This window comes from Fibrobacter sp. UWB12 (assembly GCF_900142485.1).
Lineage (GTDB): Bacteria > Fibrobacterota > Fibrobacteria > Fibrobacterales > Fibrobacteraceae > Fibrobacter.
Genome location: NZ_FRAZ01000006.1, coordinates 1 through 57671 on the forward strand (window position 1 = coordinate 1; position 57671 = coordinate 57671).

45 protein-coding genes and 4 tRNA genes (1 of these 49 running past the window's edge) are annotated in these 57671 nt (G+C 48.0%); 11 read left to right on the top strand and 38 right to left on the bottom strand.

Going from position 1 to position 57671, the window contains the following annotated elements:
* Nucleotides 1-562: 562 nt before the first annotated feature.
* From BUA34_RS09950 to BUA34_RS09990, 9 genes are all read right to left on the bottom strand, one after another.
* On the bottom strand, nt 563-1987 hold the full coding sequence (locus BUA34_RS09950) for a glycosyl hydrolase family 5 (RefSeq protein WP_254794418.1): 1425 nt from the start codon (nt 1985-1987) through the stop codon (nt 563-565).
* Nucleotides 1988-2140: 153 nt separating this feature from the next.
* A complete protein-coding gene (locus tag BUA34_RS09955) occupies nt 2141-3871 on the bottom strand; it encodes an alpha-1,4-glucan--maltose-1-phosphate maltosyltransferase (protein ID WP_072829105.1) in 1731 nt (576 codons plus the stop codon).
* Nucleotides 3872-3891: 20 nt separating this feature from the next.
* A complete protein-coding gene (locus BUA34_RS09960; RefSeq protein ID WP_254794419.1) occupies nt 3892-5163 on the bottom strand; it encodes a carbohydrate binding domain-containing protein in 1272 nt (423 codons plus the stop codon).
* On the bottom strand, nt 5160-6005 hold the full coding sequence (locus BUA34_RS09965) for a TIGR02147 family protein (RefSeq protein ID WP_072829116.1): 846 nt from the start codon (nt 6003-6005) through the stop codon (nt 5160-5162). The genes BUA34_RS09960 and BUA34_RS09965 overlap by 4 nt, the downstream gene beginning before the upstream one ends.
* A gap of 219 nt (nt 6006-6224) precedes the next feature.
* Nucleotides 6225-6833, bottom strand: a complete 609-nt coding sequence (locus BUA34_RS09970) for a GNAT family N-acetyltransferase (RefSeq protein WP_072829122.1) — start codon at nt 6831-6833, stop codon at nt 6225-6227.
* 192 nt (nt 6834-7025) lie between these two features.
* Nucleotides 7026-7109, bottom strand: a tRNA-Leu gene (locus BUA34_RS09975).
* A gap of 79 nt (nt 7110-7188) precedes the next feature.
* A complete protein-coding gene (locus tag BUA34_RS09980) occupies nt 7189-7989 on the bottom strand; it encodes an alpha/beta hydrolase (protein ID WP_254794420.1) in 801 nt (266 codons plus the stop codon).
* The gene (locus tag BUA34_RS09985; RefSeq protein WP_072829127.1) at nt 7986-8606 is read right to left on the bottom strand and encodes a hypothetical protein; all 621 of its coding nucleotides are present in this window, start codon (nt 8604-8606) and stop codon (nt 7986-7988) included. Before BUA34_RS09985 ends, BUA34_RS09980 begins: the two co-directional genes overlap by 4 nt.
* A 9-nt stretch (nt 8607-8615) precedes the next feature.
* Complete coding sequence (locus BUA34_RS09990; protein ID WP_072829133.1) at nt 8616-9362, bottom strand: hypothetical protein; 747 nt, start codon at nt 9360-9362, stop codon at nt 8616-8618.
* A 76-nt stretch (nt 9363-9438) separates the two neighbouring features.
* On the opposite strand from BUA34_RS09990, the gene BUA34_RS09995 reads away from it, so the two are divergent.
* Nucleotides 9439-10839 carry a toxin-antitoxin system YwqK family antitoxin gene (locus BUA34_RS09995; protein ID WP_254794421.1) on the top strand — a complete coding sequence of 467 codons (1401 nt, stop codon included), beginning with the start codon at nt 9439-9441 and terminating at the stop codon, nt 10837-10839.
* Between the two features lie 65 nt (nt 10840-10904).
* On the opposite strand, the gene BUA34_RS10000 is transcribed toward BUA34_RS09995, so the two are convergent.
* Both BUA34_RS10000 and BUA34_RS10005 read right to left on the bottom strand, forming a co-directional pair.
* On the bottom strand, nt 10905-11363 hold the full coding sequence (locus BUA34_RS10000) for a hypothetical protein (RefSeq protein WP_072829141.1): 459 nt from the start codon (nt 11361-11363) through the stop codon (nt 10905-10907).
* A 7-nt stretch (nt 11364-11370) separates the two neighbouring features.
* Nucleotides 11371-11919 (bottom strand): prepilin-type N-terminal cleavage/methylation domain-containing protein, encoded by a 549-nt coding sequence (locus BUA34_RS10005; protein ID WP_072829144.1) that lies wholly within the window; start codon nt 11917-11919, stop codon nt 11371-11373.
* Nucleotides 11920-12136: 217 nt separating this feature from the next.
* Here BUA34_RS10005 and BUA34_RS10010 point away from each other — a divergent pair.
* Both BUA34_RS10010 and BUA34_RS10015 read left to right on the top strand, forming a co-directional pair.
* Nucleotides 12137-12219 (top strand) — tRNA-Leu (locus tag BUA34_RS10010).
* A gap of 38 nt (nt 12220-12257) precedes the next feature.
* Nucleotides 12258-12683, top strand: coding sequence for a hypothetical protein (locus tag BUA34_RS10015; RefSeq protein WP_072829148.1), 426 nt, complete (start codon nt 12258-12260; stop codon nt 12681-12683).
* Nucleotides 12684-12869: 186 nt separating this feature from the next.
* Here the strand turns inward: BUA34_RS10015 and BUA34_RS16185 are convergent, their stop codons facing one another.
* The 7 genes from BUA34_RS16185 to BUA34_RS10045 all read right to left on the bottom strand — a co-directional run bounded on the left by BUA34_RS16185 (nt 12870) and on the right by BUA34_RS10045 (nt 23077).
* Nucleotides 12870-13001: a hypothetical protein gene (locus tag BUA34_RS16185; protein ID WP_256375024.1), complete on the bottom strand. Its 132-nt coding sequence runs from the start codon at nt 12999-13001 to the stop codon at nt 12870-12872.
* Between the two features lie 12 nt (nt 13002-13013).
* Nucleotides 13014-17228, bottom strand: coding sequence for an InlB B-repeat-containing protein (locus BUA34_RS10020; protein WP_175545448.1), 4215 nt, complete (start codon nt 17226-17228; stop codon nt 13014-13016).
* A gap of 295 nt (nt 17229-17523) precedes the next feature.
* Nucleotides 17524-18039: a hypothetical protein gene (locus BUA34_RS10025; protein ID WP_072829157.1), complete on the bottom strand. Its 516-nt coding sequence runs from the start codon at nt 18037-18039 to the stop codon at nt 17524-17526.
* 4 nt (nt 18040-18043) lie between these two features.
* Nucleotides 18044-19756 carry a single-stranded-DNA-specific exonuclease RecJ gene (gene recJ, locus BUA34_RS10030; protein WP_072829162.1) on the bottom strand — a complete coding sequence of 571 codons (1713 nt, stop codon included), beginning with the start codon at nt 19754-19756 and terminating at the stop codon, nt 18044-18046.
* Nucleotides 19756-20895 (bottom strand): DNA polymerase III subunit, encoded by a 1140-nt coding sequence (locus BUA34_RS10035; RefSeq protein ID WP_254794422.1) that lies wholly within the window; start codon nt 20893-20895, stop codon nt 19756-19758. The genes recJ and BUA34_RS10035 overlap by 1 nt, the downstream gene beginning before the upstream one ends.
* The gene (locus BUA34_RS10040) at nt 20877-22190 is read right to left on the bottom strand and encodes a murein hydrolase activator EnvC family protein (RefSeq protein WP_072829165.1); all 1314 of its coding nucleotides are present in this window, start codon (nt 22188-22190) and stop codon (nt 20877-20879) included. The genes BUA34_RS10035 and BUA34_RS10040 overlap by 19 nt, the downstream gene beginning before the upstream one ends.
* Nucleotides 22190-23077 carry a cell division protein FtsX gene (locus tag BUA34_RS10045; RefSeq protein ID WP_072829168.1) on the bottom strand — a complete coding sequence of 296 codons (888 nt, stop codon included), beginning with the start codon at nt 23075-23077 and terminating at the stop codon, nt 22190-22192. The genes BUA34_RS10040 and BUA34_RS10045 overlap by 1 nt, the downstream gene beginning before the upstream one ends.
* Nucleotides 23078-23122: 45 nt before the next feature.
* Here BUA34_RS10045 and BUA34_RS10050 point away from each other — a divergent pair, with 45 nt between their 5' ends.
* The 6 genes from BUA34_RS10050 (at nt 23123) to BUA34_RS10075 (ending at nt 34708) form a co-directional block, all read left to right on the top strand.
* Complete coding sequence (locus BUA34_RS10050; protein WP_072829172.1) at nt 23123-24103, top strand: CdaR family protein; 981 nt, start codon at nt 23123-23125, stop codon at nt 24101-24103.
* The gene (gene tsaD / locus BUA34_RS10055; RefSeq protein ID WP_072829177.1) at nt 24100-25107 is read left to right on the top strand and encodes a tRNA (adenosine(37)-N6)-threonylcarbamoyltransferase complex transferase subunit TsaD; all 1008 of its coding nucleotides are present in this window, start codon (nt 24100-24102) and stop codon (nt 25105-25107) included. The genes BUA34_RS10050 and tsaD overlap by 4 nt, the downstream gene beginning before the upstream one ends.
* A 153-nt stretch (nt 25108-25260) precedes the next feature.
* Nucleotides 25261-25713 (top strand): hypothetical protein, encoded by a 453-nt coding sequence (locus BUA34_RS10060; RefSeq protein ID WP_254794423.1) that lies wholly within the window; start codon nt 25261-25263, stop codon nt 25711-25713.
* Between the two features lie 185 nt (nt 25714-25898).
* Complete coding sequence (locus BUA34_RS10065) at nt 25899-26852, top strand: biotin--[acetyl-CoA-carboxylase] ligase (RefSeq protein ID WP_072829183.1); 954 nt, start codon at nt 25899-25901, stop codon at nt 26850-26852.
* A gap of 206 nt (nt 26853-27058) precedes the next feature.
* Nucleotides 27059-31039, top strand: a complete 3981-nt coding sequence (locus tag BUA34_RS10070) for an FISUMP domain-containing protein (protein WP_175545449.1) — start codon at nt 27059-27061, stop codon at nt 31037-31039.
* 9 nt (nt 31040-31048) lie between these two features.
* Nucleotides 31049-34708, top strand: a complete 3660-nt coding sequence (locus BUA34_RS10075) for an FISUMP domain-containing protein (protein WP_072829188.1) — start codon at nt 31049-31051, stop codon at nt 34706-34708.
* A gap of 112 nt (nt 34709-34820) precedes the next feature.
* Here the strand turns inward: BUA34_RS10075 and BUA34_RS10080 are convergent, their stop codons facing one another.
* From BUA34_RS10080 to BUA34_RS10100, 5 genes are all read right to left on the bottom strand, one after another.
* On the bottom strand, nt 34821-35042 hold the full coding sequence (locus tag BUA34_RS10080) for a hypothetical protein (RefSeq protein WP_072829190.1): 222 nt from the start codon (nt 35040-35042) through the stop codon (nt 34821-34823).
* On the bottom strand, nt 35029-35919 hold the full coding sequence (locus BUA34_RS10085) for a 4-hydroxybenzoate octaprenyltransferase (RefSeq protein WP_072829192.1): 891 nt from the start codon (nt 35917-35919) through the stop codon (nt 35029-35031). The genes BUA34_RS10080 and BUA34_RS10085 overlap by 14 nt, the downstream gene beginning before the upstream one ends.
* A gap of 21 nt (nt 35920-35940) precedes the next feature.
* Nucleotides 35941-36573: a UbiX family flavin prenyltransferase gene (locus tag BUA34_RS10090; RefSeq protein ID WP_254794425.1), complete on the bottom strand. Its 633-nt coding sequence runs from the start codon at nt 36571-36573 to the stop codon at nt 35941-35943.
* Nucleotides 36570-37379 (bottom strand): class I SAM-dependent methyltransferase, encoded by an 810-nt coding sequence (locus tag BUA34_RS10095; RefSeq protein ID WP_254794446.1) that lies wholly within the window; start codon nt 37377-37379, stop codon nt 36570-36572. The genes BUA34_RS10090 and BUA34_RS10095 overlap by 4 nt, the downstream gene beginning before the upstream one ends.
* Nucleotides 37380-37518: 139 nt before the next feature.
* Nucleotides 37519-40005, bottom strand: coding sequence for a CotH kinase family protein (locus tag BUA34_RS10100; RefSeq protein WP_072829660.1), 2487 nt, complete (start codon nt 40003-40005; stop codon nt 37519-37521).
* A 169-nt stretch (nt 40006-40174) separates the two neighbouring features.
* Between BUA34_RS10100 and BUA34_RS10105 the strand changes: the two genes are divergently transcribed.
* Nucleotides 40175-40247, top strand: a tRNA-Phe gene (locus BUA34_RS10105).
* 170 nt (nt 40248-40417) lie between these two features.
* On the opposite strand, the gene BUA34_RS10110 is transcribed toward BUA34_RS10105, so the two are convergent.
* Nucleotides 40418-41599: an HD-GYP domain-containing protein gene (locus BUA34_RS10110; RefSeq protein WP_072829198.1), complete on the bottom strand. Its 1182-nt coding sequence runs from the start codon at nt 41597-41599 to the stop codon at nt 40418-40420.
* A gap of 88 nt (nt 41600-41687) precedes the next feature.
* Here BUA34_RS10110 and BUA34_RS10115 point away from each other — a divergent pair.
* Nucleotides 41688-41768, top strand: a tRNA-Ser gene (locus BUA34_RS10115).
* A gap of 41 nt (nt 41769-41809) precedes the next feature.
* Here the strand turns inward: BUA34_RS10115 and BUA34_RS10120 are convergent.
* The 14 genes from BUA34_RS10120 to BUA34_RS10185 all read right to left on the bottom strand — a co-directional run.
* Nucleotides 41810-42529 carry a ComF family protein gene (locus tag BUA34_RS10120; RefSeq protein WP_072829200.1) on the bottom strand — a complete coding sequence of 240 codons (720 nt, stop codon included), beginning with the start codon at nt 42527-42529 and terminating at the stop codon, nt 41810-41812.
* Between the two features lie 258 nt (nt 42530-42787).
* On the bottom strand, nt 42788-44035 hold the full coding sequence (gene rodA / locus BUA34_RS10125; RefSeq protein ID WP_072829202.1) for a rod shape-determining protein RodA: 1248 nt from the start codon (nt 44033-44035) through the stop codon (nt 42788-42790).
* Nucleotides 44032-45879, bottom strand: coding sequence for a penicillin-binding protein 2 (gene mrdA / locus BUA34_RS10130; protein ID WP_072829204.1), 1848 nt, complete (start codon nt 45877-45879; stop codon nt 44032-44034). Before mrdA ends, rodA begins: the two co-directional genes overlap by 4 nt.
* Nucleotides 45872-46357 carry a rod shape-determining protein MreD gene (gene mreD / locus BUA34_RS10135; RefSeq protein WP_072829207.1) on the bottom strand — a complete coding sequence of 162 codons (486 nt, stop codon included), beginning with the start codon at nt 46355-46357 and terminating at the stop codon, nt 45872-45874. The genes mrdA and mreD overlap by 8 nt, the downstream gene beginning before the upstream one ends.
* Nucleotides 46350-47177, bottom strand: coding sequence for a rod shape-determining protein MreC (mreC, locus tag BUA34_RS10140; RefSeq protein WP_072829211.1), 828 nt, complete (start codon nt 47175-47177; stop codon nt 46350-46352). The genes mreD and mreC overlap by 8 nt, the downstream gene beginning before the upstream one ends.
* 20 nt (nt 47178-47197) lie before the next feature.
* The gene (locus BUA34_RS10145; protein WP_072829212.1) at nt 47198-48220 is read right to left on the bottom strand and encodes a rod shape-determining protein; all 1023 of its coding nucleotides are present in this window, start codon (nt 48218-48220) and stop codon (nt 47198-47200) included.
* A gap of 62 nt (nt 48221-48282) precedes the next feature.
* Nucleotides 48283-48645 carry a hypothetical protein gene (locus tag BUA34_RS10150; protein WP_254794426.1) on the bottom strand — a complete coding sequence of 121 codons (363 nt, stop codon included), beginning with the start codon at nt 48643-48645 and terminating at the stop codon, nt 48283-48285.
* Between the two features lie 67 nt (nt 48646-48712).
* On the bottom strand, nt 48713-50017 hold the full coding sequence (locus tag BUA34_RS10155; protein WP_072829214.1) for a hypothetical protein: 1305 nt from the start codon (nt 50015-50017) through the stop codon (nt 48713-48715).
* Between the two features lie 168 nt (nt 50018-50185).
* Entirely contained in the window at nt 50186-51112 is a 927-nt protein-coding gene (locus BUA34_RS10160) for an AgmX/PglI C-terminal domain-containing protein (RefSeq protein ID WP_072829216.1), read from the bottom strand.
* A 3-nt stretch (nt 51113-51115) separates the two neighbouring features.
* On the bottom strand, nt 51116-51610 hold the full coding sequence (locus BUA34_RS10165) for an ExbD/TolR family protein (protein WP_072829218.1): 495 nt from the start codon (nt 51608-51610) through the stop codon (nt 51116-51118).
* Between the two features lie 2 nt (nt 51611-51612).
* Nucleotides 51613-52503 (bottom strand): ExbD/TolR family protein, encoded by an 891-nt coding sequence (locus BUA34_RS10170; RefSeq protein ID WP_072829220.1) that lies wholly within the window; start codon nt 52501-52503, stop codon nt 51613-51615.
* A gap of 38 nt (nt 52504-52541) precedes the next feature.
* The gene (locus BUA34_RS10175; RefSeq protein WP_072829222.1) at nt 52542-53180 is read right to left on the bottom strand and encodes a MotA/TolQ/ExbB proton channel family protein; all 639 of its coding nucleotides are present in this window, start codon (nt 53178-53180) and stop codon (nt 52542-52544) included.
* Between the two features lie 190 nt (nt 53181-53370).
* Nucleotides 53371-57246 (bottom strand): tetratricopeptide repeat protein, encoded by a 3876-nt coding sequence (locus BUA34_RS10180; protein ID WP_072829224.1) that lies wholly within the window; start codon nt 57244-57246, stop codon nt 53371-53373.
* 72 nt (nt 57247-57318) lie between these two features.
* A protein-coding gene (locus BUA34_RS10185) for a tetratricopeptide repeat protein (RefSeq protein WP_072829226.1) crosses the window boundary here: on the bottom strand, nt 57319-57671 show its 3' portion. Its footprint extends 1879 nt past the window's final position; the window shows 353 of its 2232 coding nt (coding positions 1880-2232); the start codon falls outside the window, past its right edge; the stop codon is at nt 57319-57321.

The following is a 57671-nucleotide window of genomic DNA, read 5'->3' on the forward strand; positions in this document are numbered from 1 at the left end:
CGCGACTCTCGCCTCTTGATTAATTTGACTTCCAAGAAATTTTCTTGGGCCGTCACTAAGCACATCTCCGATTCCTTCAATCTTCCCGAAAGTCTCGCGGGCTTTCGTGTTTCCCTTCGTTCTCGGCTTTCGTTTCTTCGTTTCGGCCTCGTCTCTCAGGAACGGCGCCAATTATAGAATTTTACGATGACTTTGCAAGGGGTAAAAGTGAAAAAATTTCACTTTTTTTCACTTTTTTCGGAAAAAACGGGATGTGCGCCGCGGCACGACAGATTATTCACATTCTGTAAACAGAAATCTTTTTGCCGGGGAAAGGAGGTGCCCGCTCGGTGGCGGGCATGACAGGCTTCAGAATTGCTCATAACGGCGGCATCACAACAAAGTGCGGGCATGACAGGCACAAGGATAGCTCATAGCAGCGCCCCCGCAACAAATGCGGGGATGACAAGTTCGACGACCGCCCCGTTTTGCGTCAAAGCACCTAGCAATTTTCCAAAACACTACGGCGTTTCACAAAAAGCTCCTCGCGGAGTGCGAGGAGTCTCAAATCTATTCGATTACTTTATTTAACATCGCAGCCGGCGCTCGGATTTTGCCAGCCGTTTTCCGGAGGAGCCTCGCCCGCCTTCCAGCAATGGAGCGTGTCGAGTACATCGCCTTCCTTGAAAGTGGACCAGTCAGTCACCTTCTTGAAGTTGTTTTCCAAAGAGGTGTTGTATCGAGTCATGTAATGATCGATCAAATACTGCGGGCATTCCACTTCTTCGATGTAGTAAGTCGGATTGTCCGCAGCCATGTACCAATCAGCAAACCAGTGACAACCACGCAAAAGATTCGGGAGGCCGGCGTTACCGAAAGCGGCATCGCACATATCCTTAACACACGTCTGGTAACATTCCAAGGAGCCTTCGGTGCCACAGTTTGTATTTTTCTGGCATTCGGTCAGGAATCCACCAAAGCCCGCGCCCCAGTTAAAGTCGCTGCCCTTGTTCACCTGAGTAGAGAGTGCGTCAAAGGCGCCCACGCCACCACCCGGAACCATCAAGTCGAACTGGCCTGCCGGAAGATTTGCATTGCCACCCGCCACATCGTGACCAATATTAGAGGCCATCACCACCAAGTGTTTACCCTTAAGTGCCTTATGGGTCGCCTTGGGCGGGTTGTTCTCGAACTCGTCCTTAAAGTGACCGTCGTACTGCAAGTGATAGCACTTGCCGCACTTGCTGTCGCCAGTGCCAGCAACGTATGCATAGGCAAGAGTGTCGTTCACAGCGATCGGCGCCATGTCGGTGCAAGTGAACACTCCCTTTTCCTTTTCGTCGCCGCAAGCACTTCTAGTGCCTTCGTAACCGAACCAAGACTTCGTTACGTTGCCCAAAGTAAAGGTAGGAACTTCAACATCGTGAATGTTGCAGTTACGCGCAGTGGCAAGGTCGGCAAGATACGCCTCATTGGAAGAAGTGTCTGCACGAGTCACATCGTTAGCGCTTTCCCTAAGCCAGGAGCAATGCGGCTTGCAGGCATCCCAGTAACGAGTATTCCAGCCACGCTTCGCCGTAGCGCTAATGTCCTTGGTATATTCGGCCGAAGGCGGACCGTAAGATTCAAGAGTCGGGAATCCACTTGCATCTAGCTGAGGTTCATTACTGCTAGAACTTTCCGCTGCAGAAGAAGTCGGATTAGCGCTAGATGTCGGATTGACAGAAGAGCTCGACTGCGACGGCCCACCATTGCTAGAACTCGTCGCCGAATTAGGCGGAACAACCACAGAGGAACTCGAGTTAGAGGCACTGGATCCCGGCGCCACAGAAGAGCTTGATCCCAAATCGCCACTTCCATCTACACTAGAGCTGCTTACAAACCAATCGACACTCGATGAAGAAGCCGCAACAGACGGAGTAAGCGGAGATGGAGAATCATCAGAGCAGGCATTAAACATTGCACAAGCGCCCGCAGCCAATATAGAACTCAATAAAATTTTTTTCATAATCATCCTTTAAATACCTCGTCTAAAATTAGATTTAATCATTCCCAAAAGGCACAAAAAAAGGTTTTTAAAAGCGTTTTTGTGAGTAGTCCATAAAAAAACGTCCCGGAAATAGCACTTCCGGGGCGTTTTCAATTGCAATTTTGCGATCGTTTAGATTTTCTTCACCACAAACATGTGGCCAGGAGCCTTTGCAGGATCCAGCTTCACGTAGTTCTTGTTTCCACGCCAGACATAGCTTTCATCCGTCACGATATCCTTCAAGAAGAAGAACGAATCGTTTTCCAGCCCAAGCTTTGCCATGTCGAGTTCCACGATACCTTCTTGCACATGATCCATATCCATGTTGCACACGCAAAGAATCACGTCATTGCCAGACTTCTTGGAATAAACCATCAGCTGGTCGTTCTGAGCATAATGGAATTCGAGGTTATCGTATTCCTGCAATGCGGCGTGTTCCTGACGAGCAACGTTCAGACGACGAACAAAGTCTTGAATACCCGGGCCAGACCAGTTGTGAACTTTGTACTGATACTTTTCGCTATCGGCAAGTTCTTCCTTGATGGGGCTTGGGATGTTTTCGCAGAGTTCGTATCCGTTGTACATACCCGTGAGGCTCGAAAGCGTTGCCGCCAGGAAGTAACGTTGTTTGAACGCATTTGCACCTTTGTATGCAAGATACTTCGGGAAAATATCCGGCGTCGTCGGAAAGAAGATACCGCGCATGTATTCCTTAGCGTTGGACTGCGTGAGTTCCTTCAGATACTGTTCGAATTCCCACTTGGCAGAGCGCCATGCGAAATACGTGTAGCTCATGTCAAAGCCGGACTTTGCCAAGCGATGCATCATCTTCGGGCGGGTGAACGCTTCAGCGAGGAACACAAGTTCCGGGCGCTTTTCCTTAACATCTGCAATCAACCATTCCCAGAACGGGAACGGCTTGGTATGCGGATTGTCGATACGGAAAATTTCAATTCCCTTGTCCGCCCAGAACAAAATAATGTTCTCGATTTCCTTCCAGAGTTCCTTGTAGTTCTCGTTGTAGTAATCGAACGGATAAATGTCCTCGTACTTCTTAGGCGGGTTTTCAGCGAACTTGATGCTGCCATCCGGTTCGTGATAGAACCATTCCGGGTGAGACTTCACATACGGATGGTCCGGGCTGCAGTTGAGCGCGATATCGAGCGCAAGGCGAAGTCCCTTGGCACGAGCGGCTTTTGCAAAATGTTCAAAATCCTTCATGGTCCCGAGTTCCGGGTCCACGTCATAATGACCGCCGTTCTTGTTACCGACAGCGTACGGGCATCCCGGTTCGAGCGGATTGCCCTTTTTGTCGACCTTGGCGTGGAGCGCGTTGTTTGCGCCCTTGCGGTTGGTGACGCCAATCGGGTGAATCGGAACAAGATAAACCGTATCGAAACCAAGACCCGCAATGTAGTCGAGTTGCTTTTCGCAATCCTTCCAAGTCGCAGACTTCTTCGGGTCCGTGCCCTGGCTCTTCGGCCACATTTCATACCACGTACCCACGCGGCTGTAGGTCGGGTCCACGCGGAGTTTCATCACCGGACTTTCTGTCGGAACATCCTTCGGTTCCTTGGTCCAAGCGCAAATCTTATATTCGTAATAGCCGATATTTCCGACCGTGAACGTACCTTCCCAAAGGTCGTTATCAACAAAATGCATCGGAGCCTGTTCCCATTTTTTCTTGGAAACATGACGGTAAAAAATTGCAGCATCGTACTTTTCGTGACTGTGGCGGAAAATGTCGGCCTGCAAAGTCACGGTATCACCGGGTTCACGCTTGAGCATGAAGCGACCGCCCTCGATGTTCGGGCGGATATTTTCAATAACGAGATTTTCTTTTAGAGTTGGAATAGTTGCCATAATGACTAGAATTTAGCAAACTACTTAATTCTAATCAACTGCACATCCTTGATCCAAATCGTTCTTTCGACCTTGCCCAGATTCAAATCTAGACGGGCATACGGATCTGTTTCCGCAGGAGAAAATTCTATTTCAAATGACTTGCCCGAAGTCGAAACCTTGACGTGTTCCTGGAACCCATTCGTTTCACCATTGTAAATGGAATTACCCAAGCGAGCCGTCATCTCGCCTTCGACATCAGACCAAATGGTGAATATAAATTTGTACGTAGCACCAGCCACCACGGGAATGTTTTCGTGCAGCAGTTGCACGCTGTACGAGAAGTTTCCACCTTTAGTGACGTGCACACGCATGACGTTAGAGTTCTTTTCTTTTACGATAGAGGTATCGGCAACGCCATTGAATTGCGTATGGAAAACCCAGTCATTACCACCCTCTTTAAAGTCACCATTTGTAACAAAGTTCTTGTTCAAGGGCTCAACAATTTCCGCCCAGATATCATCTACAAAGCCGTCATATTCAGCACCATTAGCCGCCGTGTACTTGAAGCGCAGGCATTGGAAACTCGGCAAGAAACGATCATTCAGAGCATTCCAGAGTTTTTCATTTTCCGTCTTGCTAAAATGAATAACTCCATCCTCACCAATCTTTGCAGAAGCAAAATCAAGACCATCAACAAAGCGGTGTACGCGGAAAGCAACAGACAAATTCACTGCAGAATCTTGAATATCAATTTGCGCCTGGTTATACAGCAATTCAAACAACTGGATGTTGTTCATCTCGTAGACAAACGGAATTTCCTTGCCACCCTGGCGGATTCGCCCGTAAATGGAATTGACACCACTTTTTTTGCCCACTTGGAAGCTGACTCCAATTTCTTTCAGGAGCCCACCGTTCTTCAAATTGATATTGTAGAAAGCGTCCTTGACATAAGCTCCATCCGTAAACGAAATGGGGAGCACCGCAGCCGGGTCATCTTCGTACGGCCAAATTTGTTGCCCCTTATCCACATCGACAGACGTGCCCTTGTCATAGAACGTACAATAAGACTTCACTTCGCTCAAGGTCAAATCGAACGTATCGATAACGACCTTTTCATCTTCGGCAGCGACCTTGGAAAGCACCACCGGCTTCGCATCCGAATAGTCAATCGAGAATTCGGCGGTAAGTCCGATATTGCTGATTTCAGGATTCCCAATTTCAATACCGGCTGTAGTGTCGGATTCAGAACACCCAGCAAAACACAGTGCCATAAGCACAGAACCGATTATTGAAATCAAAGAACGCATCATACTCCTCGTGTTAGAGGGTACAGTTGAATGTTGATTTGCACAACTTCCTCTGCTTCACCCGCTTTAGCAGAGAAATCTAGTAGTTCTTTGCGCATCAATTGCAAATGTTTTTTCAAATTGGGGAAATCTTCGCGTTTTATGCTAAAAGTCAGGGCAGAAACGTCCCTTTGCGGGCCCGGAAGCGCTGAAAGCATGTCCGCCGAGAGCTTCAACATCTGGAGATGGTACATCTTGACCATCATGTCCTGAACTTCGTCGTCTGTAGTAATCAACGGGTCGCGCTGGCGGAAACCATTGGCAGTCTTCACCAAAAGACCAACCTCCACCAGCAACTTGAGCGATTCGGTCACCTGGGCAGGCGTAATAAGGCCACCGAGGCGTTTAGAAATCCAGTCGGGAATCGGGCGAAAATCCTTGAGCGCCACCATTTCAAGAATTGCGGAGTGGTGCCATTCGCGGAAAATACGGAACTGCGCCTTGTCCATCTTGTGCAGCTTGGAACGCGGGCTCGCTTTCAGAAGTTGAGCGTAATAGACCTGCTTATCCGCATCCGTCTGAGCCTGGTTGAAGAAAACGAGACTTTCAAAATATGCGGCACGCTGGCCATCCAAGCCGAGGCCGTGGATGAGCTTTACCACCGTGTTCTTTGTAATGTTTCGCTTTCCGTCAATGGTGAGCTTGAGATGGGCATGGCTCGAAAGCCCGGCCTTCTCCGCGAAGAAACGGAGGCTGAACGCCGGAACCGTCTTCTTCTTGTACTCATAGTAGTCCCGCAAATACACACGGTAGTTCGTGTATTGCAGAACATCAGGTTCAACTATGTGATTTTCTCCTGTTTCCATATTCTAAAAAATAGAAGTGTTTCGAACGAAAATCAAAGAATAAAAACTCATTCTCGTTTACTGAGGTAACCAATGGGGGAAGAGTCCCCCTGATTTCAGCCTTGCCCTTGTGTCACCCTGAGCGAAGTGCAAAGCACGAAGTCGAACGGGTCTAGGGCAAGTCTTCCATCACCCCTTCGCCTAAGGGCTCCCGCCCCTAAAACCCCGAACGCAAACGCTTTAGCAGAAATCTTTCGCAAGAAGCGAAAAACGCAAATGATCCTCGAAATGCCCGTGGATTCGTTCGTATTCGCGGCAGAGACCTTCCTCTTGAAAACCTGCTCGGCGGGCAACCGCAGCACTCTTCGGATTACGGACCGAAGATGTCAGTTCGAGACGATTCAGCCCCATCGCAAAAGCTTCACTCGATGCCAAAATCAAAGTTTCGGTCGCAAGGCCGCGACCACAAAATTTTTGACCGAGCCAGTAACTTACAGTGGCCGAGCGATTTTTCCACTGCACCCAGCCAAGCATAATGCAACCTGCGATTTTTCCACGCGAATCATTCGAACCCGCACCCTCAGGAATCTTTTCGAAAATACCCCAGCAGGCGCCATTCGCCATCTGCGCCTGCATGTCCCAGGCATCGATTTTCGCAGAAACATCTTCGGGAGTGCGACATTCCTCTGCAGGCCACGGCAAGTGCTCCGACAAGAACTCGCGAGATTCGTCAATAAGTTCGAACAGCGGCTGCACGTCTGCTTCGCCAAGCGGTCGCAACACAACACGTTCGCCTTCAACTTCTTGCAACGAAAATTCGTAAGGTTCGTCGTCTAAAAAATCGCTCATTATGACCTTTTGCAAAAAACAATCATCCCTAAGAGTACATAATTACAACGTCATTCCGAGCCATTCATGGCGAAGAATCCAGTTATATCGAGAAATTATGGATGGGGTTCCGTGTATGGCGACCCCGCAACGGAGTGCGGGGTGACAGCAGAAAAAACGAAAAACCCGATAGCGAACTATCGGGTTTTTCAGTGCGGATGAAAGGACTTGAACCTTCATGCCCTCGCGAGCACTAGAACCTGAATCTAGCGTGTCTACCAATTCCACCACATCCGCGTGGTGCACCAAATTTTGAAAAAAAACACCCTTTTGTCAAGGGGCGGGGCCATTATCCGCGCCTTTTCTTTCGCATTATCTACGGAATGGCTTCGCGGATCCAATCCATGCGCTTGTCTTTCCAATACGACCAGTCATGCTCGCCCTCCTGGTCGAACCGGAGTTCGCAGTCCACCTGGACTGCCTTGCAGAATTCTTCTATCCACGAAACCGATTCATTTGACGGATAAAGCCTATCCTTACCGCCCTGCAAAAAGCGGAAGCGTCCCGAATTCATCCGATGTTCGTTTACGCGAGCAACAGCCGAAGCCTCCCCCAGCATCTTGCCGAACGAACTCATCAGCAGACGATTTTCCACACGGCGCTTTCCCTGTATGGAATAGAAAAGCACACCTAATGCACCGTCCGAAACACCCACCAGCGAAACGCTCTCCACCGGCGCTTTTCTGCGGGCGGCAATAGAATCGAGTGCAGCATCCACCACATCAATCATGCTCTGCGTGACCCAATGTTTTTCACGACAGGCAGACACGCTTACCACAATTTTTTCTGGATATAGATTTGCAAAATCATTACCGGCCACAAGGCCTTTCTCACAATTCGAGCTTCCCATGCCACCATGGAACCATACAACCACAGACGACTTGGCCGCATTCGCGCGTTTTTTCACTTGCGAAGCATTTTTGTGGGCAGTCTTCGATTTCGCTTTAACAGCATTCGGCCACCAGATTCCCGTTGGACTTTGAACGCCCGATGCACCCACCGGAACCAAAAGAGTATCCGGCGCATTAGAGGCAAGTGCATTAGGTGCAGCAAAAGCCTGCGCACCAACAAGCATCAACGTGAACAACACCGGAAGAGCTAAACTTAAATGCATCATTCCACGTCGCTAGACTGTTCCTGTTCCACAACTTGGCGCGGCTTGTACACAATTCCAACGACAACGAGCACAAGGCCAAACATAAACATCAAACCGACAAGTCCAACACCCATAAAGCACCAATAAAAATGATAGCCGTCCATCAAGAATTCCCAGCTAAGTTCTCCTTCAGTCGATATCATGGACTTGACGATATACTTGTCACCCACTTTTACAGCGCGGACTTCCATAGGAACATCGCTTGCGTTCATCGCAGAGAAATCGTACCACTCCGCCATCTCGTCCAAGATTTCATCGTTTACATAAAGAACGAACGTACACTTTGTATCGCCGTTAAGCTGGAAAAAGATTTTATCGAAAAACGGGATATTCGAGCCACCGAACAAGCTCGGCACCGCCGCATAGCTCACCTTACCATAAAAGACATGCTCTGCAAGGAATCCCAGTTCTTCGGACATTCCGTATTCATACGAGCCGTCCGTCATTTCATAAGCAGAAAATTCTTTTGTAATTGTTCTTGCAAGCGGGTAAATGTACCAAGAAATCCAACTAGCCAGAAAAATAAACAACAACCCAAAATTAATAAAGGCTACTTTACGGACACGGAAAAAAGACATTTCAATTCCTTACTGTTTAGACTTGAATATGAAGAAGAATGTTGCAAGCAAAAGAACTAGCGACAAGAAGTAGAACGCAAGCGGAATCTTTCCCGAAAGCGAAATTTCTTTCACGTTTTCCATTTGAAAAAAGTGGAGCAATTCGTCACTTGCACTGAGCGTTTTTTCGTTATCGAACTGGTTCCAGGCACTATACAAATCGATATTTTTTTGGAGCAGCAATTCTACACGCCTATTTATCGACGCAGGCAATTCCAACTGGCCTTCGGGCAACACGGCATACCCCGCCCTCGCAGAGTCAAGTTTACGCATAAGCGGCAAATCAACGCCCGCCGAATTCATTTCTATCAGGCGGTAAACTTTTTCTAGTTCATCGAACCAGGCAGAACGTTCCGAAAGGTAGCGACGCAAACAAGAAACTTTCGCAAGCACACTCGACTTAAAATTGTCAACCGATGCCTTTGACGGAGCAGAAAAACCATTCTGTTCAAGTTTCCGGATTCCGCCCTCAAACGAGAGAGCCACCTCGCGAAGCGTCATTATCTGCGCAAGGACCACCGCAGAATCGACCCCGTAACCGCTCCGGACATGTTCCATGGAGCGCATCAGGCTCGCATCGGCAAACTGATAATCGCAAAGCGACTTGACATACTGGGAATAAACGGCAACCTGCGGTTTCTGCGAAACATAGAATAACGCCGTGAGGCAAATCGTAAGCACAACGACAAGCCAAATCCAGGGTGTTTGGATTTTCATGTGCAAAGTTTCTGCAATTATTTTTTTTGTTTGCTCGTTCACATCTAGAAATTACTTTTTTTCTACTTTACGAACAATGAAGCTCCGTCAATTAATCGCATTTTCTGCACTTTTATGCTATTTCGCCGGCTGTACAGTCGAGCGGGCTGAAGAACAAATACTCGCAAGACACGTAAACGGTGTCAAAAAGACCTCCATTTGGGTTTACCCGGACGGAACAGTCCTTAAACGCAACGAATGGTACAACGACGGCATCAAGGAATTCGAAATTCCATACAAGGATGGCGTACCGCACGGCGAATTCAAGCGCTGGACGGGTTTTGGCGATATTGCCATGACCGGCAACTACAACAAAGGGCAGCAAGACGGCAAGTGGACCGTTTACTACCAGAACAAGAAAGTCGAAGCAGTCCAGTATTACAAGGAAGACCACCCCGTAGGCGACTGGGAAGGCTATCACCACAATGGTGTAAAGGCTTTTGAAGAACATTACGACGACAAAGGCAACCCCACTGGAGTATGGAAAAAGTGGCACGACAACGGAATCCTCGCCGAAGAAAACAGCAACTGTTACGATGCGAAGAGAAACTTTATTCATGACGGGGAAAACGAACCGAATCCGGGATACATCAAACGCTATGGTCGTGACTGCAGAATTGTGGAATACTACGAATGCGAAGGCGAAGAGAAATCAGGCATTTACAAGCGGTATTACGAATCGTATGGAGAACCCGATTCCACTGGCGAAAGTTGCAACAAAGCCCAAATCAAGGAAGAAGGATTCGCAGACAGCGACATCCTTTTCGACCCGCACACAACCTACAGGGCAGACGGTTCCCTCATCAAAAAAATCAAGTCGGATTATTTCAAGGGGCGTGAAAAAATACAGTGGTTCGACGAAAACAACAACGTTGTACGGGAAAGCAATTTTATTACGGAAGAAACAGACGGACCTGTAGAAAGCTCCGGCATTTCCTACGGAACTTGTGCCAACTCTTCCACGCTGTTCTGCGCCGAGACTTCGTTTGTCCGTTCTTCTTGGCCCAGCGGGACACTCGACACTTGCACCTTAAGCTACAAGGATGCGTTCAAACAAAGCATCGGCAAGTTTCCGGTATCGTTACGCTACATCAAGGCAGGACACGTTCTTTTGTACGAAGAATTCTGGGCGTACGACGATCCACCGACAAGCTATGGAGATCCAGCTCTTCGCATAAGCCGCAGTTTCTATCCCGACAGCTTGGGCGGTAAAATGGCAAGCGAAGGCTTTTGGCAAAGATCTCCTGACGGCAAATCCAAACGCCACGGCATCTGGCGCAACTGGTACCCGAGCGGAATTCTTCGCGACAGCCTCACTTATGTAAACGGGGAGCGCGTCGGCGAGCAGTTCAGCTACGACAGCACCGGAAAGCTCACAATACATAAAACAGAGAATGGTAAAAACCGCCCTGTCATCATGCATTTGCTAGGAAATTAGAAACTTAAATAGATTGCCGCGCTTCGCTCGCAATGACGTTTTTCTAAGATCTAAGTTTTAAATTCTCATCTTATAACGCTCGAGACTTCTATGGACTGCGTGGAGCCTTTGAAATTCCAGGAGACTTTGACTTTCACCTGTTTTGCATAAACATGTGACGTCGTTTCGAACGGAGACACATTTTGCGATGCGTTATTTGACGTTGCCGAAACAGTCACTTGCGAGGAATACGTCACTGTAGCAGAATCGCGAAGGCCTCGGGCCCACTTGCGGTCAATGGTATGGACATCAAAAGTCGTATCGTCCAGCGCTTTCGACGGGATAGATTCCATGCCTACAGATTTTAAAGAATCCAAAACTTGCTGGGCAACTTCAACAGCGCCATCGCGGCCGCGAATACGCAACAAAACATCACGGTTTCCACCGCGAAAGTCCTGTATTGCCATATACAATCCAACGACCGCAACAGCGACCAGGATTGCAGCAATACCGAAGCTTTTCTTATGTTTGAAGAGTTTCGCCATAGTCAACCTACAATTTCATCCAAACGCCACCCGTTCTCCACCAAGGAACGATCACATTGTTGTTTTTTTCTTTTTGGGCACGAGCAAAAACCAAGTCATCCCCATACTGCATGCACAAATAGCCTTCCGTGGGAGCCGCCGAAATGCCCATACGCGGTACAAACATCGCGCCATCACCCCAATTGGTTCCAAATTCATCCAAGTCTATTGCATCATTGTCGCAACTAAATCTTGCCGGCGATTCGAGATTATACACATCGTACAATGCAGGTGGACGATCGACATTACAAGAGCCATCAATAGGTTCAAAAACTTGAAGTTCCTGTTCAGTACTGTTAGACACTTTCACGCAAAGGCGCTTTGACATACGGCTTGATTCGTTAGCAACACGTTCCAAGAACGCCGTCACATTCACGGCGTTATCCTTCATACGGCTATTAATCACGGCACCTCTCAAGCCCGCAACTCCCATTGTAGTCAAAATACCCATTATTGCCACAACGACAACAACTTCTACTAGGGTAAAGCCGCTCTTTTTAGAACTGTGATTCAACATACAAAAATCTCCACGGTGGACCGCTCAAAAAGTTAACAATAAAAGTATTCTTTTTTTCGCCTTGGTCCAATTTATAATATACATTAACGCGCTCGCAAAAGTAAACATTTGTAAACAGAAAATATTTTTTCCGTAAAAATGTGATAAAATCCATGTTAATTTGTGTAATCATGTAAATAAACCTACTCAAATTTGCTATATTCTGCACGCACAACCTGCCCAGGTGGTGGAATGGTAGACACTGGGGACTTAAAATCCCTTGGGGGCAACTCCGTGCGGGTTCAAGTCCCGCCCCGGGCATTGTTTTTGTGCTTCACTTCGCAGAAGGGAGGTAGATCATGATTGAATTCTATCCAAACAGCATATATTATCCGCGCGAAGCGGTCGATGAAAAGCTTGCCAAAGGCGAGCTCGAAAAGACCAAAAAGTACTTGATCGGCTGGACTGAACGCCACCGCGACGAAATTTGGGAATGTGCCCGCGAAGATGCCGAACAGCCTTCTGACGAAATCCTCCTCGACAACCTCCGAGCCCTCCTTCTTTGCAAGGGTTCCCTGCAACCGGCCGCCGAAATGGGCGCCATGATTCGCGAAATCACGAAGGAAGTCTGGTACCAGAACGAAAACGGTCCGAAAGACCCGGACATGATCGCTGTGGACTGGCAGACGAAGTACTTAACCAAGTGGCGCGAAGCCCGCATGTTCGAAGCTTTTGTGCTCATCGAAAAGAACGCAAAGCAGCTCGTCGATATTCTCAGAGCGTAATAACAATACGGGCCATGGGCGTACCCGCCTACGGCTCACTTTGAGTTACAAGCATTTTCGCCCCGGACTAAAAGTCTGGGGTATTTTTTTGTTCCCAAAAGGCGCGAATAGCGACAAAAAAGGCGGTCGCAACATGCGATACCGCCTCGTAAATGGATAGAAAGACTTATTACAATTCTAGATTATTTAGTCATCCAAAATGATAATTCTCATTCTGTCCGGGTAGCTGGAATCAAGGAGTGCTCCCTGCACACGGATGGGAAACACCTTCATTTCAGGCCGTTTATATTTTCTCTTTTTCAATTCTAATTTCGTCATTTTTCAACCGCTTTATTTCACAAACTTCTTTCCGTAGTAAGCTCCACGAGCCTTCTTTCCGTTGCCCACGATACGGCCCTTAAGGTCGTAAGTATGCGGCATAAAGTTCACACGGTACGGAGTCGTGCGGACATTGTGCTGCCCGATAACGGTCGTATGCTCTTCTTCGGTTTCTTCATCGTCGATAATCACGATGCGCATAGACGCCGGGAGTTCGTCAATAGAGCTTGTCGTAGCCGTCTTGGCGATGGCACCGTTAGCACGGACAGCCGAAGCGGAAGGTTTCTTGACAAGGTAAGCACGCATCGGGTTAACCCATGCTCCTGCGGCAGCCCTGACAAAATCACCCACTTCTACGCCGGCTTTTTTGTCTGCGTTGCCGGCAAATCCGTAAATGCTACCCAGTTCAGGATTGCCTTCTTCCCATTTCTTATAAGTCAAGCTTCCGCGGAATTCCCATTCCGAAGACTTGTTCGTACCATTGTCAACTGCATCCCTCGTGACTTCGAGCGTCACAGAGCCTTTGATATCGAACTTATCGCCATCCATCAAAACGATATACGGCGTGTAAGCGTTCAATGTCACATGTTCAGACGATGTGTTTTCCCAGACGACATGCATGCCGACAGCCTTTTGACCGTCTTCCACCACAATTTTGCTGAATGCAAGGACTTGCTTTAGACCCTTGATTTGGCTCGTGCTTACGCTGAACGGCAAGACGATGGTAGAACGAGATTCTTTCGTAAAGCTACGTTCGAACTTAACCGAATCGACCGTAATTTCTTCGTCAATATTCACAGTTCCGTCTTCACCATAATTAGCATCGATGGCTGCAATCGAATGTCCATCCTCATCCTTGAAAATTCCGACTGAGGCGAAATCTGCAGTCCTTTCGAGGATAGCAAAGTGCTTTTCAATATCACCCCTATAATTACCCATGCCGGTGATTTTCACATAAGGCGCGGTCGAAGATTTTTCCACATTTTCAAAACATTCCACGGTGTAGTCCGTCTTGACTTTAAGCGTCTTTTTGCCATCCTTCACGACAACATCGGGGCAAACAGGATTACCCGTGTAAGCCTGAATAGCAATGTCATCGACAACGATATCCTCACTGGTAATCCACTTTAGAGGGGTAAGCATCTTGCCACTGAGTGAAGATCCATAAAAATTAATGGGTACAGGCTCATCATAAATATTGCCATCTTCATCCTTAAAAGCTTTACCTTTGGCAATATCAATGGCCATGGAGGGGCTAGAAGCTGCTATACGGAGTTCCTCTGCGGTAATATGATCATCGGTGGAATTCCAACCTAAAGTGACTGACCATCCTTCCATTAGTGATGCATCTACGGAGCCTCCATTTACCACTAAATCATAAGCATAGATTCGACCTACGTTTATATTACCGCCATTGATTGTAGCCCCATCACCATCTGCTACAATTTCATCAAAAGTGAAATTACCACCATAGATGCACAAATTCTCATAAATCCCAAGTTTTTTTGCATTGAACGAACCCGTGCCACGCGATTGCGTATGAATATAAAGAGCATCGAAATACATGTTTTGCGCTTCAACATTGAGTTTGGCGCCGTCAGCAAGGATAAGGTGAACATCATCACTGAATGAGAGAGTCTTTAAAGCTTCACTTGAGAAGGTCACTTCGCCTTGCACAACATACCATCCACCGGTAAATCTTAAATAATGATTTTCATCAGGTTCACCGATATCGCTTGTAAGCAAGAAATATTCAGTCACTTTCTGCGTCTTGCCATCTTCATCGACATATTCAACAGGCTTCATATCATCCCATATTGCATAGGCTGTTGTATGGCCAGAAATAGGAGCGGACCAGTCAAATACCTTGGAGCCTTCTTTCGTAGCAGCCCATCCAACGAATGTTGTACCTACACGGGTCGGATCTTCGGGCTTTGTAACGTGCGCTTCGCCATTTTCGTCAAAGGATGCAATAGTCTCTTTGGGCTGGAGGCCATCCTGATTATCAATGTACACGATATAGCATGGCACTATAGGTTTATCCTTAAAGGCGTTGTCAAATTCATAACGATGACAAATTTTGCCATTTTCTTCCTTAAAGGTCTTGCCATCTGCAATAGAAAAACGATCCGCAGAACCTAAGGTATAACGGTCTTTTGCACTGCGCCAATCCAAGATAACATCATAAACCTTGAGTGTATATTCAGGTTCTTCTGCATCGGTATTAGAGGAAATATTCACGATACCGCTGTTAATATAAATTCTTCCGGGATAATATTCGGTTTTTACAGCAGGGCGACCAGCTGCATGGCCATTTCTTACGGTTACGATTCCACCGTTAAAGGTCACTTCTTTATGGGCGAGAATTGTACTGTTTGTTTCTGACGAATCATAGGCCGTTAGCTTACCCGTGCCAAGCGTCTGAGCATAAAACGTCAAGTTCCCTGAAGATTGGATTACGGTCTTATCATATGCAATGGCTTTCAGTTCTGCGCCATCCGCAAGGATGATATGCGCATCCCCATTGAACGAGAGCGTGTAATCCTCAACATAAACGTCTACGCTATCGTAGAAAGTATTATGCACCACATACCAAGCGCCCGGGAGGTTGACGACGCCTTCTTCTTCGTTGGCTTTGATAAGGTCGCTTGTGAGCACGGTATAACTATTTAGAGATTGAGATTGACCATTTTCGTCAATATATTCAAGCCTGTCTTTGTTCCATTGGGCAAAGAGGGTCATATTTTCAGTGACAGGGATATTGAAAAAATATCCCCTTGTGCCATCTTCAGTGGTGGACCAGCGATAAAACTTGGATCCGTTGCGGGTTGGAGCCGGCGGCTCAGCAATGTTGGCATAGCCTTGTTCGTTGAAGGTCGCTGCAGCAACCACAGGTTCCGTGCCGTTCAGCGCTTGGAATGTAACCGCATAGCACGGCTTAAGTGTCTTGCCGTTAAGCGAGCTTAAATATTCATCTTTTTCCCATAGCGCATCATATACGGTTTCCGTCGAATAGACTTTACCGGTATAGGCTTTGCCGTCTTCATCTCCAAAGGCTTTGCCTTCGGCTATTTGAACAAAACTCCCCGGTTGATGACCACCAGCCACGATAAACATTCCAACTTTGATGGAATCAGTTTTTTTACGCCAATCCAAAGTGATTGAACCAGACTCAACTCTACCAACATTGTAAGAACCACCGTTAAATATAACACGACCTTTACTAGCAAACAATTGACCACCTACTTTCACGGAAATTCCGTTTATAATAAGATCTTTATTCCTTCCTGCACCTATATCACCTTGTACGTATTCATAGCTACCCTTCTGACTATAAACATTCAATTTTCCAGAGCCATTCTTCTGACCATAAATATTCAAGTTTCCTTGGCTTTTTATACCGAAGAGAATATCCTTTTCATACTCCACAACGTTAAATTCGGCATTATCCGCAATGATAAGGTTAACATCCTCGTCCCCAAAGTCAATTTGGCCCTCAAAAGTTACACGATCGCTCACTACATACCAGCCACCCGGCAATTTCGTTGACTCCTTAATGTTCGGTAAAAGTGTATCGAGGATGACATAATCCTCAACACTTCGCTCGACTCCGTTTTCGTCCATGTAGAAGAAAGGAGTCTTTGCGGGCACAAGTGTTTTGTCTAGGATGCTATAAATATTGTCAACAGATAATTGGCCGCTGTAAAATTTGCCGTTTTCATCCTTGACGTATAAATCATTCTTTATGGTGAAGGTGTTTGCATGAATTACATTGCGCACTCTAAAAGAATCTGTGGGATTTTTCCAACCAAGCGTAATCGATGTTGCGTCAAGTTCTTCTACATCGACATTACCACCATGAAATTCAAAATTTTGAACATCTATGCGTACATTATCTTTATGACTATCGTTTTTAGGATTATTATAATCCGTTGTGACGTGACCGCCATAAATAGCTATAGAGACATTAGATGCTGTAGTAGGGTCAATACCATTTTTGACATTTAATACACCCGTACCTAAAATGGGTTTATAGTAGCTAGTTGATCCTACGAAAATGGATATAGAAGGAACATCTGAAAGTCCTAAATCTTTTTTATAATATAATTTGTTGCAGTTTAAATAAGCTCCATCCATTAAAATAATCTTGATACTACCCTCGAACCCGATATTCTTATCACCCAGATCTACGGTGTCATATACCACATAAATACCGTTATTCTGCATAAGCGTCATATGGTCAATGTCTTTTGAGAGATAATTAAAAAGAGATACGGGCTCCCTTTCTCCGTTTTCGTCAATATAAAAGATATATCCCCACGAGGTTGCCGCCATAAGCAGGGTAAAGATGAGCACAAGCCCCAAACGGAGCGAACGGAATGGATGTAATAGATAACTGGTCATAGTATTTTGTACCGTTTTTGTTGAATAAATTTTTACAAAGTACAATGCTAAAAAAATTACGGAACCAGTCCAATAGCCCAAACGGGTTATATTTTCGTAGTACTTTTATAAGAAAGCATTAGTTTGCGTGGAAACGGATAGGAATCCAGATTTCGAGTTTGCCCTGCTTACTCGGCGGAAGGCGCCAGAAATATTCGACATGCTTTAGGAGCTTCACTTTAAACACATCGTTATCGGAACTCGTAAACATGATTTGCGGATCCATAAAGCGTCCAAGGCTATCGAGCGTGAGGTGCAACCCGAGGAATACATCATCATCGGATTTGATGAACCTTCCACCTTTGCGAGCCACACGTATTTTCTTGAAATATTCCGAAGATAGGTAATGCAGGCCAGCAGCACGCCCTTCCAAGAACAAGGCAAGTTTGTTCAAGTCACGCCCTGCCGAATTTTCTATCACATAAATTTCGTCAATAGAAGGCATTTCAACGCGCCCCACAAACGCATCTTCGACGACTTCCTCTTCTTCTTCGGCATCTACGATAGGTTCGTACTGAGGGATGCTGTAAACAAAATACAGCACTGCAACAAAGACGAGCAAAAAGGCAAGCAACGGAGCGTTACGTTTCAGCATATTCCTACTCTATGGACTTGATGCAAAGTTGCACCGTCTTACTGTTGTTGTAATAATTCCAAATAGGCTCAAACACAACCGTTATCGGTCGAGAACGCCCAAGCAAAGCCTTGCTCTTGCGGAGTCCAAAAGCAATTGCCGGGAACACCGCACTCCCCGCCTGCGAAATTTCCATCTGCAAATGCCCTCCGCGGAGTTCACGCACACGATGTACGGTAACGCCTTCGGCACGGAATGCAGGGTATGGGAAGTTTCCGCCAAACGGTTCTAGCAAATCAATATATTCAAGAATCGAACGTTCACGAATCGGGTAACGCCCTGTCGGCACACGCGTTTCTACAGTCAGTTCACGGAGTGCAATCTTGATATCGAACGGGTACGATTCGTCGGTATTGACGATTTCTCCTGTGTAACCCTGCTCTTTTGCTGACTGCAACAGGCGCCCACGCAATTTTTCAATTTTCCCGGCTTCGAGCGAAAAGCCCGCGGCATTCGCATGCCCGCCCCAGCGGTCAAAAAGCTCGCGACTTTCGAATAGCGCCTTGTGCCAGTTGAATCCAGGAACGGCACGAGCGCTCGCATGCGCCATGCCATCGATAATCGAAAGCACCGCTGAGGGCCTGTGGAATTCCTGAGCAAGTTTTGCAGCCACAATGCCAATCACGCCCACATGCCAGTTTTCACCTGCAACAACAATCACGGTCGGGATGGTTTCGCCATAAAGAGCCTTGACTTGTTCCATCGCCATTTCGGTGATTTCGGCCTCTTTGTCCTTACGACGCTTATTCCATTCCTTCAGTTCCGCAAGGAGCTGCGAAGCCTCGCTCTTGTTTTCGCACAAAAGAAGTTTAAGGGCCGGGTCCGGGCGTTCCATACGTCCCGGGGCATTCAAAAGCGGAGCCAATTTGTACATCACGTCAATGCCACCCACACAGCTATGGGGTTTCATGAGAGACGAGTACATTTCTTGCACTCCAGGCCAGCGGCTATTCTTTAAATATTCAAGCCCAGACCGCGTAAAATAGCGGTTTTCAGGCGTCATCTGCACAAGGTCCGCAAGTGTACCAAGTGCCACCAAGTCCAAGTATTCCACCGGATTCGGGAGCCCAAGGCGGCTGTACAAGGCACAAATAAATTTATACGAAACACCGACACCGCAAAGTTCCGGGTTCGGGTAATCGTCGCCTTCCTGGTGCGGGTCCAAAAGCACATCGCTTACCGGAAGTCCATCGCCCGAAGGCTGGTGGTGGTCCATCACAAGGACTGCCATACCTAGCTCTTTGGCATGAGCGATTTCCAAATTCGCAGTAATGCCCGTATCCACTGTAATCAAGCTGCGGGCACCCGCCTCGTACATTTCATCAACGGCAGAAACCGAGAGTCCGTAGCCATCGCCAAAGCGGTTCGGCAGTCTCCATTCCGATTCAATGCCGACCGTCTTTAGGCAGCGCGTCAAAAGCGTTACCGAGGTCATGCCATCCAAATCGTAGTCGCCAAAAATGAACACACGTTCGCCACGTTCGCGAACGCCCAAAATCCATTCCACCGCCTTGTCCATCCCCATCATGAGGAACGGATCGTGCACATCGTTTTCGCTGCAGCAAAGCATGTGGTAAGCATCGGACACCGTCCTTATACCACGCGATACAAGGAATCGCGCAACTGCATGCGGGATTTTCAACGTGGAGGACAATGTGGAGGCGACAAGATCTTCCATTACTTGTAGCCTTCAAAAAGTTTCATCGCGAGGTTCTGGAGGCACATCACGGCCGCCATTCGCCTTGAGGCGATTCTCGACATGGTCTCCTGAACACACACGAGCGCAAGTTCCAAGGCCGAAGCCCCCACCTGCGGGAAGCGTTCAAGATTCACGCGACCAGTAGCATCCGGAATACGGAGCGGAGCGCCCGATTGTTTACGCAGCAAATCCGAAATCAAGAACGAAAGGACTTCCAAGAATCGGTTCACGACAGCCGGGTCTTCAAGCTCGGCATCTTCGAGTTCAAAGAACAAGTCCGTGTAATCCTGCGAAAGCGACTTTTCAATAAAATCAACTGCAAGCGAGCACCAAGCCTTTGCATGCTCGGCGTAGTAAAGCGCCATGCCAGGCGACCCTACGGCAAGCCCGATTACATCGTCGGTCAAAGTCGATTCGTCAAATTCTTCACCGCCCACGCGAACCGCCTCAGCGCGAACTTCTTCGTCGGTAAGGGGTGGCAAGTGGAGCGCCAAGCAGCGCGACCGGATGGTCTGCAAAAGCTTTTCGCGAGAAGATGTCGTTAAAATGAAATACGTGTTCGGCGGAACTTCTTCGAGCGTCTTGAGGAACGCGTTTGCAGCAGAATCGTTCATGCGATCGGCCTCGGCAATAATCACCACGCGCACGCGGTCGCCCTTCATCGCAAAGGAAGCGGTCATCGTACGGATGAGTTCCACCGAAATCACGGCGCCCGCACTGAAAATATCGACACGGTACGGGTTCTTTGCAATTTCTTCGATGTAGGCCTGCTTAAAATCCTGAATGGTCTTTGCGGAACTCCCGGCAGAGACATCGGCCGCATTGCGGGCACTAGCCTCTTTCGCTTCCATCGGCACGACCCAGTTGTCGGTCACGCCGGTATCGGTCGCCATCTTGCAGCCAAAGCAATTGCCGCAGGGGCGAACGCTCGGGTTCGTGCACTGCAATGCCTGGGCAATTTCCATCGCCAAAGCCTTTTTGCCAATCCCCACAGGACCGTCAATCAGAATCGACTGCGGGAAGCGGTTCTCACGCAACGCCGCCATAAGACGAATGCGGATTCGTTCCTGGGAGGCGGGGCCATTCAAGCGATATTCGATCATTTTTGTTTCAACCATTGCAACGGGTCCACGGTTTGCGTCCCTTCGCTTACTTGAAAGTACAATTTAATTCCATTTAACGAAGCAATATCGCCCACTTCTCCAATTTCTTCGCATTTCTTGACACTTTTGCCCTCTTGGACGTGGATTGCTTTCATGTGACCGTACACCGTGTACGTTCCATCTTCGTGTTCAATGATAACTGAAGGTCCGCGACCATCAATTTCGGCAACCATCGCAACAGTTCCCGCTGCGGCAGCACGAATGCGTCCACCCCGTTTACCTCGGATTTCGACACCCAAGTTACGCGTCATGATGTGGAGCACCGGATGTTCCTGTAGGCCATATTCGCTGATAATCGGGCCATCGAGAGGCATGCACTTCGGGCCCTTGAACGGAGAAACCTGAATGGTCTTTTTCGCCGCTTCGGCCTGACGAGCCTTTTCTTCCTCGCGTTTCTTATCCGCTTCGCGCTTTTTCTCGGCCGCCTTTTCCTTTTTCTTGAGGGCAGCAAGGCGGGCCGCCTCGGCTTTTTTCGCTTCTTCGATTTCGCGCTTGCGGCGCTGTTCAAGCTTTTTGAGGAGCGCAAGCATGGTCTTCTGGTTGCGTTCGAATTCCTTGAGCGCCATGCGCTGCACTGCCTTGTCGTGTTTCAGGGAGTTCAGCATGCGCGCCTGACCGTTCATCTGCGCCACAAGACCTCGTTCCTCGACCGCCTTGCGGGAGCGGAGTCTCGAAAGTTCAGCCAAGTGTTTCTCTTGCGCCTGCTGCTTCTGCGTACGTTCGGCAACTAGCTTTCGGAGCGTTTCCACGTCCTCGCGGTCGCGGTTCAGCAAATGGTGCACCCAGTAAACTTCGCGTTCCGGGTTACCGTTCTTGGTCAGAAGATTAAAAAGAATTTCGGCATCATTGCTACGGCCATATACATACAAATTACGGATACGTTTTCGCATGGCCCGCTTACGCGCCTTGATTTTCATGTCAAGCGAATCGATATCCATCACAAGTTGCTTCACGGCCCCTTGCAACATATCTTCATTGCGGGTCAGTTCCGAAAGGTAAGACCTTGTGCGGTTCAGGTTCTGGTCCAAAAGTGAAATCGTGTTCAAGACACCTTTCTCTTCGGTTTCAAGGACGGCAAGTTCCTCACGTTTCTTTGCAAGGTCCACTTCCAGCTTTCTGAGCGCGTTCTTTTGTTCGTCAATCTGCGTATCTGTCCGTTTTAAAGGCGCACCCCAAACAGTAGCGGGCACAAAGGCCATAACGGCAAAGGCTAAAAACACCAACAGAAACAACCGAGATATACGGCGCATTATTCCTGCTCACCTTTCTTTTCGAACAAGAAACTTCGCACCGTGCGGAAACTAAAGTAACCCGCAAGAGCTGTTTCAAGGAGTACCGTAAAGAGTACTACGATTCCAAAATACGAGACTCCGGTTGCCACAATCGGGAACATTTTCACCACGGACTTGATTACAAGCCCAAGCAGCAACACGGCAACGCCGCTCCCGATAAATCCCTGCATCGCCCCTTCCAGTACAAACGGGAATTCAATGAACAAGTAACTGCCGCCGGCATATTTCATGTTCTCGACCAAGAGCTTGCGGGACATGAGCGAAAGACGCACCGAATTGCAAATAATGAGCGAGAGCGTAATGAGCAAAAGGATACTGATGCAAATCGGCCAGAAAATCATCTTGAACTTCCACGATGCTATTCGCGAAGCCCATTTTACCGGAGCCTGCACCTCTTCAAAAACAGTCTCCTCTGCAATTGCATGTCGCACTTCGGAAAGGTCCAGCGGATTACGAGCCTCATCGCTCAGCGATACACGGAAAAATGCTGGAATCGGGTTCCCTTCGACAAGATCCAGCATATCCGATGAAAAATGACGGCGAAAATCCGAAAGCGCAGAATCCGCACTCACAAACGAGACCGACTCTACATGGCGAAAATGCTCAAGCCTCGTCTGGATTGCCGGAATGGAATCCTCGGGAACATTCTCGTTCAAGAACGCTTCAATGACGTACAACGATTTTTCGACAGAGAGAAGCTTAAACGAAACTCCCAACGCCGCAAAAGATGACGCCAACAGAAGCGAGCACAGAAAAATTGTCAAAAGAGACGGGAGAATCACCGTGCGGTGCTGCTTCCATCCTCGAAAAGATTCCGATATTAAGTAACCTAATTGTCCGAACACGTCTGGAATATAATTAAATTTATAGAGGTTCTTTATGGGGCTTTTATGGGAAACATCATATTAAAGATTACCGCACTGGTATGCGCGATGGCCCTTTGGTTCTATGTCATCTCGCTCAAGGACTTCCAACTGACAATGGAAGTTCCGCTTACGTTCGTGAAATTGCCCGAAGCACTCGCGATTGCATCTAAACCGCCTAGCACCGTTTCCGTGATTGTCGAAGGAAAGCCCCTCGACCTCATCCGCCTGCAGTCGCAAAAGCAGGCCGCGATGGTTGTCGACATGCACCTTGCCGAACTCGGCTCCAAGCGCATCCATCTTGATTCCAAGAACTTCGTGGCCCCGAACTTTACAAGCGTCCACTATGTGGAACCCGACAACCAATACCTCTTCATTGACGTTGCCGTCGACACCCGAATCGAACGCAGCATCCCCATCAAGAACAATGTGACATTCAGCGCCGCTCCGGGCTACGTTATCGTTCAGCAACCCAAGCTCATGCAAGAAGACCTCATGGTTTCTGGCGCTAGGAACGCCCTCACGCGCATTATCGACATCCCGACAGATTCCATCTTCAAGGACAGCATCAAGGAAAGCCAGACGTTCTCTGTCCCGCTCGCGACCGATCAGCTTCCGCCGTTTGTAACACCGAGCGATACTGTCGCAAAGATTTTTGTCGATGTTCAAAAAATCAAGTCCAAAGAATTCAAGAACATCCCCATCCACCTTATCGGTTTCTACGACCGCGCTTTGAACACGCTCTCTCCCCAGCAAGCTACAGTTGAAGTCACTGGCGGTGAAAAGGTCATTGAAGCCATCCAGCACAACGATATCGAACTTTTCATCGAATACAATCGTTTCGCCATCGAAGATGCCGACAGCCTTGCACCGACAATCAAGTTGAACCTGCCGCCAGACATCGACCGCAATATGTCCATCAAGGCAGTTCTTGTCAAACCCGACAAGATCAAGCTTATCAAGACAAAAACCGAGGACGAGAACAAAGACGAGGATTATGGAATATGATTTGGCTTGGAATTGAAACCAGCTGCGACGAAACTGCATGTGCCGTTTTGCAAGACGACCCGCTTAAAGTTCTTTCGAACCCTCTCTATAGCCAAATTGATGAACACGCGCTTTACGGAGGAGTTGTCCCCGAAATCGCAGCGCGTGCGCACCTCCAAAAAATCGCCCCCATTGCCGAAGCAGCCGTTAAAGAAGCAGGCATTGAGCTCAAGGATATTGACGCTATCGCCTACACCACGGGTCCAGGCCTCATGGGTCCCCTCCTTGTTGGCGCTAGTTTTGCCAAAGGGCTTGCCCGCGATTTGAACATTCCCGCTTATGGCATGAACCATCTCGAAGGGCATCTCGCTGCAGCCTGGCTTTCTAACCCGGACATCGAACCGCCGTTTTTGACGCTCACCGTCTCGGGTGGCCACACGGAACTTGTGATGGAAGAACCGGGTTTCAAGTACACAAGCATCGGACGTACCCGCGATGACGCCGCCGGCGAAGCATTCGACAAATGCGGAAAGCTCCTCGGACTGAAATACCCGGCAGGTGCCACCATCAGCCGTTTGGGCAAGGACAAGAACCGCAAATTCATCGAATTTCCGCGTGCGCTCCACACCCATGACAACTGCGAATTTTCGTTCAGCGGCCTAAAGACCGCCGTACTCCGTTACACCGAAACGCACGACCCAGAATTTATCCAGCAGAACCTTGGCGATATTTGCGCATCGCTCGAAGATGCCATTGTCGATAGCCTTGTCACAAAGACCATCAACGCGCTCAAGAAAACGAAGATGAAAACTCTCGTGATGGGCGGAGGCGTAAGTGCCAACAGCTGGCTCAGAACACGTCTGCAGGATTACTGCGACAAGAAAGGAATCCGTTTTTGCGTTCCCGACCGCAGCCTGAGTACGGACAACGGAGCGATGATTGCCGCAGCAGCCATCCGCCGCAAGTTGCAAGGCAAGCTCGAGTCCATTGATGTCGTGAAGCCGTGGATGCCGCTCGCACTGTAGGCCATAGGCCGTGGGCGGTAATCCCCTATATAATACAGTTTATCAGGTCCGCGCAAGCGGACTTCTTTATTTTACCCCAAACACAACCTTCTTTTCTTGCCATCCCCCTCACTTATGTTTGTTTTTCGCAACATTTCATTTTATATTATAGATATGGTATTCAAAGTAACACAGAAGGTTCGTGCAGCCATCGGTTCCCGAGTGGCATTTTTGATAATTTGTCTCGTTGCGGCTTCGTGGGCACAAGACTTGAACAAACCTATCAGCGACGCAGATGTTTTCCGCCCCGAAAAGCGCGAAACCAAAGTTCAGATGGTCGATTCAACGAAAACCAACGATGTCAAGTTGAACGTTGATATTTTTGCTGACGGTTTTATCGGTTCGTATTACATCCTTTGGGACAACATTGACTTGTCCGAAGATATCAAAAAGATGATTCAGAGCCGCGACTTTGCACGAGATGAATTCTTTATGCAAAACATCGACCGTGAGCAGTTTGAACAGGAACGCATGTTGCAACTGTTTGAAGACCGCAAGCAGGAGTTCTTCAAGATTTTCCCCGACGAAGCACTCAAGGAACTTCAAGAAAAACAAGCAGACGAATAGAGCGGCATAGCCGCAGTTATGAATGAAGAGTTCAGAATTAGGACTGCAGCAAAAATCGAGAATCGCCGTCCATGTCATGCCCGCCACCAAGCGGGCATCTCTGTATTTGTCATGCCCGACTTGATCGGGCATCTCCTTTTACTAGATTTTCTAACGATCAATGACTAATAACTAACGACTAGCAAATGTTTTCGCAAGAACGTGCATTCACAGATTGGCAGCTTACGGGTTTCGGTAGCGCACCGGCATTTCTTTTCGAGACAATCGAAAGTACGCACAAGCTCATGAAGGCCATGGCGAGCAATGGAGAAATCGCACCCGGGACACTCTTTGTTGCCGATTCTCAAAGCAATGGACATGGACGTCACGAACGAACCTGGGACTCCCCCGCCGGAAAAAACCTTTACTTCAATATTCTAATCCCGCTAGAAGGCATCCCCGCCAATCGTTTCGCACAAATTACGCAAGTGGCGGCACTCACGTTTGCAGAAACGTTCAATAATATTCATTCCGCAATTCAGGACAGCGCGCAGTTCGCAAATGTAAACGCGGTCGATAAATGCGCCACCCCCACGAACGCAAACCGCGCAAAACCAGAAATCGTAACCGCCCCGAAAATTACAGTCAAGTGGCCGAACGACATTCTCTTTGGCAAAAGCAAGTTCTGCGGAATTTTAGCGGAAATCGTTTATACACGCACACATCAATCGGGGACGACAAGTGAGAATGCGCCGCGCCCAGCACTCAACATGGGAATCGGCATCAACGTCAACAGCGATCCCGAAGATTATGCCCACCTGAACCGAGCAGTCACTACGCTCAAAGCCATTTTCGGGCGCACAATCAATCGAGAAATACTTTTGCAACAACTCATCGGGAATCTCGAACGCGCCATCGGGCAGTTTAAAGCATTCGGCATTCGCCCCTGGGTCGCTGCATGGAAACGCATGGACCAGTTCATTGGCGCCCGCGGCACCATTGTCGTAAACAACCGCTGCACCGATCAAAACCGCGAAACAGGCGAAGGTGCTATCAAAAAATCCGGCACCATCATCGACATGCAAGATGACGGCAGCCTGCTCTTCAAATGCGATGACGGCACAATCGAAACCGTCATTTCTGCAGATTTAGAGATCTAATTTTCCGCGCATTCTCATACGCAATTTCCACACATTTGTGCACATATTTCATGCGCATTTCGTGCACTTTCCCCACGTTTTTTCAAATGTATTTTGTGCACATTCTCAAACGTACAACGTTTACAACACTTCTTTTGCACAAAAAATTGTAACCATACTCATACAATTAAAATATTTGTATATTGCGCCTAAAATAAGGAGGCAATATGCACATTTTTCAAAGTGCATCCAGGAAGACACTGTTTTCAGCGTGTCTAATTCTTCCGTTTTTCATGTACGCTTGCGGTGGCGACAGCGGCAGCAGCGCGGCAGAAAACGACAACGACATTGAAGAAGATGACGAAGACAACCTCGGTGGTGAAAATTTCAAAGATACCTCCATTACCGCCACTACTTACAATTCCAATGTCGGTGTTGTAAGCATCATCAAAGACGAAATTTTAGACGTAAAAAGCGGTAATTCCTACAAAACAATCCAATTCGGCCCTTACACATGGATGGCCGAAAACGCCAACTACAAAGTTTCCCGCAGCGCCTGCTATGACGAAGATACGGACAACTGCAAAAAACTCGGACGCCTGTACCAAAACACGAATGCCTCCCAAGCATGCCCAAGCGGTTTCAAGATTCCCTCCGAAGCAGACTTCAAGTACATCGTCCGTTTCGCAAGCAACATCACCGACCGCGATTTCGGATTCAATCCGCAAATGTCCGGCTACTGCGAAACCGTAAATGGCGAACTCCAGTGCAGCCGTGGAGGCAAAGAAGCATACTACCAAACCTCCGATTTCAATATTTTCAGAGTCAACGGTAATGGCAAATACGATTTCCCTGAAGCCAATTACAGCGCCTATTACGCTCTCCGTTGCGTAAAAGTTTCGCACTTTGTCGAAACCGAAAAGCAACTCCCCATTTGCGATTCCACAACATACAATAGCCTCAGCAACTTCTACATTGCAAGCAAAGGATACAACTACCGTTGCAACAGAAAAAAATGGGTCGAGGCCGACGACAACAATTCCTGCCCTTCCGCGGAACGTGGCGAGAAGCATTACTACAAAGACACCTTATTCGTTTGCCGAGGCACATGGCAATACGCAACGATGAACGATGTAGATGCCAGCTGCACCATAAAAAATCAGTGGGAAGTCCGCAAGCTGAACGGTCAAAACTACATCTGTGACGATTCCACCTGGCGCAAGCCCTCCACCATCGAAACCGCCATCGGGCTTTGCAATCTCGACAGTTTAAAGAAGACAAAAGCCTACATCGACGATGACGACACCACAGGTTACATCTGTGATTCTTCAGGCTGGCGCAAGGCTGTACTCATCGATTCCATTGGCACATGTACTGCCAAAAATCAATGGGCACTCAAAATAAACTACAGGAAAAAATACATCTGCGATGATTCCACTTGGCGTAAGCCCAGCACCATCGAAGATTCCATCGGGCTTTGCACTCCTGACAGCCTGAATAAAATGAAAACCTTGAAAACCAAGTCGGATTCCACGCATTACTTCTGCGACACAACCGGCTGGCGCAAGGCTGTACTCATTGACTCCATCGGCCAGTGCACCAAAGACAGGCAATGGGAGCAAAAGAAAAATTACAGCAAGAACTACCTCTGTAGGGATTCCAGCTGGCGTAAAGCAACCGCTCGCGAAGATTCCATCGGATTCTGCATTCCGAGCAAAAACGGCAAAATCGATTCACTCAAGAGTTCCAGCAGCTACGAATCTTACTATTGCGATTCCACAAGCTGGCGCAGCACCGTCTTGGCGGACTTCCATGGCACCTGCGATTCCACAAAGTTCTACAGCACCGTTGAATACAAAGGAAGCACCTATGCTTGCCGCACCACAAAATCGTGGACAACTTTGAGCAGCACCGAAAAGAATCTTGGCGTTTGCACCCCAAAGATTTACGGTAAAATCGACTCCTTAAAATCTAGCGGTACAAGCTACATTTGCGATTCCACAGGTTGGCGCAGCATTGTCTTGGAAGATGTCGCCGGGAAATGCGATTCGACCAAGTTCTATAACACCGTCGAATACAAAGGAAGCTCTTACGCTTGCCGCACCACAAACAAATGGACAACCCTAAGCAGCACCGAAAAAAGCATCGGCATTTGCATGCCCAAGATTTACGACAAAATTGACACCATAAAATCAAGTGGAACAAGTTACATCTGCGATACCACCGGTTGGCGAACAGCGACTGTTTATGACTATTACGGTGCATGCGATTCCACAAAACTCTATACATCAAAGACAGTCAGCGGAATTACATACGGCTGCCAAAATGCCAAATCTTGGGAAAAGCTCACGCACCCCACAACGGTATTCGGATTCTGCACGCCCAAACTTAAAGGCACCTTGAAAGCAGACAGCACAAACAAGATTTACATTTGCGACTCGCTCTGGAGAGTAGCAACAAAAGACGAAGTTCTCGGCGTATGCGATGAAGACAACGAAGGCCTCGAAAAAACTTACAGTTCCATCAAGTACGCCTGCATCAACAAGGAATGGCGCACCTACACAAGTCTAGAGAAATCTATAGGCCTGTGCTACAAAGGAACATTGGGCAAAATAGCATCCGACAATAACGTCACCTACATCTGCAAAGAAGACGGATGGAAAAAATACGCCATCGAAGATGCTTATGGAAAATGCACTAATTCTATAAAGGGAAAGATTGTCGAATTCGGAAATGAAACGTACGGCTGTGCGGGCTATTACTGGAGAAAACTGGACTCCCTTGATTTAACCTTCGGCATGTGTCTAAAAAGAGATGAACACAAAATATACGAATACAATGGAAACCACTATTTTTGCGATGACGATGAATGGGAAATCGCACCTTATTGGAACGTTCTCGAAAAATGTACCAAGGCCATAGAAGGGAAAATTGTAAAATACCGCGAAAAACAATACTATTGCTCCCAGCCCGAAGGCTGGCAAGAATACGACGCGCTTGATAAAGAACTTGGAAAGTGCGATTCCAAAAGTTATGGAATAAGCAAAGTCTATAACGGATATAATTACGGTTGCGTCACTGAAAATGGTAATGACTCAAAACGTCATAAATGGCGAAAAGAGAACGATTTGGACAAAGCTTTAGGATTCTGCTACGGGAATACATATGATTGGACGGTTTACGAGGGAAAAGATTACGTATGCAATGATGACGGAGAGTGGTACACAGCCTCATCTCTTTGGGCCATGTATTCTATCTGCGATGACAGATTTCCCGCAAGACTCGGTAAAACAGTAGGCTTTAAAGGTCAACACTATTATTGCAATGTCGATATGGAACCATCCAATTCAAAAACTGATGGCTGGTACGCATTACAACCCATCGATAGCATCAAAGGCCCCTGCTACTTCAACAAACTTGGCGACACATTGACTTTTGAAGGGGAATATTATTATTGCGGTAAAAACACTTCTAAAGTTTACAGATGGATTCCTGCAACCAAGATGACCGAATATTACGGCAAATGCACATCATCCAACGACGGCGTAACCGTTTCATTTGAAGGTAGCCATTACCAATGCAACGATGGTCTATGGCATAGAGATCCAACCGACTATGTATCCATAACAGACTCCAGAGACGGAAAGCAATACAAGACCATCAAAATTGGTACACAAGAATGGATGGCCGAAAACTTGAAGTACGAAGTTGAAGGCAGCTGGTGCGGCGGAAACCTCAATGGATGCGTCAAGTATGGCCGCCTATACAGCTGGGACATGACCATGGGTCTTCCAAAAAATTACAACCCAACTCTAGTAGACATCGAAAATCCTGAAAATCATCAAGGTATTTGCCCTGACGGATGGCGCGTACCCTCAAGTACAGATTGGGCAACACTGTTAAAAGAATGCAGCGTAGCCGAACTCAGAACAACTCTTACAGGATACGATTCTGAACATACCGATTTCTGCGGATTCACAGCAATACCGACGGGTTACGAAAACGTTAAACAAACAAACAATACTGACTACACAGAAGAACTCAGTTCCATCGGTAGCGAAATTGCTTTCTGGAGTTCAGAACAGAACGACAAGGACTTCGCAACAGCGGCATCACTCTCCGTGAAAACCAATATCACAAACCCGTTATATTCAAGGCTTAAGAGAAACGGTTACTCCATCCGTTGCATAAAATCGGGTTCTAATTAAGGTGGCAACATGAATATTTCGCAACAATCTTTCCGAAAAGCATTTTTTTCTTTATGCCTTGTTCTTCCGTTTTACATAAGCGCTTGCGGTAGCGATGATGGCAGCAACGCGACATCGCCTACAACAAATGAAGATGACGACGACAACCTCGGAGGTGACGCATTCAAGGACACCTCCATTACAGGAACCCAATACAAATCCAATGCAGGCATCGTAAACATCATCAAGAGTGAAATTCTCGACGAAAAAAGCGGAAAGACCTACAAGACAATCCAGTTCGGTCCATACACTTGGATGGCCGAAAATGCGAACTACAAGATTTCCCGCAGCGCCTGTTACGATGAAGATACCGACAACTGCAAAATATTCGGTCGCCTGTACCAAAGTTCGAGCGCCTCCCAAGCGTGTCCAAGCGGTTTTAAAGTACCCACGGAAGCCGACTTCAAATATATGGTCAGCTTTACAAACAATATCGCCGACCCCGCTTTCGGATTCAATCCGCAAATGTCCGGCTACTGCGAAACCGTAAACGGAGAACTCCAATGCAGTCGCAGCGGCAAAGAAGCCTACTACCAGACCTCCGATTTCAATATTTTCAGAGCCAACAGCAAAGGCAAATACGATTTTCCCGACGCCAACTACAGCGCCTATTACGCACTCCGCTGCATGAAGGTATCGCACTTCGTCGAAAACGATAAGCAGCTCCCCATTTGCGATTCCACCACATACAGCAACCTCAGCGAATTCTTCGTTGCAAGCAAGGGTTCCAACTACCGCTGCAACAGAAAGAAATGGGTCGAAGCCGATGACAATTCCTGCCCATCTTCGGAACGCGGCGAAAAGCACTACTACAAAGACTCATTGTACATTTGCAACTACTCCTGGGAACTTGCAACCATGAACGATGTAGACGCAAGTTGCACCAAGAAAAATCAATGGGAAGTGCGGAAACTGAACGGTCAAAGCTATATCTGCGATGAATCCACTTGGCGCAAGCCCTCCTCCATCGAATCCGCCATCGGGCTCTGCACTCCAGACAGCGTAAATAAGATGAAGTCCGAAATAAACAAGGGCGATACCACGGATTACGTCTGCGATTCTACAGGTTGGCGCAAAGCCGTCCTCATAGACTACATTGGTCCATGTGATTCGAGCAAATACTATACCGTCAAAAAACACCAAGACACATCTTACGCTTGCCGCACTACAAAAACATGGACGACATTGAACAGCACCGAAAAAGAAATCGGTGTCTGCACGCCAAAACAAAAGGGCAAAATCGACTCCATCATGACGAAAAACGATACAACGCACTATTACTGCGATTCAACCAGTTGGCGCAAAGCTACTTTAGTTGAATTATTCGGCAAATGCGACAGCACCAAATATTTCAGCACCGTCAAATTCGAAAAAACAACTTACGCCTGCCGCAAGAACAACAACTGGGAAAAAGTGACAAGCGTCGAAGATAGTCTCGGTTTTTGCACTCCGGATAAAAAAGGAAAACTGGACACGATTGGAACAAGCTCCTATTACTACTGTGACGATTCCGGTTGGCGTAAAGCTGTTGCCGATGATTACCTTGGCGTATGCGATTCCACGTTCAAATACAAAATGAAGTACCTGTGGGGTAACGATTACGGTTGCAAGGACGGCCCCAAATGGGAATACCTCGAATATCCCGAAAGCGATCTCGGCTATTGCGTTCCTGAATTCAAAGGATTAGTCAGAATTGACCGATATGCGACGAGCTACATTTGCGATACCAAGTGGCGCACCGCAACAAAAGCAGAAGCTCTCGGGACATGTTCAGACGAAAACGAAGGTAAAAAAGACGGATTCAAAGAAAACAACAAAACGACTTGGTATGTCTGCGCCTTCGACAGCTGGCGCGAAAAAACAACACAAGACGATTCCCTTGGTGTTTGCACAAAGCAAAAGTTGAAGAAAACAGGCAAAGTCGGCTCTACGGAATATATCTGTACAAAAACCGGCTGGGTCATCCCGACGCTTGTTCTCGTACACGATTCTTGCACCGCAGAACGAGAAAAAGAACTCGTACAGTACCAGAACAAGACCTACGTATGCCGAAGCAAGAGATGGACTGAAGTCACCGGTATTGAATCCATAAATGGATTGTGCACCACGGAACGCGAAAACGAGTCTACCACGTACCAAGAAAAGCTCTATGTCTGCCGTAACGAGAAATGGACACAAGCCACAGACCTCGAAGTAGAAGACGGAATTTGCACCACCAAAAGAGAAGGCGAAATTGTCGTTTACTCATCGACAAACGCCATATACCAATGCAAGTCACAAACATGGACATCTATCACAGCAGCAACAGCTCTGGGCAACTGCACCGAAACCAACAAAGGTGAAACCAAGACACTCGACAAAGTCGATTTCTTCTGCTCTCAAAACAAGACATGGAAAGTTGTCACAGATCTTTATAAGCAATTCGGAGAATGCACCTGCGACACCCGAGGCAAAACCGTTACACTCAAAGGCGATAAATATGGGTGTATCGGGACAAGGAATTGCGCAAACCCGACCTGGGTTAAATATACCCCAGTAATTGAAGCTTTAGGGTTATGCGACGCTTATGATTCTAAATTGAAATGGGGCGTTTATAACGGAACAGATTACATCTGTAGAACAAATTATTCAGAATGGGAAACAGCCTCAACTGAATGGGGCAACTATGGTCGTTGCAATGAACTAAATTCATCATTATACGGAACTTTTATCGGAGCCAAAGGGCAACGCGCCTATTGTGATGAAGGACTATTCAGTTCATACTTTGATGATGGCTGGTACGTACTCACAGCACTAGACTCGGTCGATGGCGTTTGCACGAAAAAAAGAGTTAATGATACTATATCCTACCAAGGTGTTTCATACTATTGCAAAACGAAAAAGGCAGAACACTACACAGAAGGCTACGCCTGGATACCAGCACCATCTCCCGATGTTTTCTTTGGTGCATGTAACCTTGCGAAAGAAGGCCGCAAAGGAATAATGAACGGGAAAAACTTTATTTGCTACGATGGTGTTTGGATTAGAGACCCTGCCGATTACGGTTCCATCACAGACGCTAGAGACGGGAAAAAATACAAGACCATCAAAATAGGCAAGCAAGAATGGTTGGCAGAAAACCTGAATTACAATGTCGATGGAAGCTGGTGCGGAGGCACTCAAAACGGATGCGAGACTTTCGGACGCCTTTACAGCTGGAACATGGCTGTAGGGCTCCCTAAAAACAACAATCCAAGCATTGTAGACATTCCTGATCCTGATTCACATCAAGGCATTTGCCCTAGCGGGTGGAGGCTACCGACAACCATCGATTGGAATCAATTGCTTCAAGAATGCAGTCCCGCCGATCTCCGCAAGGATCTTGCCAAAACCGACTCCGCAAACACGGACATCTGCGGTTTTTCAGCATTACCAGCAGGCTACATCAACATTTTTTACAGAAATGGAATTGACTACACAGAAGAACTCACAATGACTACTTACAACGATAACAGGTACTTCTGGAGTTCTGAACAAATGACAGACTCCACAGCAATGAAATTGTATTTCACAAGCAACAGGACTTCAAACAACGGTTTCAATCAAGAGATGAAAAAAAATGGTCTTGCAGTCCGCTGCATAAAGAAATAAAACTTGAAGCGTCCGCAACAGCGGGCGCTTTCTTTATACGAGAATTTATACAAGAATGCCGCCCGATCTGTTCATCGGGCGGCATTTCTTTATACATACTTCCTACTGTCTACTATTTTTTGAAGTACATGCTGCCGATAAGCGAAACGGCAAGCATCACAATCATCGCGGTAAGGCCCATGTCCACCAATTCACGATTTTGATCTGCGGCACCTGTTTCGAGGAGTATCACGCAGACAAGCGCTAAAACAGCAGCAACGCCACCCATTTGGTGGAACATTTTCACTTTTTCTTCGTTCGTGAATTTTCCGTTCGGTCTGTTAATAAAGGGCATTGACATCACCTCCAAGGCAAATCCAAACAATAAGCCCAACCATCACAAGGGCACTAATAGCAACATTCGCGAGGAAAAAGTCGCGGTTCATGGCATCCAAATCATTGGACTTTCTGAACAAGTGAATATAGACTATTGCAGCGGTCATGAGTCCCGTGACCGTCCACCAAATCCAACCCATATTCCAGAAAAAGCCGAATACCACACAAAGAGCAAGCATCGCCAAATGGCTCGCCAAAGCAATGCGCAAAGACTTTTCAATTCCAAACCGCGCGGGCACGGAATGTAATCCCTGCTTGCGGTCGATTTCAATGTCCTGAGTTGCATAAATGATATCGAAGCCTCCCATCCAGAGCATCAGAATGAACAAGAGAAAAATCGGGAACACCGCAAATTCGCCACGCACCGCAATCCAGGCGCCGAGCGGGCTCATTCCGATGGCAAAGCCGAGGAACCAGTGGCAAAGCCACGAGAAGCGTTTCCAGTAAGAATAGGAGAGCAACAGTAACCACACGGGAAACGCGAGTAAGCCCGCGAGGGGCTGCAAAAGCGCAGCGAACAGCACGAACAAGATTCCATTCAACGCAAGGAAAGCAATCACCGATTTACGGCTAAGGCGCCCTGCCGGTAAATGACGTTTTGCCGTACGCGGATTTTCAGCATCGAACTTGGCATCGGCAATGCGGTTAAAGCTCATGGCGCTATTACGGGCGGTCACCATGCAAAGGACTATCAGAACGAAAATGCGGGCTGTTTCGTAAGCGCTCATATCGCGGAATCCATTTGCAGCAACCCACATGGAACCAAGCGCAAAAGGCATCGCAAAAAGCGAATGGCTCAAACGAACAAGATGTGTAAATTCAAGGATTTTATTCATGGTTTAGTTATTAGTCATTGGTCAATGGTCATTGGTTGTCATTCCCGCTGGAGCTTGCCCCGGACTTGTTCCGGGGAGCGGGAATCTCCTTTCTTCCCCGCTCCACACTTTAGCAACACTCGCGACAAGCGATTGTTCAACGCCCAAATGCTTCAGAACTTTCGCGACCACGGTATCCACGAGTTCTTCCATTGTCGTAGGCTTGCTGTAGAACTGCGGCGAAGCAGGAATCACGACAGCCCCCGCCAAAGTCACACGCTTCATATTTTCGATATGGATCAAGTTATACGGCATTTCGCGCGGCACAATCACAAGCGGGCGGCGTTCCTTGAGGCAAACATCTGCTGCACGCACAAGCAAGTTGTCCGATGTTCCCGCCGCAATACGTCCAAGCGTTCCCATGGAGCACGGCACTACTGCCATGCCCGCAATATCGCTAGAACCGCTAGCACATTCCGCAAAGAAATCATCGACATTGCAAACATCTTTGCAATAGTCATAGAGAGCATTTTGGCCTTCGTATTCCAGCACTTGCTTTCCCGGGTGCGTCACGATGAGCGTCACATCGTGACCACAGCGATGCAAATGCATCGCTGTGCGCGTGGCATAAATAATGCCGCTTGCACCCGTAACGCCTAGCACATATCGACTCATGCAGCACTCTCAGGCTTACGCAAGAACACGCCAAACGAAATTCCGCCATCGAACATCTTTACTTTCTTGACTTCAAAACCACATTCTTCGGCCATCTTGCAGAATGCATCAACCGGCAGGAATCGGATAATTGAATTCACCAGATATTCATAGGCATCGCGCTTGCCACTAAAAAAAGCGCCCATTACAGGTATAAAAAGCGGTGCAAGAACTTTATAAAAGAACTTGTTGAACAAATTCCTTGGCGAAAAAAATTCCAGAACGCAAAGGTAGCCACCAGCATCTAGCACGCGATACGATTCCAGCAAGGCGCCACGTGCATCGGGCACATTGCGCATACCAAAACCGTTTAGGATTACGTCGAATTGTCTCTCTGCAAATGGCATTTTCATGGCATCGAGTTGCACCGCATGCGCATCAATTTTTTTCGGCTTGACTTCGGCGAGCATCCCGTACGAAAAATCGCCAATCACCGCCGGGTCCACAACAAAGTCGCGCGCACTTTCGCACTTGCAACCCGATTCAAAAATCTTGCGGAACGTATTGGCAAAGTCACCCGTGCCACCGCACAAGTCCAAAAGACGCACTTTATTCAAACCGCGCGGCATTTCAAGTGGCATTTTCGAAATAGACTTTTCAAGCGGCATTTCGTCTCGCGATCCAACAGTCTGCGACTTTTCCGTGAACATGTCCGCAGCCATCATCTTCTTCAGGCTCTTGCAACAATATCTACGCCACAGGACATCCTGATAACAACTCAAGAAATGATTCAAAAAATCATAGCGGCTCGCAATGCCATCGAACATTTTTCGCACAGGACTTTTCATATAACAAAATGTAGAAATAAAAAGCGACCTGGATTTTCATCCAGGCCGCGAATTTCATCACAAGCGGCGGCGCATCTCGGCAAGACTCATCTCGCCGTAGCGCACTCGTCGTTCTAAATTACTGGAACTGAGCCGTGAAGGTAGCGCCTTCCTTCGGTTCCACGAGGCGCGGATTGTCGGTCACGCCATCGCTCCAACCGGTAAACGTACCACCGGCAGAAACAGCAGTCAGCAAGATCGGGTTACCCACGAAGAACTTGCCCTTGAATTCCTTACTCGGAAGCGTTGCACCTTCCATGAGCACAGAGCCGCTTCCAGAAGCAGCGATTGTCACGGTAGCCATTCCACTCAAGCCGAATTCTTCTTCGTATTCGCTAATGACCTTGGAGTCACGCTTACCAGCCCATTCCTTCATGCATGAGCCGGTCTTATCGAATCCATGGCCGCAAGAGTTCTGGTAATACCTTTCATTCTGCTTGAACTTTTCAAGATCGCGCGTCATTTCGTTATTATCGATTGTCGAAACCATAGCATCAACGATCTTTTCAACATTCTTGCCGTTCGTATAGCTGTTGAACATCAAAGCAGAACGGTTGATGAACATACGCTTGAATTCCGGGTTCTTGATAAGCTGATTATAGAGGTTAGCAAAGCAGCCTTCTTCCTTGCACGGCTTGTTTCCGCCGCCCTTCTTGATCCAAGCGAACATGTTGCTGGACTGGTCAAATTCACCGCCGTTCACGCCCCACATCCAGTCAAAGCCATGGTCAAGGTCATAAACCATGAACTTCCACGGGTGTTCCGGAGCAGACCAGGCACGCACATTGTTGTTCGGCCAGTCACCATTGTGCATATAAATTTCTGCAGCCATGTAATCTGCCAAGTTGCCTACATCGAGCAACAACTTTGCGGCAGCATAGTTGGCATTGTTTTCGCCAGAGAAATCGTTTGTTGCCACAAAGTGGAGCATATTGTTGTAGGCATCGATTGTACCATTGCTGGCTTCGACTTCTTTACCCAAATGCTTGATGAAGTTCACCGAGTTGGCATCAATCTTGTAGTTCGTTTCTACGTAATGCTTGTTGAAGCGTTCACGCATGTCATGGATGCCATAGTACTTGCCGTTGTAGAACACCACCACCTGGCGGCTTCTCTGGTAGTCTACGCTCGTTCCTTCAAGGAGAGCACCACCCATAGCATCTTCGATGTAGTCGCTCACATAACGGTTACCATTATTGCGCAAGTTGAAGGACTTATACTTGTCATTCACGCCCTTGCGTGTTTCGAACAACGGATAATTGATGCTACCGTCTTCATATTCTTCACGGAGGCGGATAGAAACGGACTTCTTGTCGTTCAAGCGGCTATAGCCACCCATCAAAGAAATACCGGCATCCTTTTCCCATGTAGAGCCATCCTTCGTCGAAGAGCCCTTTTCGAAATATTCAACGTGAATCGGATATTCCACATCGGCATAAAGGCCAGCGCTATCGGCGCATCCTCTCGGAGCATCGCACTTGGTCTTGATATAATGTTCACGGAAGAAGCTGGAGTCAACACTAATTGCAACAATCGGCATTTTCACGGCTTCTTCATCAACGAAGAACGTACGAGTCGTCACCTTGCTCGAAAGCGCACCCTTCTTGAAAGCAGCGCAACGGAAAGCAACGCTATGGTCAATACGCTTCGGAGAATTGAATTCCGGAGAATTTTCGGTCGGAACAGAGCCATCCGTCGTGCAACGGAGTTTGACACCTTCGGCAAGAGAAGGCGGGTTCAAAGTAAACGCTTCATTATAGAAACCAGACTTGAGACCACTCATGTCGGCATCAGGAACAATTTCATCGTAAGATTTCGAGGTATTCGGCTGTTCCGGAGTAGCCTTTTCAAAATACTTCCAATAACCGCCATCGACAATACCCCAGCTGAGTCCAGCTGTCAATTCAGGATAGGCAACCGAGTCGCGAATTCCGTTAAACTTGTCGACCAAGTAAAGCGTACCGCCATTCTTATCGAGCTTCCAGTTGGTATGCGGACGAGTGTGACGGTCGCCATTATCAGCAATCGCTACAGAAGAAATATTCTTCTTGTCGCAGAATACAACTCTAAAGGATTTAGCCTTAAGAACATCGCGGCCAAACACCCACTTGCGCAAATTCTTCAAGTTTTCAACAAGCGTGTAACCTTCAAGGTCCACATCCTGATCACTGGAATTGTAGATTTCGACCCAAGACGGATCATTGCCTTCTTCGTCGAACCAATCCAAGTTCAGCGGAGAAATTTCGGTTATACGTAAAGCAGACTGTCCGATCCAACGGAGTGCGGTATCGGGCGGGAGATAATTAATAATAGTATCTCTAATAGTATCATTACTCGAAGTAACAATTTGTATGATATCCATGCTCGAAGAGTACGGATACATCGAACTAGAAGAAACTTTCGGATTACTGGTCCCACACCCATTAGCATTTAGGCACTGACCACCTTGTTGCGGAGCATTAAATGCACCTTCATTATTATCATCAGCACAGCCAACAACAAACGCTGTGCCAAAAACCGCAGCCAGAGAAAGAATCTCTCTAATCCATTTTTTTGAGCGAATCACGGCGACCACCTAAAAATAAAAAACACACTTCCCACAGATTTTACTATGGGACACCTCATAATTCCATCCAACAACTCTAAATTTAGTAGTTTTTTCAAAAAAATAACAGTAATATTCTCTTTACCCTTGACAAGCATCAAAAATTAAACTATTATTGGGTCACCAAAATGGTTCTGTAGCTCAGTTGGTAGAGCAGTGGACTGAAAATCCGCGTGTCGTTGGTTCAATTCCAATCGGAACCACGAAGAAACCTCGATTTTCATCGAGGTTTTTTCTTTATTTTCGGCATTTTTCCAGATAAGAGCCGCCTAAAAGCATCTTTTTCAAAAAAAATTGGCGCAAAGGACCCGTTCCCCTGCCAAAAAAATTTTACATGTGATTTAATTCACAGGTTGAAACAACCTAACGGAAATTAGAGCAAACCCTTCTTGGTAAACTCGCCACCGGGCCTATAACACGCAAAAAAATCATCCCAGTGTTCCATCAAGATGTCAATGAGTTCAGGCTGGAAATGCGTGCCCCTGGAATTTTTCATTTCTTCCTTGACTCGATCTTCGGGCCAGGCAGCCTTGTAGCAACGCGGGCTAGAAAGAGCGTCCAACACGTCTGCAACAGCGCAAATACGGGCAGCAAGAGGGATTTCTTCGCCTTTCAGCTTATCCGGATAGCCCATACCGTCCCAACGTTCGTGGTGTGCGCCCGCAATGTCAGAGGCCATGCAAAGCAAGTCCGTCTTGGAATCGCGGAGCAAAGTACGCCCGATTATGGAATGAGCCTTCATCCGGCTATATTCTTCAGGAGTCAAACGCCCCGCTTTATTCAGAATGACATCAGGAATACCGACCTTTCCAAGATCGTGCAGCGGAGCCGCATAGAAAATCAGTTCCTGCTGTTCCAAGGACAGCCCCAAATATCGGGCAAGCTTCAAGGAAATTTCGGCAACACGGTGAATGTGGTCGCCCACTTCCTGACTGCGGAATTCAGAGACTTCGCCCAAGATTCGGATAAGTTCCATGTGCGCGGACTTGAGTTCATTGGTATAACGTTCCAATTTTCCCGCATAGCGTTCAAGTTTTTGCGCACGAAAAGCTGATTCAATCGTCTTTGCAGAGTAAACTGAAATAAGCTTTAGACGTTCCAGGTCCTTACTGGAGAAGAACACATTGTCGCCAACCTTGTTAATCGCCTGGAACACGCCCATCACACGGCCATCGCTTTCCAGCGGCATCGTCATGACAGACGTTGTGTGGTAGCCATTCTTGATATCACTGCGGCGATCAAACCGAGCATCGCGGTACGCATCTTCGACAAGCACCGGTTCACCCGTCTTGAGGGAATACCCGACAAAGCCCGCCGAAAGCGGAATACGCAGCTCACTTACACCATGAGCCACCTTAGTCCACAATTCGTTCTTTTCTTCGTCGATGAGCCAAAGCGAGCAACGGTCGGCCTGAACAATCTTTCGGCCCAAATCCGCCATAAGCACCAGGAGGCTATCCGTTTTATGTTCAGCAGCAATTTTGGGCATATACTCGAACAAGAGAGCAGCGACTTCGCCGTCTCCAAGATCGGTAGCATTTCCCTGATAGCTCATAGTATGTAAAAAAATAGTTAATTCTGCACAAAATGCAAAGTATCGTTGACGATATCGAAGTAATTTTTCTATTCTTTGCGCACCATTTGGAGGAATAGGCTAATTGGTAAGTCAGCGGTCTTGAAAACCGCCGCCGTAAGGCTTGGGGGTTCGAGTCCCTCTTCCTCCGTAAAAGCTCCCTGCGGGGAGCTTTTTTTATTTCAACCACCATTATCGAAGCACGTCCCAATCCGCCCTGCAATCCGCCGCAAAGTCGGCCGCAGCCGACGCCGGCTCATCGTAAATCAGCGTACAAACATTCATCGGGAGCGCAAAATCAGCCCCAAACGCAGCCAAACACGCCGACGTCGTCGCCCCCGTCGTAAACACATCGTCCACGACAACAATACTCCCCCGCGGGGGCATTAGCCGCGGAAAATCCGGGACAAAAGCTCCCGCCACATTCAACTCGCGCTCTTCCTTCGAAAGTTTTGTCTGAGAAACCACGAACGTTTTGCGCTTTAGCCAGCGGCACACCTTACCGCCAGTCGCAGTCGCAAGTGCCGCCGCCAAAAGTTCAGCCTGGTTATACCCCCGCTCGCGATACCTCGCCCTATGTAGCGGCACCGGCACAAAATAAAGCGGTTGCGCCAGCATCGAAAGTTCCTGTGCGACCTCCCCATGCTTTACCGCCGAAGAACTCCGCACCAAGTAAGAAGCCAAGCCGGGAATATTCCGGTACTTGAGGGCATGTACAAGGCGCCTCGTCAAAGGCCGCATCGGGAACAGGCAAAAAACGCCATTAATCGGGAAAGAGGGCGAAAGCGCTTCGCGCGCAAGTTCAGCAGCACAAGCCGGACACAGCCACGGGTCTAGCCTCTCCGACGAAGTCCCGCACCCCAGGCACTCCATCCCAAAAACAAAATTTGCCACAGTCCTTAAAACGCCCATAAAGCCTCCTGCTATAAACCGGCGCAAAAACGCGCCCTATCTCTATAACACGCTTTTGACGCCTTCGGCGTCCGCGGTGTCATTCGGTCATAGAAAAAATGCGAGCATTTTTTCTGCGACACTCATATAACACGCTTTTTTCAGGCTTTTGTCCTAAGGAATTTTCGTAAATTTTTATTAGCGAGCTGATTAGACAAAAGAGTATTCATCTCTCGTCTTTCGTCTATAGCCGCGTAGCGGCGTTCTATCGTCTACAACCTACTTATTCCCCTGATAACGCAGGCACATCAACAGCCCCACAAGGAACATGCACACAAGCGCGAACGAGCCACCGTAAGAGAGGAACGGAAGCGGAAGCCCCGTGACCGGCATAAGCCCAATCGTCATTGCAATGTTCACGGTAATATGGAACAAGAAAATTGTCGAAGCGCCCATCGTCACAAGCGTCACAAACGGGTCGTCATTAGTCCTGCAAATCGAAGATGCTCTCCACAGAAACAGCGCAAACAGCACAAGGATTGCCGCACACCCGACAAAACCAAATTGTTCACCGAGCACGCTGAAAATAAAGTCCGTATGTTCTTCGGGCAAAAACGACAAGTTCGTCTGCGAACCGTTTCCAAAGCCCTTGCCGCCAATTCCCCCGCTACCAATAGCCGTCAACGACTGCAACACCTGATAGCCATCGCCAAGCGGGTCGCTCATCGGATCCAAGAACGTGTTCACACGCTTTTGCTGGTGCGGTTCCAGCATGTTCCACACCATCGAACTTGCATACCCTGCCAAAATGTTCGTTGCAATAATCACGCCCGAAAGTTTCTTGGACAAATGCCGACGAAGCACCGAAAATACGACAACGCAAATCAGCATGCCCCAAAGTACCTGAAACACCATGGACTGCGAATGTAAAAACAGCACCGACAGCACAGGACTTACTATCAGGAATAAATCCGTAAAAGTGAGCCCCGCAAAAAAGAAACCAACAAGAGTCACCGCCGTAAAGACAAGCGCGGTACTCAAATCCGGCTGCTTTAGCACGAGCAAGAACGGAACAATAAATAGTCCAAGCGGCACCAAAAACGTCTTGAGGTTATGCAAACTCACCGGATGTTTCGAAAGCCAATACGATATCGTGATCAAGTACGCAATCTTTGCAAATTCCGAAGGCTGGAGCTTTATAATCTTCAAGTCAATCCAACGCCCGGCGCCCTTCACATCGCCCGCAAAAATAAGCACGAACACAAGTAAAATAAGCGCAATTGCATAAGACGGAACTGCAGCACGCTTGAGCCAGTCGATCTTTACAAATACAAGGCCCACGGCAATCGCAATCCCTGTCAAGAAGTATATGATTTGCCTAAACCAATGCGTATCGTAAACGGCCAGTTCCTCGCCAACGGTCGCCGAATACACAAGGAACACGCCAAAGGTCATAAGCGTGAGGGTGACACCGATAAAGAACCAGTCAAACTTTCGCGATTTATCCAGTATTCGCTCGTTACTCATTGTTCCTCCTCCTCTTTACCAAAGAAGGCCATCAACACCTTTCGAGCAATCGGGGCCGCCACGGAACCGCCACCACCGCCAGCTTCCATGATCACGGCAACAGCAATTTGTGGGTCTTCCAAAGGCGCCACGGCAGCAAACCAAGCATGCGTCTTTTGCCCCTTTTTCCATTCGCCAGAACCAGTCTTTCCGCCGACGCGAATTCCGGGCACGGCGCCTTTCTTTCCTGTTCCACCCGGATGGTTTACCACAGAATCCATGGCATTCAAAAGCACTCGATGCGTTTCAGGCTTCATCGTTCCCGGACGGATGATTTCCGGCTCGTAACGGCGCACAACGTTTCCTTGAGCATCCTGCAATTCTTTCATAAAGTGCGGACGATAAACGCCCTTATTCGTAGCCAAGGAACCAATAAACACAGCTTGTTGCAAAGGCGTTACCATCTGCCCTTGCCCAATCGAAAGGTTCAAAATCAACCCGCGTGCCCAACGCCAGCCGAGGCGCTTGTTACGCTGATTGAACGAAGCCGAATCCGGGAGCCATCCCGCACGTTCACCGGGAATATCCACACCGAGCAATTTTTCGCCATAGCCAAATCGACGGCCAAATTCGTTTATACGCGCCATGTCGATTTCCAAACCAGCCTGATAAAAATACACATCACACGAAAGACGAAGTGCATGCACAACGTTCAAGTTTCCATGCACGCCCCAGCATCTTTGGTAGCGCGCGCCATACTGGTAACCGCCCGTACATGCCTTCGGGTAATACTTTGTTTCCGAAATGATTCCACCTTCAAGCCCAGCCCCAGCTGTCACAAGTTTAAAAATCGATGCCGGAGGATAAACACCCGAAATAGCGCGATTCGTAAGAGGTCTCATGGAATCAAGCGCTACATGCGCCCAGCCCTTATTGCGTTCTCGACGTTTTAACGAAAAAATATTCGGGTCCAAGCGCGGCGAAGAAACCATTGCCAAGATTTCACCATTGCGAGGGTCCACCGCCACCAAAGCCGCTTTCGCTGTATCAGGAATCGCCGCTTCCGCGGCCTTTTGCAATTTCAAATCTATTGTCGAAACCATGTGCAAACCCGGTTCCGGAGCAATAAAACCGCCCACATCCGAAAGCGTACGCACTTCACGGCCCGAAGCATTCACTTCCACGAGCTTGAGCCCGTTTTTCCCACGGAACTCCTTATCGTATTCCTGTTCCAATCCCTTTTGTCCAATGCGGTCTCCTTGCGAATAAGATGCATATTCCGGGAGCTTCAATTGCTCTTCCGAAATTTCACTCGTGTAACCAAGCACATGCGAAGCAAGCGTTCCGTACGGGTACTCGCGGCGAGACTCGATAATCACAGTTACACCAGGCAACTCCGTCGAATGTTCTTCAATCACCGCCACCTGTTCCATCGTAGCATCTTCCAGAATACGAACCGGACGCGTACGCACCCAACGAATCCTCTGGAACGCGGTATCGAGCGACAATGAATCAAAAAGATGCGCCCCCGAAGCATCACAGATATTCAGCAATCGATGGAAAATAGAATCCCTGTCCGCCCTTTTGCGGGGCATTTCAAGGGCCTGGAGCGCAATTTGGTACGAGGGACGGTTACGCACCAGCACTTGACCATTGCGGTCGTAAATGTAGCCGCGATCGGCAATCAATTCGATTCTGCGCAAACGGTTGTTTTCAGAACGCTGAAAATTCTCTTCGTAATGGATGTACTGCAACGAAAACAGTTTGAACAAAATCACCGTAAAAAGAATAATCGTCGCCGCCAAGAAAATCAGGACGTTCCAGTTCCTACGAACTCTCGCTTCGTTCTCCGCCTCACTATACATTCGACTTCTTCCCCGAAGTGAGGTAGAACAAAATACCACCGATAACGATGGTGTAAACGCACTCCGGCACAGTCCTTGTTACAAAAAGAGTCGTTACGACATTTTTCTCAAGACCTGTAATAAGGAAATAGAACATATCGTTCACAAAGAAAGCAAGGCCAAGAACACCCACCTTTGGAGGCAAATTCAGCGTAAGGAAATGTTCCTCGAGCTGCCCCACGGCAAAGCCCACAATCGTCATCGCAATCGTATTGGCGCCAAGCCATTCTACCGGAGCATAGACATCTAGCGTGAACCCCGCCAAGAAACCCCAAAAGCAGCCAGTCCCTGCCCCAAAACGCAAAGCCACGGACACAATAAAGATGAGGATAAAGTCAGGCCCGACATCCAAAATCTTAAGCCAGTCGCCAATCGTCGACTGTACCGCAAAAGCGATGACAAACATCAGGAGCGTCTTTAGCCATCCGTAATTACTCATCAAGCAACTCCTGGATAATCCAATCGGGATCCTTCTGCATCACAAACACTTCTTCCAAGGTCGAAAATTCCTGGAAAGGCTTCACATCCATAAGACTCATCACGTCCAAATCCGCCTTGCGAACCTTATGCACGGTACCCACCGGAATCCCCTTCGGGAAAATGCCGCCTAGCCCCGACGTAATGAGCGTATCACCTTCAGCAACGCCTGCATGCGAAGGAATCATCGCCGAAAGCAAATGACCATCCACAGATTCCAAAAAGCCCACTACGCGCGTACGACGTTCAAGCACGGAGAGCTTCAAGTTCGGGTCCACCAAAAGTTGCACGCGGGAATGTGTGAGCATCGCTTTCGAAATCTTCCCCACAAGCCCGTTCATCGAGAACACCGGCATGTTGTCCTTGACTCCATGATGCGTTCCGCGATTAATGACAAGCGTTGTGAGGAAACGCCCTGGATTGTGCCCCACTACACGCGAAGTCACAATCGGGAAATCCCACTTGTCGTCAAAACGCACTAGCGTATGGAGTCTTGCCAATTCCTGCAAACCTTCGCTTGCATGGTACGTTTCCTGACGCAACCGCGCATTTTCTTCTTTCAGATGCTCGTTTTCGGCCTGTAACGACTTAAAATCATTTACAGACGATACCAGCAACTGCACCGGATAAAACACCGACGAAAGCGCCGTAGAGACAATGCTCTCGCGCACTGCCGTCGAAGACGCATGCATCAAGATGCCTAAAACGAGAAAAAAGGCAAAAGCGACAACGCCATGCCTTTGGGTAAACAAATCGATAATAAAGCGAAAAGCTCTAAGCATCGAAGTGCAATTTCAAAAAATTACGTCGAAGAAGCGACCAAAACAGGACGATACTTGTCCAGGTCTTCGAGAATGCGAGCAGCACCCTTGCAAACGCAAGTCATCGGATCGTCAATCACGTTAACCGAGAGGCCCGTTTCCTTGCGGATACGTTCATCAAGACCACGCAACTGGGAGCCACCACCCGTGAGGATAATGCCCTTGTCGTAAATATCGGCAGAAAGTTCCGGGAGAGTCATGCTCAAAGCCTGCTTTACCGCTTCGATAATTGCTGTCACCGGTTCATTGATGGCTTCACGGATTTCAGCACTTCCAATCGGAATCGTGCGTGGCATACCGGCAATAAAGTCAAGACCCTTGACTTCCATCGTCAATTCTTCTTCGAGCGGATTTGCAGAACCAATCTGAATCTTGATCTGTTCGGCAGTGCTTTCGCCCACGCAAAGGTTGTACATGGTACGCAAGTAACGCACAATCGCTTCGTCCATTTCGTCACCGCCCACGCGCACAGAGCCGTTGCAGTCGGACTTGTTCAACGCAATCACAGCGATATCGGACGTACCGCCGCCAATATCCACAATCATGTTACCGACCGGTTCTTCAACCGGGATGCCCATACCAATTGCAGCAGCCATCGGTTCATGGACCAAGTGGACTTCCTTGGCCCCCGTCATCTTGATAGCATCAATCACGGCACGCGTTTCCACTTCGGTAATTCCGTTCGGAACGCCAACCACCACACGCGGTTTTGCCATCCACATCGGATAGCGCTGCACGCGCCTGATAAAGGTGGTCAAAAGCTTTTCGACAAGCTCAAAATCAGCAATAACACCGTCACGCATCGGACGAATGGCACGACTTTCGCCAGACGTACGACCAAGCATTTTCTTAGCTTCAGCACCAATCGCTGTAATGCGATTGCTCTTACGGTCTACCGCAATCACAGTCGGTTCATTAATGACAATGCCCTGTCCTGCTACATGGACAAGCGTATTTGCGGTACCCAAATCGATACCGATATCACATGAGAAAAGTCCGAACAAAATTTAACCCTCTTAATGGAATTCCCATCCGAAAATATAACTAAAATAGATGTAATTATTACCTACGGATTTTTATCCTTACCGAATTTCAGAACCTTGGAATAACGGTCCCAATGTCTGCCATGAACTTCGTAACGGTACTTGCGTTTTTCGTAAATGGCCATGTTCTTGTAGATGTAAAAATCAACTTCGGCATAAGCCGCATAAATCTCAGCTTCGGCGCCTTCGAACAACCTAAAATCACGAATCTTGTAATACGGTTCGTCGAGCAAGTCTTCCTTTGTAGCCTTGGCATTCAGAGTTTCAGCAACCATGAACTTCAAGTCTTCTTGCAAATACGGAAGGAGTTTCTTTTCAATGCGCTCCGTCGGTTCTGAACAAGACGAAAGCAAAACGAGAAATATGAGGGACAAAATCTTTTTCATGCTCATAAAATAAAAAAAGAAACGCACCCAAGTGGAATGCGTTTCGAAAATTGTTATTAGTTCCCAATTAGAACGAGTACGTTGCAGAGATTCTGGAGAAGAGTCTGCCTTCGCCCTGGAACGGGTTACGGAAGAGGAGGTCTTCAGCAACAGTCACGTCGATCTTCAACTTTTCTTCGATGTTGATACCGAAACCGAAGCCAACGTGGTCCTTGGAAGTTCCATCAGCAAGCGGATTCGTGCTGAAGAAGTTGCCATCATCCTTGCAAATGCCATACTGCTTGTCATTGTACTTGTCGATGTTCTTGTCATGAACATTGCACTTTGTGTAAAGGATAGACTTCTGACCGCCAACACGGATCACAAACCAGTCCCACCAAATGTTACGTTCGATACCGAAGCTAATCATACCACCAACATCGGTACGTTCGTCCCAATGCTTGTTGTCTTCGTTACGGGAATCGTAAGTCCAGGTCTTGTTGATGGCATCGAAGATCCAGTCATGAGCCTTTCTCTTGTTCCAGATAAAGTCAAGACCCATCCAGAAGAAGCCACGATCAAGAGCAACGTTCACGCCGACACCAACCTGAGCATGCGTTTCATCCAAGCCCGGAGCTTCAATGAACTTGAGGTTCAAGGCCGGAACGAGTTCACCGTTGATGGCATCCAAAGTAAAGAATGCACGGGACTTGATCAACCAAGAGAAGTTTCCATCATCAAAGAAGTTGTGGTGTTCCGGACCATACTGGATACGGGCCAAAGCCAAAGAAAATTCCAAGTCAAAGTAGTTTGTGAACTGGAAGTTCATACCACCATCGGCCTGCACAACAGAAGCAAAGGCGTTTTTCTTCACCTGGTAGTTACCATCTTCGCCCTTGTCGCCACCGTCCTGCGTTGCGATATACACATGCAAGCCCCAAGCGTTACCGTTCAAAAGCGTACCGCCCAAGAAACCGTCGAAGTTCGTGACCGTTTCAGGAACAGAAGTCTTGGAACCATTATCACCAATCACGACATCCGGCAAATACTGGAAGAGGTCGGCATTGATACGGCCAAAGAGACCACCGATAGAAATACGCGGGTCCGGATTATTTTCGCCACCAATGGAGAATGAGAAAATACCACCAAAGTTCGGATGCTGAGGATCACGGTTTGCGCCCACTTCAACACGATCCGTGTACGGGCCAAATTCGCCGATCAAGTAGTTGGAGTAGAGGTTGATGTTTGCCGCGTTATCAAAGATGCTCACATCGTCCATGATGTAAGTCGTATTCTTACCCATAGATTCGATACGGGCAAATGTTGCAAATGCAGAACCGACACCAAAAATTCCGATTGCGGTGCCAACTGCAGCTACGGTTTTTAAGTTCATGGAATAACTCCTATTGAAAATTCATTTATAAAGTTAGTTTTATAAAATAAAAAACGCAACAAAATTTTAATGAAAAACGATTTTTTTTGATACATTTCGTCTTCCAAAAACAGAAAACAAAAAAGGCCAGACTTTCGTCTGGTCTTTTTTTCAAGCTTTCCAAGTGAATTATTCGGAGAACGTGAACGGGATAGTAACCGTCGTGTTACCGGACTTCACCTTGCTGAAGGTCCAGCGGCTGACTGCGTTCTTGATTTCGCTGTCGAATTCGCTGAAACCGGTCGTGGAAGACACAGTGGAAATGCTGATGATTTCGCCACCCGGAGCGATCGTGAACTTCAAGGTAACCTTACCCTGGAATCCCGGTTTCTTCTTCAGGCACTTGTTATAGATGTGGCGAAGACCCGGAGTACGCTGGCGGACAACCTTCATGATGTCTGCTGCGGAACGAGAGCCACCACCGGCACCCATGTCGATATCACGCATAGACGGAGTCTTGATGGAGCCCTTAGCCTTAGTAGCGATACCACCGCCACCACCGCCAAGGAGACCTGCAAGGCCGTCACCGATACCACCGGAACCACCTTCTGCGTAACCTTCGTTGAAGCCACCATCAGCCTTACCGCGACGGCCACCGAGAACGGTCTTACCCGTAGTCTGGAGACCAGCAACGTCCTTGAGCACCTTATCGATGTCCTTGGTGAACTTCTGGTTCTTCATCAAGTCATAAGCAGCAGCAGAGGCATTCTTGGTCTGTGCAGTGAGGAGCTTGAGCACGCCGCGAGTCTGCGGAGCGTTCGGCTGACCCTTACCACGCGGCTTACCACCGCCACCAGCTTTCTTACGAGGCTTTTTCGGTTCGGGCTTCTTCTTTTCTTCCTTCTTTTCTTCCTTCTGCTCAATCTGCATGGAAGTAGTAAGGTCCACAGAATCAGCGTTGTCGAATACGACTTCAGCAACGACCTGTTCGTACATGGAAGCCCAAATACACATAGCCAAAGCGATCACAAGAGAGACACCGGCGATTGCGCCCATCTTCTTGTCGGATTCCGGCATGAGCGACGCAATAAACGGATCTATGTTCTTCTTAGCCATTGATTATTCCTCCCCGCCGTTCTTCTGCATCACGGCGAATGCGATGTTCGTGTATCCGGAGAAGCCACAAGTAGCCATGACCTTATACATCGCATCATACGGGATGTTCTTGTCAATCTGAACAATGATGTGACCGGCTTCGTCAGCAGGAAGGCCCATCTTGAGAGCGTGTTCCTGTTCGATTGCGCGACGATCCTTCAAGATTTCGTCCACCTTCGTAACGAGGAGGTCTTCCTGAGCGAGAACGTCAGCGGTCGGCACGACCTTTTCATTGTCAACGATAACGTAGTTAGCATCGACCACGACAGTCAGAGACACTTCCTTCGGCTGAACCTTAGAGGTAGAGATCGGAAGAATCAAGTTTTCTGCCTGAGTCAAAAGCTGACCTTCAGCGTCCATGTTCTTAATCATGAACACCAAGATGATGGTCATCATGTCCATCATGGACGTTAAGGAGAAAGGTACGTCTTCGCTATACTTACGAGATTTTCTAGCCATGATTAACCTCCCAACTTAGCAAGGTTGATCTTGCTGAAACCAGCTTCCTTAGCACGGTCCATGAGCTGGATGATCTTATCGAACTGAGCATCGTCGTTAGCAACGATGATAATGTTATCAACGTCGTCCAAGTCGATGAACTGAGTATGGATAGCGATCAAATCCTTAGCAATGAGATCGTATGCAGAAAGCGGATAAATCATAGTCTTGTCACCCGGCTTGAGAGTACGGGCAGAGTTCGGCTGAAGCGTTGCGAGAGCCATGCCAGGAGTCGGAGCCTTGAGAGCAGCCGGCTTCTGAAGGCCACCTACGCCTTCACCCGGAAGAGACAAGAAGTTGTTAGCGCCATCTACAAAAGCACTGTCAGCGTGAGCTTCTTCAGCACTTCCGTCGTTCTTATAAGCGGCCCAAATGACCTTACCCGGATCTTCTTCAGATTCCTTCTGAATAGCCCAGAGTTCGATGGTTTCGATTTCATAGAGATACTTCTCTTTGTCCATTTCGGAACCATCTTTGCACTTCGGTCCGTGTCCACTTTCAACAGCAGCCTTTACGTCTTCCATCGGATATGTAACGAGCTGAGCATCGGACTTGCAACGGAACGTCCACATTTCCTTGAAATAGACGTTCGGCTGGAAACCACCGCGAGCACCGATAACAAGATAGTTGCCAGCGATAGCGAGGGACAAGTTCAATGCCTGCTCATCAGGTGGAGGAGGCGTCTGATCGTCGATGAGCATCTGGCTGCGTTCAGGCAGATTGACTTCGACGATAGCGAGCTTGGAGAAAGCAGTCATGGTCAGAAGCATAGGAATCAAGATGGTGAACAAGCCCATCGCCGGAAGCAAATCCGGTTCTTCGACCTTTCCTGGTTTCTTGATTTGTTTTGCCATGTTTTATAAACTCCAGTTAAAATTAAACTCTCTAATGATTAAGCAAGGGAGTTGATAATCTTGAGGCCCTTTTCTTCCATTTCCTGGATGAGGCGTTCGGAGTTCATGTTGAGAAGACCGACGATGACGAGGAGAGGAACTGCAGAGAGAAGTCCGAGGAGCGTAGTACCCATAGCGATAGCAATACCATCAGCAAGAGCCTTAGCACGTTCAGAAGCCGGCTTGTTAGCAACAGCGTCGAAGGTGTAGATCAGACCGTAAATCGTACCCATAAGTCCGAGCAACGTGGAGATGGAAGCCATAACGGAAATGATGGAGATGTAGCGAGTGAGGCGCGGAGCTTCGGTGAGGAACACAGCGTCAGAAGCAGCAGTCATCATGTCGCGAGCCTTGTCAGCATCCTTGCAGTTGAGCTTTGCACCAACGATAGCGTCCATAACCTTAGCGATCGGGAGCTTAGAGCTCTTAGCGAACTGGAGAGCCTGTTCGAGCTGGTTCTGCATAACGAGCTTACCGAAATCAGCCATGAACTTAGCGCGGCCCTTGGAGCTCTTAATCATAATGTAGGTAACACGTTCCAGGGAGAAACCAAGGCCGATGATGAACACGACCAAGATGATCCACATGAACTGGTAACCATCAGATTCAGGGCTGAAGGATTGAAGCAATTTAGACATTAGAGACTCCTTTAATTGAGTTATTGTTTTTTTGTTGTTTTTGATAATCTTCGTTCATATTTATTTTTTTTTGGAGCGTTGTGGGAGATTTTAGTAGTAAAACTTTCTTTACCGCATGCAAATCGCTCTCAAGCCCAATAAAATAGGGGAATCCCATGAACTAGGATTCCCCGTAAAATAGTTTTTACCGCTATTTTTTCTTGCCTTTTTTGGCTTTTTTCTTGGCTTTCTTGGATTCAGCCTTGGCTTTTTTGCCCTTCTTGCCCTTCTTCGGGGTATCTTCAATCACTTCGTCGCTAGAAGATTCGGAAGTGGATTCAACACCTCTTTCAGAAGCCGGGATCAAGCTCGGGTTAGCGGTCCATTCCTTAAGCTTGGCGAGTTCTTCTTCAAGCTTAGCGCGATCGTCCTTAGTTTCCTTGACGATGTTGCGGAACGTTGCGACCTTTTCTTCGAGGGTCATAGCGTCAGACTGTTCGATCTGTTCGATACGAGCCTTCAACTTGAAGTAAGTCGGGTCAGCAAAGAGCGTAGACGGATCGAACTTCTGGATCTGGGTATTGAGATCTTCGTTGCTTTCGTCCAAAGTTCTCAAGGTTTCGAAGAGTTTCTTCGTCCATTCGTTATCGATACCGTAGTGAGCAGAAGCCTTGATACCGGTTGCGCACTGCGGGATAGCGAGCTGCTTAGCGGCATCAGAACGGCTGTTCAATTCTTCACGGTAGGCTTCCAAGTCTTCGTGTGCAGCCATGATAGCGTCATCCTTCACCATGCCCTGGCCCACGTATTCGCGGACGATCAAAGCACTATCCGGAAGCGGAGAGTTGGCGAATGCATCAGCAACTTCGACGAACACAGCGCAGCCCTGGTAGTACATTTCGATGTAACCCATTTCTGCAGCAATCACGTCCTTGTTGTAGAAGCCCTGGTCACGAGCAAGGTCGATGTTCTTCTGGAAGATCGGACGAGCCTGTTCGTAGTAAGACGGGAGCTGTTGCACGATACCGATACGTTCTGCAAACTTTTCTTCTTCCTTCTTACCGTTGAGCTGCTGTTCACGAATCTTTGCAGCCATCGTCACGAAGAGCATACCCATCTTGTTGGTGGCACGGAAGGTCCACTTTTCAGATGCGTAGGCAGCAGACTTGGAGTAGTGACCCATAGCCTTCTGGAGGATTTCGACCAAGCTCTTGATGATCTTAGCCTTTTCCTTTTCCTTACCCTTCAAGACAACCGGAGTCATCTTGTTGTATTCGTATTCACCCATGTAGAAAGCAGCTTCGGCCGGGATAGCGGCATCTGCATTCTTGATTTGCAAACCGTACTTGTCGTAAGCTTCAAGAGTCTTCTTGTAAGCGTCAACAGAGTTGTCCATGTCCTTCACATTGCGGTAGGCGCGAGCGATACCGATGTAAGCGGCAATGAGCTTTTCCTTGTCTTCCTGGTACATCTTGATGAAGTTGCGATATTCCTGGATGGCGAGGTCCCACTTCTTAGCGTTAGCGTATGCCATCGGGATAGAGAAGGCAGCGTCAACAGCGTAAGAGCTCTTCGGATAGTCGCGGACGAGGTCCTTGGAGCAGCGGATAGCTTCGTTAGTCATCTTGGCTTCGTCATAGCTCAAGCATGCGCTATAGAGGAAGGCCGGAGTTTCTTCGTTCTGCGGATAACGCTTGTAAGCAAGTTCGAAGGTAAGAGCAGCGTTCTTCTTATCCGGGATGGAGTCATAGGTCTGAGCAGCAAAGCCGATTGCCGGGAAGGCCATAGAATCCTGCGGGAAGTTGTCCGTAATGAACAAGAACGTCTTAGCAGCAACCACCGGCTGCTTGTCCTTCTTGTAGTTGCTTGCAGCACGCAAGACACCCTTAACCGTGAGCGGAGACTTAGCATAGCTCTTCGGGAGGAGCATGAAGGTTTCAGCAGCCTTCTTGTACTGGTTGGTAGCTTCGTAAGCGGCAGCAGCTTCGAAGATTGCCTTGTCAGCAATGTCGATGTTCGGGTAGCGCTTTACGAGGTCCAAGTAAGCCTTTGCACCAGCTTCATTCTTGCCTTCCTTAACAGAGGTTTCTGCCTTCTGGAAGAGAACGTAAGCTATAGCCTTTTCGATTTCAGCAGCCATGGAGTCGTTGCGAGTTTCCTTGGCCTTGTACTGCTTGAGTAGCCATTCAAATTCGGTGAGAGATTCATCGAGCTGGTTGGATTCCAAGAGAGACTGAGCAAGCATACGGCTGATGAGCAAAATGTACTGATGCTTCGGGAAGTCCTTCTTGAGCTTACGGAGAACGTTCACAGCAACATTGAACTGCTTTGCATCGTAATGAACGATAGCAGCGTTGTATGCAAGTTCTGCAGCTTCCTTGTTCTTACCGAACTTAGCCATGTACTTGTCGACCTGGTCGAAGTAGGCCTTGGTTTCCGGCAAGTTGTAAGCCTGAACGGCGTCATCGTTAGCCTTAGTCTTGCGAGCATTTTCACGAGCCTGGTCCATCATGAGAACGGCGTTATAACCAGCTTCATCCTTGGAGAGGAGAGCGGCAGAACCCATTTCGCGACGGCCGTAGCGAGTCGTGTCAGTTTCAACGATCCAGTTGAACATCTTGGCAGCGTTAGCATGCTGGCCCATTTCCTGATAGACGAGAGCGAGGTTGATGTGAACCTTGTATTCATCCCAGGTCGGTTCCTTGGCATAGCGCTTCAAGAATGCTTCATAAGCTTCGATAGCCTTTGCATACTGTCTCTTGCCGCCTTCGATATCACCTTCCTTGGTGAGCTTAGCAGCCTGAGCATGATGGTACTGCGGAATGTCGAGCATAGCGCCACGGATGGCAGCTTCAGCATTCTTCACAGATTCCGGATACTTCTGGTTCTTCTTGTACCAAGAAGAGTTGCGGTCGTAACGCTTCACCACTTCGTAGCGGTGTGCCTGAGCATCTTCGAACTTCTGCTGAACGATCAAGATTTCGATCATAGCAATATCGGCGAGCGGAGCGTCGATGTAGTCCGGGTTAATGTTCATCAAGCGCTTGAAGGACTGGACAGCTTCTTCGTTACGGTCATGGTCCTTGTTCTTCATACCGATACGGTAGTAGACAGAGTCCTTGAAAGCAACCTTCTTGTCCTTCAAGAAAGCTTCAGCTTCCTGGACACCACCACCTTCCAAGTCAGAGAAGGAAGCAGCCATGAAGTCCATAGCTTCAGCGCGCAAGTCGTTCGGGTATTTACCCTTGTCAGCACCGACGATGTAGTCGAAGTACTGCTTTGCGGCGATTTCGTATTCAGCCGTGTTGTAGTAAGATTCTGCCAAGTGGTACATGGCAAGTGCAGCTTCCTTACCCGTGAGGTTCTCGAAACCAGTCACCTTCTTATAGGCACTGATAGCGTCCTTGAACTTACGGTTCATGAAGTGGTATTCTGCAATACGGAGCCATGCCTTCGGCACAAGACCGTTGTCCGGGAAGTCGCGGACGAGCTGCATACGAAGCTTGTATGCCTTGTCGTCTTCGCCGCTAGCTTCCTGCACAGCAGCAGCCTGGTAAATCACGGTCGGAGCCTTAGCTTCCTTCGGATACTTGTCGATGTATTCAAGGAAGTAACCCAAGGACTTCTGGTGATCCGGCTTGGGGAACTGGTTGATGTTAGCGCACTTTGCCGGCTTGTTATCACGGTCAGCGCACCATGCAACATCTTCTTCATACTGGGCGTTCTTGTCGAGGAACTGCTTTTCTTCGAGCTGGAACTGATAGTGGCCAAGTTGCTGCAAAGAGCTAGCGCAACGGTTGCTTATCTTGCCGGCGCAACGTTCAACTTGCTTTTCCCACTGAGCAATAGCATCGCGCATGCCCTTTTCGTCAAGACCACCAGAACGGCAAGCCTGTTCTGCCTGGTTCTTAATCACTCTATAGGAGCTGGCGCACTGATCATAACCAGCATTGCCCTTTCCAATAGACTTGCACTTTGCGTAAAGATTCTTTGCTTCGGTTGTTTTATCCTTACACGGGTCCGATGCAGCAAAAGATGTTCCTACCATGGAGCACACAATTGCTGAGACGAGCAATAGATTTTTCATCGTTCTCTATCCACCTATGATTTTCTAAAAATAAAAAGGACGGACCCGGTTTTAAGCGGGCCCGAATTTTAACTAAAGGTCGTCCTCCAACGGGGGCATATCAGGTCCGGACTGTTTGGTTCCGCCTGCACCACCCATCTTAGACATGAGGGTTGCCTTTGTAAAGCCAGCGTCTTCCAAAATGCGCTTGCGGTTAGATTCAAAGCGGTCACTCTGGATAGATCTCTGCATAAACGTTGCGTAATCTTCAATAGCCTGGTTAGCCTTGTTGAACGTCGGACGCAAAGCTTCACGCTTGCTTTCCACACGCGGAGTCGGCAACTGGCGAGCGAGATCCAAGGCGATAACCTGAACGGAATCGAACTGGCTCTGCATTGCATCGTAGGCCTGACGAGCACTGTCGCGAGCGGCAACAGACACAATCG

Coding starts and splice junctions, on each gene's coding strand:
- BUA34_RS09950 (WP_254794418.1), bottom strand. CDS start 1,987: ATGAAAAAAATTTTATTGAGTTCTATATTGGCTGCGGGCGCTTGTGCA.
- BUA34_RS09955 (WP_072829105.1), bottom strand. CDS start 3,871: ATGGCAACTATTCCAACTCTAAAAGAAAATCTCGTTATTGAAAATATC.
- BUA34_RS09960 (WP_254794419.1), bottom strand. CDS start 5,163: ATGATGCGTTCTTTGATTTCAATAATCGGTTCTGTGCTTATGGCACTG.
- BUA34_RS09965 (WP_072829116.1), bottom strand. CDS start 6,005: ATGGAAACAGGAGAAAATCACATAGTTGAACCTGATGTTCTGCAATAC.
- BUA34_RS09970 (WP_072829122.1), bottom strand. CDS start 6,833: ATGAGCGATTTTTTAGACGACGAACCTTACGAATTTTCGTTGCAAGAA.
- BUA34_RS09980 (WP_254794420.1), bottom strand. CDS start 7,989: ATGATGCATTTAAGTTTAGCTCTTCCGGTGTTGTTCACGTTGATGCTT.
- BUA34_RS09985 (WP_072829127.1), bottom strand. CDS start 8,606: ATGTCTTTTTTCCGTGTCCGTAAAGTAGCCTTTATTAATTTTGGGTTG.
- BUA34_RS09990 (WP_072829133.1), bottom strand. CDS start 9,362: ATGAAAATCCAAACACCCTGGATTTGGCTTGTCGTTGTGCTTACGATT.
- BUA34_RS09995 (WP_254794421.1), top strand. CDS start 9,439: ATGAAGCTCCGTCAATTAATCGCATTTTCTGCACTTTTATGCTATTTC.
- BUA34_RS10000 (WP_072829141.1), bottom strand. CDS start 11,363: ATGGCGAAACTCTTCAAACATAAGAAAAGCTTCGGTATTGCTGCAATC.
- BUA34_RS10005 (WP_072829144.1), bottom strand. CDS start 11,919: ATGTTGAATCACAGTTCTAAAAAGAGCGGCTTTACCCTAGTAGAAGTT.
- BUA34_RS10015 (WP_072829148.1), top strand. CDS start 12,258: ATGATTGAATTCTATCCAAACAGCATATATTATCCGCGCGAAGCGGTC.
- BUA34_RS16185 (WP_256375024.1), bottom strand. CDS start 13,001: ATGACGAAATTAGAATTGAAAAAGAGAAAATATAAACGGCCTGAAATG.
- BUA34_RS10020 (WP_175545448.1), bottom strand. CDS start 17,228: ATGCAGAATAACGGTATTTATGTGGTATATGACACCGTAGATCTGGGT.
- BUA34_RS10025 (WP_072829157.1), bottom strand. CDS start 18,039: ATGCTGAAACGTAACGCTCCGTTGCTTGCCTTTTTGCTCGTCTTTGTT.
- recJ (WP_072829162.1), bottom strand. CDS start 19,756: ATGGAAGATCTTGTCGCCTCCACATTGTCCTCCACGTTGAAAATCCCG.
- BUA34_RS10035 (WP_254794422.1), bottom strand. CDS start 20,895: ATGGTTGAAACAAAAATGATCGAATATCGCTTGAATGGCCCCGCCTCC.
- BUA34_RS10040 (WP_072829165.1), bottom strand. CDS start 22,190: ATGCGCCGTATATCTCGGTTGTTTCTGTTGGTGTTTTTAGCCTTTGCC.
- BUA34_RS10050 (WP_072829172.1), top strand. CDS start 23,123: ATGGGAAACATCATATTAAAGATTACCGCACTGGTATGCGCGATGGCC.
- tsaD (WP_072829177.1), top strand. CDS start 24,100: ATGATTTGGCTTGGAATTGAAACCAGCTGCGACGAAACTGCATGTGCC.
- BUA34_RS10060 (WP_254794423.1), top strand. CDS start 25,261: ATGGTATTCAAAGTAACACAGAAGGTTCGTGCAGCCATCGGTTCCCGA.
- BUA34_RS10065 (WP_072829183.1), top strand. CDS start 25,899: ATGTTTTCGCAAGAACGTGCATTCACAGATTGGCAGCTTACGGGTTTC.
- BUA34_RS10070 (WP_175545449.1), top strand. CDS start 27,059: ATGCACATTTTTCAAAGTGCATCCAGGAAGACACTGTTTTCAGCGTGT.
- BUA34_RS10075 (WP_072829188.1), top strand. CDS start 31,049: ATGAATATTTCGCAACAATCTTTCCGAAAAGCATTTTTTTCTTTATGC.
- BUA34_RS10080 (WP_072829190.1), bottom strand. CDS start 35,042: ATGCCCTTTATTAACAGACCGAACGGAAAATTCACGAACGAAGAAAAA.
- BUA34_RS10085 (WP_072829192.1), bottom strand. CDS start 35,919: ATGAATAAAATCCTTGAATTTACACATCTTGTTCGTTTGAGCCATTCG.
- BUA34_RS10090 (WP_254794425.1), bottom strand. CDS start 36,573: ATGAGTCGATATGTGCTAGGCGTTACGGGTGCAAGCGGCATTATTTAT.
- BUA34_RS10095 (WP_254794446.1), bottom strand. CDS start 37,379: ATGTTCGATGGCATTGCGAGCCGCTATGATTTTTTGAATCATTTCTTG.
- BUA34_RS10110 (WP_072829198.1), bottom strand. CDS start 41,599: ATGAGCTATCAGGGAAATGCTACCGATCTTGGAGACGGCGAAGTCGCT.
- BUA34_RS10120 (WP_072829200.1), bottom strand. CDS start 42,529: ATGGGCGTTTTAAGGACTGTGGCAAATTTTGTTTTTGGGATGGAGTGC.
- rodA (WP_072829202.1), bottom strand. CDS start 44,035: ATGAGTAACGAGCGAATACTGGATAAATCGCGAAAGTTTGACTGGTTC.
- mrdA (WP_072829204.1), bottom strand. CDS start 45,879: ATGTATAGTGAGGCGGAGAACGAAGCGAGAGTTCGTAGGAACTGGAAC.
- mreD (WP_072829207.1), bottom strand. CDS start 46,357: ATGAGTAATTACGGATGGCTAAAGACGCTCCTGATGTTTGTCATCGCT.
- mreC (WP_072829211.1), bottom strand. CDS start 47,177: ATGCTTAGAGCTTTTCGCTTTATTATCGATTTGTTTACCCAAAGGCAT.
- BUA34_RS10150 (WP_254794426.1), bottom strand. CDS start 48,645: ATGAAAAAGATTTTGTCCCTCATATTTCTCGTTTTGCTTTCGTCTTGT.
- BUA34_RS10155 (WP_072829214.1), bottom strand. CDS start 50,017: ATGAACTTAAAAACCGTAGCTGCAGTTGGCACCGCAATCGGAATTTTT.
- BUA34_RS10160 (WP_072829216.1), bottom strand. CDS start 51,112: ATGGCTAAGAAGAACATAGATCCGTTTATTGCGTCGCTCATGCCGGAA.
- BUA34_RS10165 (WP_072829218.1), bottom strand. CDS start 51,610: ATGGCTAGAAAATCTCGTAAGTATAGCGAAGACGTACCTTTCTCCTTA.
- BUA34_RS10170 (WP_072829220.1), bottom strand. CDS start 52,503: ATGGCAAAACAAATCAAGAAACCAGGAAAGGTCGAAGAACCGGATTTG.
- BUA34_RS10175 (WP_072829222.1), bottom strand. CDS start 53,180: ATGTCTAAATTGCTTCAATCCTTCAGCCCTGAATCTGATGGTTACCAG.
- BUA34_RS10180 (WP_072829224.1), bottom strand. CDS start 57,246: ATGAAAAATCTATTGCTCGTCTCAGCAATTGTGTGCTCCATGGTAGGA.